This is a genomic window from Gluconacetobacter sacchari, from assembly GCF_014174255.1.
Lineage (GTDB): Bacteria > Pseudomonadota > Alphaproteobacteria > Acetobacterales > Acetobacteraceae > Gluconacetobacter > Gluconacetobacter sacchari.
This window is the reverse complement of record NZ_JABEQJ010000011.1, coordinates 56,768-114,438: the sequence shown is the minus strand read 5'-3', so window position 1 is coordinate 114,438 and position 57,671 is coordinate 56,768. Positions and strand designations below refer to the sequence as shown.

Genomic DNA, 57,671 nt, shown 5'->3' with positions numbered 1-57,671 from the left:
ACCCCCCGTTCGGCGGATCGCTCACGAGAACGCGAGTATCCATTTCCGCTCCCGGCGAACACGGTCGCGGCCCCGCCGGGCTTTCCCGCTTGAATAATAGTTTTTTAACGATGATATTTTACCGCGCCGTGGAACGACAAAACTTGACATTCCTTATATCGCGGGGCGTCCGGCGTCTTTTCTCCAGACCGGGCGTTGTTCTCGGGCGGTGAGGCCGGGCGCCACGCAAGGCCGTCGGCGACAAGCGGAACCGGGCAGCAACAAGCTGGGGAAAGGAACAGAGGCGACCATGGTCGACAAGCCTGACATAACGGCGGAAAGTCCCACCGGATCACCGATGGCGGCGGGCACGGAACGGCCTTTCAGGACCCACGCGACCCGGCGCGCCCCACGACCGGCGGCAGCGGGCGGCCTGCCACAAAACGACCTTATAACGGTCGTATCGTTCCAAGACGTCTCCGGCACGCCGGAGATACCGGCTTGTTCATCGACAAGGCGCGACGCTCCCCATTCCGGTCGTGGCGCAGGAAAGGAACATGACGTGCAGCCCGTCTTTCTTGCCGTTCCCGTCGCGGCACGACGCGGAAGCGCCTATCGCGCGTCCCGAGCAGGGGGTGCGCGCTGACGTGACGAGCCAGGCAGAAAACATCCTGAAAATTCGTCTGATCGGGCACATGGTCGCCACGACCGCGACGGGCGAGAATATCCTTCCCGCCGGCGCGCGCAGGACCCGCGGGCTGCTGGCCATCCTCGCGTTGTCCAACCGCAAGCCGGTCATGCGCCAGCGCCTGACAGAGCTTCTATGGAGCCGCCGCCCGACCGATCTCGCGCGCGCCTCGCTGCGGCAGGAAATCCATCGCCTGCTCGACGCGCTCCAACCTTTCGGAAACGAAATCATCGACATCGGGCGGCATACATTGACGCTCAAGCCGGACCTGACATCGGTCGATGTCGAAGAGATCTATAGCCGCGGCCTGGATGCGCTGGACGAGGCGATCGAGCCGGAGGAAATGCTGTTCATCGACCTGAACGGAATCGACCCGGCCTTCGACCTCTGGCTCCAGACCCAGCGGGCCCGGCTTTCCCGCCACATTCAGGGTCTCATGACACCCGCCCGAACAAACCTTGAGGATCCGACGGGCATCTTCCTGCCACCGGCTCCGGTCACCCCGGGCAGGCTCTCCCCCGACAATGATGGCGACACGGGTCTCCACGGGACCCGGGTGCCGAACGGCGCCGCCAATCCGTTCCGCGCCTTCTCTCCCGGCAGTTCCCCCTGGAAAGAGCCCGACTCGGCGCTGGAAGCCTTCCGCCGCCCGCCGCCCTCCCCAGCGACCGAAGTGCCTCCCTCCGCGCCGCATGCGGATGGCGAGCAGCCGCCCCACGCTCCGGTGCAGAAAGTGCGCGCCCTCACCCTCGCCATGATGCCGATCGAGACGAAAGATCCGTCATTCACGGCCCTGGCCGACGAATTCGGAAGCCAGCTCAACGTGCTGTTCGTGGGCTCCGACGTCTTTACGCTGGTCGTCCCGCGCCATTCGCACGGCGGCACGGAGAATCTCGCGGACTGGATCGAGTCCCTTGTCGAGCGAAAGCAGATAGACTTTCTGTGTACGGGCGTCCTGCACCCCGGCGACGACGGCATGCGGCTTCCCCCGATCCTGCAACTGCGCCTGATCGACATGCAGCATGGCGGCGAAATGATCTGGACCGTGCGCACCGCCCTGCCCCCAAACATCAGGCAGCATCCCGGCGTCGCGATGCCCCTGCTCGCCCGCGCTGTGCTGTCGGCCCAATGGACGGCCGTCCTGCGCAATGCCAGGTCCCTGCTCAAACGCAGCGTCCAGACATTGACGCCCGACCAACTGGCGGCCCGGGCGCTGAGCACGCTGTTGCAGGCGAACCACCAGGCATTGCATGACGCCGAAACCCTGCTGAAACTCGCGGAATGGCTCGGCCCGACCCAGCCGCTCGTGGCCCTCGCCCGCGCGGTGACGGAAATCACGCGCGCCGGCGCCTTCCTTCAGGACGACTACACGACGGGCGTGGCACGTGCCCTGGCGGCGGCGCAGCACGCCGCCGTTCTTTCGCAAAACAATCTTAGCCGCAATTTTCTGCTCGCGTTTGTCTACAGCCATATCCCCGGCCACGCCGACACGGCCGAAGCCCTGCTGTCCGCCTTCAAGATCGCCGACGAGCAGCACGACCAAGCCTGGTTCGCGCCGTATCGGGCACTCCAGGCCCTGCTGGCCCTGATGAACGGGCAACTGGAAACGGCGCGCGAGCTGATGCGGCATTATCGCGTATCGGGCAACGCCCAGCCGCTCAGCATCGCGACCGACCCCGGCGCGGCTCTCTATCTCTTCCTGCTCGACCTGCCCCAGGAGGCAAGCAAATGTGGCCGAATGGTCGCCGCCCTCTATCCGCAGCTCCCGTCCGCGCTGGTATATCACCTCGTGGCGCTGACCGGCGAGGAGACAGGCACCGCGCGGACCAATATCCTGGCCCGGCTGACGGCGCTCGATCCGACGCTGACGATCCGGCGCGTCATGGCCGCCCACGCCCACCTGCCCCTCTGGGCCCGCGAAAAGCTCGAAAAAGCCCTGGGCCGGACAGGCCTCCCGGAATAGGGCCCCGCCGAAAACGCACCGGAGGCGCATGTCCTCCGCCCTCTTTCCCGGGTGCGTTTCCCACGCCGGCCGGCTCACTTCCCGCGAGAAATCCTGATCCACCGGGCAATCAGCAAGGCGACCGGAACACTCAGGGCGACATAGGCCCCGATGGCGGCGAGGATTGTCTGGATCATACCCGTGCGCGACCGCCCCATAAAGAAAAATGCCGACAAAAGGCCCGTCTCACAACAGCGAAGCCCGCTCCGGCGAGATCTGTCCGCGCACGAGGTCGCGAAAGGCCAGCATGTTTCCCACGAGCCGGCCGCGTCTGTCTACATAGGGTTCGGGGCGCAGCGCCTTCGCGGTATTGGCCATCAGGTTGCGGATGATATGGTTCCAGGCCCGCGACCGGGGATAGCCCTCGCCCTTCGCCGCGATATAAAGCGGGTTGGCAACCTGGGAATAGCCCAGCCTGACCCCCGAGCCACGGCCCCGCTTCACCCCCAGATGGACGCCGCGCGCATCCGCCAGCAGCACCACGTCGCCATGGGCGGCCAGCCTGCGCGACAGGTCCACGTCTTCCTGCCATCCGTAGAGCGGCAGGCGCTCGTCGAATGTCAGCCCATGGGCCCGCATGGGGCCAAGCCTCAGCGCCATGTTGCAGCCATAGCCGGTAAAGACCGGCCTGGCGTCCGGCGGCGCGGTCTCATGCCCGCGCGCCGCAAGGATCGCCCGCCCCTCCGCGACGCTCAGGCCCGGCCCGTTGATCCCGTCCGCCAGGACGGTCCCGGTCGCCACGACCACACGCTCGTTCGCCTGCATGCACCGCTCGACAGCGCTCAGATAGTCGGCATCGGCCAGGAAATCATCGTCGAAGAACATCACGACATCGGCGTCGGGAACCGCGGCGATGATCGCATTGCGCTGCCGGGTCAGTCCACGCGGCCCGGTCATCAGCCGCACCCCGGCATACGCGTCGGCCGCGCCCGCCATATCCTCTTCCGACGGTGCGCAGACCACCACCTCATCGGGCTGGCGGCGCTGATGCGCGAGGTCGCGCAGCGTCTCCGCCAGGACAGGCGCCCGTCCGGCCGTGGCAATCCCGACGATAATCTTCATGGCGTATTCCCCTGCACTGTCTTGGCTCTTTCCTGCGGTGCCGCTCTTGGCTGATAGACGCGAATATAATCGACTTCCATGGTCGACGAAGGCGGCGCCTTGTCGATGGGCCATCCGCCCCCCAGCCCCAGGTCGACAAGCACGTCCAGGCCGCCGATCGGCCGGCGCGGCGTCGGTGTGCGCCAGATTTCCCGCCGGTCGAAATAGAAGATCACCCATTGCGGCGAAACCTCCGCGCCGAAGGTATGAAACGCCTGCGACAGGGTGCCGCTGGGAACGGACTGGATATGCATCTCCGAATGGTTGCCGTGGCTGTCCGCCAGGTCCCAGTTCGTAACGGTCGTGTTATAGGCGGCGGGAAATTTTCCATAATGCTCGATGATATCGACCTCCAGACTATGCGTCCGCGATCCGTGCGGCACCAGCTCGTCCAGCCAGAATCCGGGCCACACCCCCTCCCCCGCCGGCAGGCGCGCCCGCATCTCGAAATAACCATAAGGTGCGGTGAAACCATGGCCATAGCCCGGCGATGATGACAGCAGGCCGGACCGCCACGCGCCATCTGGTCCCCGACGCATCTCTATTCTCAGGATTCCATCTTTGACGGTAAACGGAAACCCCGGTTGCGGATCGACGAAGGCGGCCTGGCCGAAATCGCCGTTCCATGGCGTATGCGCGCTCCAGACCGTATCGGGTCCATGGGCGGAGACGCTGAGATGGTCGAATTCGTCGTCAAAGATCATGGTCCGACCGGCCAGGTCGATCATCTCTCCCGTCGCGGCGGCAGCCGTCCCCTCCGACAGGCCGCACCAGGCGATGCCGAGCGCAAGGAAGCCGCGTACGGCCAGGCTGGGTCTGATCATGGCGTCTCCTTGGACAAGCGTGTTTTGCTACCGGGTAACGTCGCAATCCACCGATCGAAGCCACCCCGCCCGATCTTTTTACCCTTTTTTATCATTTGATTTTTTTTCCGGTCCGGCAAGCGGCAGCATGCCCGAAAAGTCCTTGATCCGCGTCAAAAATATAGGCATTGAATTAATATATCCTATGCATTTCGCTAATCCTTCCGGTTCGTTTGGGCACGGAGGTCGAATGCGCGGTACCGCCCGACTGCGGTGGGAGAAAGCCTCGTGGGAATCACGCTTTTCTTCGTGGTCCTGGCTCCTCTTTGCCTGCTGTGGCTCGCCCGTCCGGAACGGCTGCTCCAGCTCATTCTCGTCACGGGCATCTTCGAGGCCGGCTCCGCCGTCACGCTCGGCGGCCTGGGCATCGCGCCCAACACACTGCCCGCCATGACGCTGGTCGGCTATATCGCGATGCAACTGCTGCTCGGCGCGCGCTATCCCGGCCGCACCCGGGTCCTGGCGCTCTCCCTCCCCTTCCTCCTCGTCGCGGGGTGGGCCATCGCGACATCGTGGCTCAGCCCGCGCCTTTTCGAAGGGCGCGTCTTTGTCTGGCCGCAGAAATCCACGCCGCCCTTCGCGCTCACCGCCCTGTCGCCCGGCACCGCCAACCTCAACCAGGATCTCTACCTGTCGCTGAACATCGTCATTTTCATCCTGGTCGCGCTCTATGCCACTCGCCGCGGCCCTCCCGGACATCCATTCCGGCCGGTCAACCTCCTGCGCGCCTACTTCGCGAGCATCCTGCTGGCGTTCGCCTTCGCCGTGTGGCAATTCGCCAACCGCGTCGCGCACGTTCCCTTTCCCACCGACACGCTCTATTCAAATCCCGGATGGTCGATCCTGACCGAGCAGAGCATCGGCGCCATTCCCCGCATCAACGGAACGTTTTCCGAGCCCTCCTCCCTGGGCGGCTACATGGCGGCCGGCGCCTTCTGTTCAGGATGGCTGATCCTCAATGATTTTCCGGGCCTCCTGGCCAGGGTCACGCTGGTCACGGCCATCCTCGGCGTCCTGCTGTCCACGTCGGCGACCGGCATCGTCTCCCTCGCCGCCGGCGCCGCGATCGTGATCGCCATGGGCCTCACGATCCACACCCGGCGCTTCCTGCCGATCATCAAGCGGCGCGCAGTCCAGTTCGTGCTTCTCGGCGCCGTGCTGGTGGTTCTCATAACGATCCTGGCCCCGGACGTCATCACCAACCTCGGCACGATCTTCGACACCGTGACGAACAAGCAGGACAGCGAGTCCTACGATGCCCGCAGTTCCACCGACCTCGACAGCCTGCAAGCAGCCTTCGATACGCTCGGCTTCGGCGTCGGCTGGGGCAACAACCGCTCGTCCAGCCTCATCCCCGGCCTGCTCGCGGCCGTCGGCATTCCCGGCGTACTCGGTCTCGTCTGGTTCGGCTGGGGCCTGGCCTCGCATGTCCGCGCGCTGCGGCGGATGGACCGCCGGCAGGAGGACATCCAGGTCGTCAACGGCGCCAGCGCCGCGATCGTCGGCTATCTGGTCCCCGCATGCCTCTCGGGGCCGACGATCACCGCCATCACGTTCTTCGTCCTGCTGGCCCTCCTGGTTTCGGGCATTGCCCGGGCCGAGAGCCGGCAGCCCGGCAAACCGCGCCTCCGCCTCTTCCCGCCCGCCGAGCCTCGCCAGCCCGCGGGTGAAGACAGCGCGCAGGAACAACCCCTCCAGCATTCATGGGTCATCACATCGTGACAGTCCGATCACCCGTCGCGAACGGGCCAGGCAAACCGGCGCGCGGGCTGGGCGGCCTGTATCGTCTCCTCGGCGTTGTCGCCTGCGCGGCGCCCTTCCTGCCGGCCACCGCATCCGCGCAGGTCCTCAGCCAGTATTTTCCCGAACTGGGGCGCGGCGTGGGCGAAACCTGGGTCGATACGGAACAGATCCGCATCAGCAAGGAATACCAGGCGCAGGGGCTGCATCTCGGCGGCTTCAAGCTGAACGGGGCGATCAACGAAGGCGCCGGCTATATCGACAACGCCAACCATCTCCCCGGCGGCATGCCGAGCGCGGTCATCTCGACGGCCGCGCAGCTCGGCCTGGCCTCGGACTGGTCGACGGACAGTCTCTACGCCAACGCCTCGGTCTCCGACATGCGCTATCCAAGCCAGCCCACCCAGAACCAGACGACCTGGACGGCGACGATCGGCGGATATCACGATATCGCCAATGACAGGCTGGGTTTCGACTATTCCCATCTCAACCTGGTGCAGACCCCCAACGTGCTGGGCAGCTTCGCCACCATCCAGCCCATCAAATACCAGGTCGACCGCGCGGCTCTCAGCTACACGCTGGCGCGCGACGGACGCTTTTCCCTGATGCCCGAAGCCAACATCACGAATTTCTCGTTCGATCAGGGGGCGCTCCTGCCCGAGGCAAACGGCATCGCGGTTCCGCAGACCTACCGGGACCGCGCGGTGATCGTCGAAAACCTCACCGCCCGCTATCGCTGGACGCGGGCCACCAGCGCACTCGTCATGCTGCGTGGCACCGAAATCCGCTACACGCACGGGCTGGCCGGCTATCCGGGGCGCGATTCCAATGGCCTGGCCGTCCTGGCCGGCATCGATTACAGCGCCGTCCATCTGATCGACCTGCGCGTGATGGCCGGATACCAGCGCCGTTTCTACCGCAACGCGACCTACCCCGACTACGCGACCCCGATCATCGAGGCCCAGGCAAGCTGGGCGCCGACGCGCCTGACGCGCCTGGAACTGAACGTGCAGCACGGGATCGAGGACAGCGCGTTCGAAAACGTGGCCGGGTTCAGCTACACCACCCTGCAACTCGGCGTCACGCACCAGTACCAGCGCGACATCATTCTCTCCGGACATTTCACGTTCCAGAAAGGAGATTACCAGAACACACCGACGCATCTCGTCGGCAGCATCCTGACCCAGGCCGGCGGAAGCCAGACCATCATCGGCGGCGGCCTCTCGGCGCAATGGCTCATCAACCGCCATTTCAGCCTGAACCTGAATTACGACATATCGAATCAGAACGTCGTGGGCACGGTGGGGAAATTCACCGTCAACACCGTCATGGTACGGGTGAACATGAACCTCTGACCTGAAACGATGCCTCTCAACCCCAGCAGGAAATGCCACACATGTCGCCGATCCGCCGCGCACTCGACATCCGCACCGCAAGATTCTGCCTTCCGCTCATGCTCGCGGGGGCCTGGCTCGCCGGCTGCGCGCCGGGCAGCGACCTGAGCCCGGTCCCGCATTACGACCCCAGCCGCTACACGATCGGCGTGGGCGACCGGATCAATGTCGCGACCTTTGGCGAAAACCAGTTCCAGACCGACACGCACGTGCCGGTCGACGGCAACATCGCCTTTCCGCTGATCGGCGTGGTCAAGGCCCAGGGGCTGACGACCGACCAGCTCAGCCAGACCGTCGCCGCCGCCCTCAAGCAGCAGCACATCCTCAGCGACGCGCGGGTCACGGTGCAGGTCCTGGAATACCGGCCCGTCTCCGTCATCGGCGAGGTCGAACATGGCGGCCAGTTTCCCTACCAGCCCGGCATGACCATGCTGCAAGCCGTCGCCGCCGCCGGAGGATTCTCCTACCGCGCGTTCCAGAACTACGCCTACGTGGTCCGTCAGGAACCCGGCGGCGCGGTCGTCGGCCGCATCGACCCGCAGGATTACGTCAAGCCCAACGACGTCATCAAGGTCTACGAGCGGCATTTCTGACGCGCCCGCCCGGCTACGCGGGCGGCGCCTTCGCCGACAGGGCATCGGCGATGAAGTCGCGAACATACTGCGCGCCGGCGCTCAACCGGGTGTCGCGCGCCCACACCACGCCCACTTCAAGCTGCATCTCGGGCAGGAACCGGAATTCCTGCCCCGGTCGCCCGCTGCGCCCGAGGGCCTGGAGCATGGAAACCGGGACAAGGGTCATGCCCTTGGACCGGCTGATGATCCGCTCGCTGGCGATCGGCGAATTGATTTCAATGCGCCGTTCCGGACAATCGAGTCCACGCGCCGCCAAAACGGAATCGAACCTGTCGCGCATCGCCATGCCGCGAACGGGAATGACCCACGGCTGGGAAGAAAACAGGCCCCAGTCATTCAGGACATCCGGAACGGAATAGATATCCTCCATCGTCGCGACGACGCACTGGTCCTGTCCAAGCTTCCTGAATTTCAGGCGCGGCCGCGACCGCAGGTCGGCCAGGTCGACAAACAGCAGGTCGAAGACATTCTCCTCCAGCCCCGCCAGCAGATGGGGCCGCGTCCCGTATTCCATCGTCAGCGTGATGCCGGGATGCGTTTCCTGGACGTCCACCAGCGCATTCGCGATCCTGTCCTGCAAGGACGGCGCCTGGAATCCGATGCGCACATTGCCATGAAGACTGTTGTCCAGCCGCGTGGCATCGTCCATGAGCGTCTTCAGCTCTGCGTCGATCCGTCGCCCCGCCGTGATCAGCCGCATGCAGAGCGGGTTCGGAACCAGAATACCCGCCTGCCGCTGGAACAGCCGGGCTCCCAGCAGGCCTTCCAGTTCCAGGCACGCCTTGGAGATGGCGGCCGGCGTCACCCCCATCCGATCGGCCGCGAGGCGGATGCTGCGCGTCGCGACGAGCGCCTCCACCAGCCGAAAATAGCGCAGCTTCATATGCGTGCGCAGATCCGCCATCTTGGTCATAAAGGTCTGGATCCCCGCCGCGCGCCCGGCCGTCCGTTGCCACGCCATAATAAACATAAGCCCGGGCGGCGCGCCGAACAACCGGATGGTTGTCGCGATCGGACCGTTTTTCCATACCCCGGCCGGCCCGCGAAAAACTAGCATGCATTCGTAATGATAGACAGGCCCGTGAATGGGGCCGGCGGGCGGCCAGCCGATCCGTCACAGGCAAGCAAGGACCAGATCATGCGCTTGGCATTGACCGGCGACAGCATTTTACTCCGCCCGCTCAACAGCTATACCGATCCCGCGGCGCGCCCCCTTTTCGACCTGATCCGCGCATCCGACGTCGCCTTCACCAATCTGGAGGTCGTCCCGAACGACTATGAGGGCGATCCGGCCCTGGAAAGCGGCGGCTCGCATTTCGGCGCGCCCGCGCACGTGCTGGACGACCTGGCGCAAGCCGGCTTCTCGCTCTTTTCCGCCGCCAACAACCACAGCCTCGACTACAGCATCTCGGGCCTGCGCAAGGCGCTGGGCGCCCTGAAGGCGCGACGGATGTGCTTCGCGGGCATCGGTGAGAACCTGGAGGAGGCACGGCGGCCGACCTATCTCACGCACCCGTCGGGCACGGTCGCGCTGCTCGCATGCAGCAGCACCTTCGGCCGGGGGCAGGAAGCCAGCGAGCAGACGCGCGACATGCCCGGGCGCCCCGGCCTCAACCCGCTGCGATTCCAGACCTGCCACACGGTCTCGCCGGCCGATCTCGCCACGCTCCGCGACCTGTCGGACCGCCTCGGCTTCAGCCTGATCCATCGCGAGGCCATCAAGCTCGGCTTCGCCTTTCCACGGGCCGATCGCACCGTCTTTCCGTTTCTCGGGCACGATTTCCGCGCCGGCGAGCGGACCGCCACCACGACCGAGGCGAGCGAGCGCGACGTCGAGGGAATCGTGCGCTGGATCGAGGAGGCCCGCCTCGTCTCCGACCTGGTCGTGGTCAGCGTGCATAATCACGAATTCGGCCACGACCGGGACGGCGTCCCCGATTACCACACGCCACCCCAGTTTCTCCGCGACTTCGCCCGCCGCGCGATCGAGGCGGGCGCCGACGTCATCGTCGGGCATGGCCCGCACGTCATCCGCGGTTTCGAACTCTACAACGGAAAGCCCATATTCTACAGCCTCGGAAACTTCATCGGACAGAACGAGCTGGTCGGGCGCCTGCCGAGCGATTCCTACACGTTCTTCCGCGCGCCCCCCGACATGACCCCCGCGCGCCTCTACCGGCTCAGAACCGACAACGACCGCAAGAGCTTCCCCGCCGAACCCATGTTCTGGGAAAGTATCCTGCCGATCTGCACCTTTCGGGGCCGCACGCTCGAAAGCATCCGGTTCCACGCGATCGACCTCCAACTCGGACTGCCGATGCATCGTCGCGGAACGCCCATTCTCGCCACGCCGGAACGCGGAGAACGGGTCCTGGAGCGGTTCGCCGCGCTGTCGCGGCCATTTGGAACGACCTTCCGCAAGGACGGCGCCTCGCTGATCCATGACGTCCTCCCGGATGCCGCGCGATGATGGCGGACGGCCACCGGCGGTCCCGACCGTTCCGCCGGATCGACGCACGAATCCTGACCGTGCTTTTCCTCGCCTATCTTTTCGATGTCCTGGACCGGACGAACATCGGCATGGCGTCCCTCACCATGACGCACGACCTGGGCATGTCGGCGCAGGGCTACGGCATCGCGATCGCGGCCTTTTTCCTCGGCTACATCCTGTTCGAGATCCCATCGGCGCTCTATCTGGCCCGGGTCGGCGCGCGCGACACGCTGCTTCGCATCATGCTTCTCTGGGGCCTGACCTGCGTGGCAACGGCCTTCGTGCCGGACGCGCGGTTCTTCTATCCCTGCCGCTTCCTCCTCGGCGCGTTCCAGGCCGGCTTCGTGCCGGCCTGCATCTGCTATATCGCGCTCTGGTATCCGCCGGATCGCCTTCCCGGCGCGCTGGCGATCCAGCAGGCGGCCGGTCCGATCGCCGGCATCGTGGGGGCGCCGCTTTCCGGCCTCATCATGGACCGTCTCGATCGCGTGGCCGGCCTGGCCGGCTGGCGCTGGATGCTGCTGCTGGAAGCCCTGCCGGTCCTGCTCCTGGCCTATGGCGTCCTTCGCCTGTGTCCCACCTCCCCCGCCACGGCCGCTTGGCTGACACCCGACGAGCGGGCCCTGCCTGCAAATCCCGCCCCGGCCGCCATCACCGCCTCCCCGCGCCTGCGCGACCTGATGCGCGACAGTCGCCTCCAGGGCTTCGCCGTCAGCTATTTCTGCCTGATCTGCGGCATCTACACCCTCGCCTTCTGGGCGCCGAAACTACTGGCCGCGACCGGGCTGTCGACGCAGCAGGTCGGGCTGTGCGCCGCCGTTCCGGGCCTCGCCGCGATCTGCGGGTCACTGGCCTGGGCACGGTATACCGAGCGCCGCCCGGCCGGGCAGGGCTGGCATGTCGCCGTCCCGGCAGCGCTCGGCGCCGCCCTGCTCGGGGCGTGCGGCGCGGAAGCGCCACGCCTGCCCTGGCTGCTGACGCTCCTGGCACTGTCCTCCGCGGCCTTGTACGCGGCCTATATCGTGTTCTGGGGCGCGATGACACGCGCGCTGACCGAGCACGCCAGGCCGGTCGGCAGCGCCTATGTCACGATGTTCGGCCTCATGGGCGGCCTGGTCAGCCCGCTGCTGGTGGGGCATTTCCTCCATGCCACCGGGTCCCATGCCGTCGGGTTCTCCCTGGTCGGCACGATCGGCCTGCTCGGCGCCATGGGCCTCGCCGCCTTCTTCCCGCGCACGGGCTTCGTCATCCGCTCCACGGCAAAACCAATTGGTTGCGAAGAAGAAACCATTATTCGTTTTTAGTCCGGCGCACTGACGGCGCATGATTTCATCTGAAAAAGACAGGAAGATATCGAACCCGCCGTCATCGCGGAGGCAAGTGGCCGGACGCGCCCTCGAACAATCCAGTATCATAATGATCGGCACAGACATGACCGCAATCGGCGAAACCCTTATCGCAGATCTCGAGGAATGGAAAAGCGATTTCATCGCGATCCGCCACGCGCTCCATCAGAACCCCGAACTGGGATTCGCGGAAACCGAGACATCGGCGCTGGTCGCGCGCCTGCTCCGCGAATGGGGCTACGACGTCCATACCGGGCTCGGCGCCACCGGCGTCGTCGGGGTACTGCGCGCGGGCGACGGCGCGCGCTCGATCGGCCTGCGGGCCGACATGGACGCCCTGCCGATCACCGAGCAGACCCATCTGCCCTATGCGAGCAGAAATCCGGGCAGGATGCACGCCTGCGGCCATGACGGCCATACGACGACGCTCCTGGCGGCGGCGCGCTATCTGGCGACACACCGCCGCTTCGACGGCACGCTCAACCTGATCTTCCAGCCGGCGGAGGAAACGCTGCGCGGCGCCCCCGCCATGATGGATGCGGGGCTGTTCGAGCGCTTTCCCTGCGACGCCATTTACGCGCTGCACAACGCGCCCGGCGTGCCGGTCGGAAAATTCATCGTCGCCAGCGGCAGCGTGCTGCCATCGTCGGACCGGGTGGTGATCCAGGTTCTCGGCATGGGCGGCCACGGCGCGATGCCCCACCGCGCGAAGGACCCGGTGCCGGCCGCGGCCGAGATCGTGCTGGCCCTGCAAGGCATCGTGGCGCGCAATATCGCGGCGGGCGACCCCGCCGTCATCACGGTCGGCGTCATCAAGGCCGGGGAAGCCGAAAATGTCATCCCCGCTTCGGCCGAGATCCGCCTGAGCGTCCGCGCGCTGCGCCCCGAGACGCGCGAACTGCTGAAGGTACGCATCGCCCAGGTCGTCCATGGCGTCGTCGCGGCCCAGGGCCTCACCGTCGATTACGATTATCAGGACGGCGTGCCGGTCTTGTGCAACAGCGAGGCCGAGACCGATTTCGCCCGAAACGTCATTATCGAGACCTTCGGCGCGGAGGCCCTGTTCGACCCGCCGCGCAGCGGCCTGATCGGCAGCGAGGATTTCGCCTGGATGCTCCGCGCGCGTCCGGGATCCTACGTGGGCATCGGCAACGGACAGACCGGCGCGCACGCCCGGATGGTCCACAATCCCGAATATGACTTCAACGACGACGTCATCCCGTACGGCGCCGCCTACTGGATTCGCCTCGTGGAACGCGCACTCACCTAGAACGACGGAAGCACGAACGCCCCCCTCCCTCACTCCGATACCAGGGTTTCAGAACATGATATGCAGATATTCCCGTCCACTCCTGGGCCGCCTGCGCGTTGCCTCGTTCCTCGCGGGCGCGACGGCGCTGAGCACCGTCGCCCACGCCGCCGACGCGGCGAAGCCGGCCGACCCGTCGCCCGCCGCAAAGGCGTCGCAGCCCCCGAAAGCCCAGTCCCCGAAAGCCCAGTCCCCCGCACCGACGAACGAGGTCATCAACGTCCTCGCCCGTCCCCCGCGCTTCGCGGGCGCGGCGGCCCAGCACGAACTGGGCTCGACGACGACCATCAGTTCCGAAGTCCTGGTGGCCCGGCACGTCACGACCGTCACCGACCTCCAGAATCTGGTCCCGAACCTGACCATCCAGACCCAGGGCGGCAGCAACGCGCCAGATTTCTACCTGCGCGGCATCGGCCTGTCCGATTACACCCAGAACAACACGCCATCGGTCATGACATATTTCGATGACGTGGCCTATCCCCTCGCCGCCCTGACCTCGGGCATGATGTTCGACCTCCAGGAAGTGAACGTCGATGCCGGGCCGGTCGGTTTCGCCCACGGCATGGCCGACACGGGCGGCGAGGTCCGCATCCGCACCAACGGCCCCAGCCGGGCGCTCCATTACGGTCTTTCCGAGGATATCGCCTCGTACAATCGCAGCAAGACCAACGTCTACCTCTCCGGCTCCCTCGCCGATACCGTGCAGTTCCGCATCGCCGGGCAGGCGCTGGAAGGCGGCGCGTTCCGCTTCAACCGCGCGACCGGGCAGAGCATCGGCAACGCCAACGCCGGCGGTTTCCGCGCGAAACTGGATTGGGAGCCCGATACCAAGACCGTCGTCCGCCTGGGCTTCGACTGGTCGCAGGACAATTCCGACGCAATGGCCGGCTTCGTCCGGCAGGACCTGACCGGCCAGTTCCCCCCCGATCGCAACATCTACGCCACCGGCTGGAAGCTCAATCCCCACTTCGCCGACCTCATCGGAATCCCGCGCAACGCCATCCCCTCGAACGACATCAATTCCTGGGCAACCAGCCTGCGCGTCGGCCGCGACCTCGGCTGGGCGACGCTGACATCGATCAGCTCCTACGCCGCCCAGGTGCGGCACCAGTATATCGATCGCGACGCGACCCCCGTCGCATCGGCCGACAGTTACCTGGCGGGCAATACCGGCGTGTTGTCGCAGGAAATCCGGCTCGACGGCTCCACGCTGCACAACCGGCTGGACTGGGTCGCCGGCCTCTATTACAGCCGCATCCGCAGTTGGGGAGAAAACTGGCTCGACGAAACCGGCATCCCGACCGTGGGCTACATCCAGGAAACGACGCATAGCGAGCCGCAGCAGAATTTCAGCCAGTTCGCGCAGGCCCGCTACACGCTCCTGCCGGGTCTCAAGCTCACCGCCGGCATCGAGCATCAGAGCGACGACCGGCAGTTCAACGACGTCGATATCATCATGCGCGGCATCAGCAGCCACCGATATCCGGATCATGGCGCCCTGACAAACCAGTTTTCGGGAAAGGTGGGCCTCCAGTACCAGGTCACCCCCCGCGTCATGATCTATGGCGATATCCGCCGGGGCGTGAAGCCCGGCGGCTTCACGGCCAACACAACGCTGGTGCCCAGCCAGCTCGATCCGTTCAAGCCGGAATGGCTGCTGGCCTACGAAGCGGGGTTCAAGACGGAACTGTTCGACCACCGCCTCCGGATCAACGGCGCCGCCTACTGGGACGAATATCACGACCAGCAGACGCTGGGCGTGCTTCTGATACCGCCCTACGGAATGGTCGGGGACTATATCAACGTCCCCCGGTCCACCATTTGGGGCACGGAACTGCAAATCCAGGCCAACCCCCTGCCCGGACTGACGCTGACCCAGAATCTCGGCTACGAGCGCGGGCAATATGACGATTACAGCACGCTCAACACCGGCGCGACGGGCGCGCATTACCTCATGACCCACCAATGGCAGGCCATCTATTCGAATTACGCCGGCGCCGACATGGGCATCCCGAAACTGACGCTCAGCGGGTCCGCCGCCTACAAGACGGGCCCCATCTTCAATTCCGTGACCCTGACGCCGGAAATCGATTATTCCTTCCGCAGCGCGCAGGCGCTCCAGCCTCGCGGCAGCGGGCCCTATCTGCTGCCGGCCTATTTCCTGCTCAACGCCAGCCTCACCGTCAAGCCGGTCCATGGCAGGTGGTCGGTCACGGCCTATGCCACCAATCTCGCCAATCGCGACTATATCGTCGCCGGAACGCTCGTGACGACCACGCTGATGGGCATTTCCGGGCAGCCGCGCTTCGTCGGCGGCAGGGTCGCCTACGATTTCTGAGCGGCGGCGCCCCGCGCGGACCGTCCGGCACCGGCGCCGGAACTCATTTTGGCGCCCGGTGAACAATCCACGCTGTGGGGCGTTAGTCCGGTAACGACCCATGGAGTTCTCACGATGCTCACCATTCTCGTGATTATTCTCATCCTGTTCGCCATCGGCGGCGGCGGCTACGGCTACCGCTCCGGCTGGTACGGCGGTCCAGGCGGTACCGGCTTCAACGGGCTGGGCCTGCTGCCCATCATCCTGATCATCATCGCGCTGTTCCTGCTCTTCCGCGGCCCGGGCGGGTTCTGACCGGCAGGCCGGGCCGGCCGGAAAACTTTCCCGTGCCTGCAACCCGGGCGCCCTGACGCCCGTTCAGCCAGCATTGGAAGTCCCGACGAAAGACCGGCCGAAAAACCGGCGCGCGCGGCGCCGCCACATCCCGCCCCCGCGACAACCCGATGGTGTTGTCCCCGATGATCGTATCCATAAGCCGCTTCCTCGCGCTGCATCCCCTGACGGGCTACGCCCTCGCCATCGCGGCCCTGCTGGCGGCGATGCTGGCCCTCTCCTCCGTCACCGGCGGCCGCCGGGTCGGCCCGGCGCGCGGCGCGTCGATGAACCTGCCGTTCGAATCCGGCATCCTCCCCGTGGGGTCGGCCCATCTGCGCCTGCCGGTGCAATATTACCTGGTCGCCGTCTTCTTCGTGATCTTCGATGCCGAGGCGGTCTTCCTGTTCTCCTGGGCCACGATCGTGCGCCAGGCGGGCTGGCGCGGCTACGGCGCGGTCCTCGTCTTCCTCGCCTTTCTCGGCATCGCGCTGGCCTATCTGTGGCGCGCCGGCGGCCTGGAATGGGGTCCGGCGCGACGCCCGGCCCGGGAAAGGACATAGACATGCGCTGGTCCCTGACATCCGCCACCCCCCCACGTCCCGACCGGCCCGACACGCCGACGGCGACCGAGGCCGTACGCCGCAACCTGGTCATGGGCCGCTTGCAGGATTTCGTGTCCTGGGGCCAGAAGAACTCGATCTGGCCGTTCAATTTCGGCCTGTCCTGCTGCTATGTCGAAATGGCGACGGCCTTCACCAGCAAATACGACATCGCCCGCTTCGGCTCCGAAGTCCTGCGCGCCACCCCGCGCGAGGCCGACCTGATCGTCATTTCCGGCACCGTGTTCGTGAAAATGGCCCCGATCATCAAGTATCTGTACGACCAGATGCTGGAGCCGCGCTGGGTGATCTCCATGGGGTCCTGCGCCAATTCGGGCGGCATGTACGATATCTACAGCGTGGTGCAGGGCGTGGATTCCTTCCTGCCGGTCGATGTCTACGTCCCCGGCTGCCCCCCGCGCCCCGACGCGCTGCTGGAGGGGCTGATGCTGCTGCAAAGCGCCATCGGCACCCAGCGGCGCCCCCTGAGCTGGATGGTCGGGCCGCAGGGCGTCGAACGCGTCGCCCCGCCCAGCATGCGCGACGCCAGGCGCGACGCGCGGCGCGCGGCGCGCGACCTCCGCTCTCCCGATACGCTCTGACCGGGGAGGCGACGATGATCGTGGCCACCCCATCCCGGCCGGCCGATCTGCGCGCGTCCCCGACCATGTTCGAACAGGTCGCGCACGGCCCCGCGCCGGCGATCCTGGCCATCGAGGCCACGCGCGACGCGGTCCCGACCGTCTGGATCGCCCGCCAGGACGTGCATGCCGTCCTCTCCCGGCTGAAACAGCCCGAAGCCGCCCTGCGCATGCTCTTCGACCTGACGGTGATCGACGAGCGCGAGCGCGAGCGCACCCATCGCGGCGACCAGCCCCCATCCGCCTTCACGCTGGTCTATCACCTGCTCTCGTTCGCCGACGCGGCCGACGAACTGCGCGTGAAGGTCCCGCTGCCCGAGGACAGGCCCCACGCCCCGACCATCACCGACCTGTGGCCGAACGCGAACTGGTACGAATGCGAGGCCTGGGACATGTTCGGCGTCGTGTTCGACGGCCACCCGTTCCAGCGCCGCATCCTCACGCCGCCCACCTGGACCGGCCACCCGCTGCGCAAGGACCATTACGCCCGCGCCACCGAAATGCCCCCCTACAGCCTGACCGAGGACCAGGAAAAGCGCGAGCAGGAAGCCCTGCGCTTCGATCCCGGCCAGTGGGGCATGCGCCGCCATTCGGCGAACACCGATTTCATGTTCCTCAATCTCGGCCCCAACCACCCCAGCGTCCACGGCGTGTTCCGCATCGTGCTGCAACTGGAGGGCGAGCGGATCGTCGACGCCGTGCCCGACATCGGCTTCCACCATCGCGGCGCCGAGAAGATGGGCGAGCGCCAGTCCTGGCACAGCTACATCCCCTATACCGACCGCATCGATTACCTGGGCGGGGTGATGAACAATTTCCCCTATGTCATGGCGGTGGAAACCCTTGCGGGCATCCGGGTGCCCCCCCGCGCGCAGATGATCCGCGTGATGTTGGCGGAATTTTTCCGCATCGCCAGCCACCTGGTGTTCTACGGCACCATGAGCCAGGACGTGGGCCAGCTTTCGCCCGTCTTCTACATGTTCACAGACCGCGAGCGGGTGTTCGAGATCATCGAGGCCATCTGCGGCTTTCGCATGCACCCGGCCTTCTTCCGCATCGGCGGCGTCGCGATGGACCTTCCGACCGGCTGGGACGGCCTGGTCCGCACCCTCCTCGACCATCTGCCGAAGCGCCTGGACGAATACGAGAAGATGGTGATGCGCAACGGTATTTTCCGCGCACGCACCAAGGGCGTTGGCGCCTACACGCTGCGCGAGGCCATCGAATGGGGCGTGACCGGCCCCGGCCTGCGCGCCTGCGGGCTGGACTGGGACTACCGGCGCCGCGCCCCCTATGCCTGCTACGACCAGCTCGCCTTCGACATTCCGACGGCGCAGAACGGCGATTGCTACGACCGCATCGTCGTGCATATCGCCGAAATCCGCCAGAGCCTGCGCATCATCCGCCAGTGCGTCGACAACATGCCGCCCGGCCCGATCAAGGCCGACCACCCCCTCACCACGCCGCCCCCCCGGGCGCGGACGATGCACGACATCGAAACCCTGATCCATCATTTCCTGGGCGTAAGCTGGGGCCCGGTCATCCCCCCCGGCGAGGCGCGCGGCTGCGTCGAGGCCACAAAGGGGCTCAACCAGTATCACCTGGTCAGCGACGGCGGCACCATGTCCTACCGCACGCGCATCCGCACCCCCTCCTTCCCCCATCTGCAGATGATCCCGCTGATCAGCCGCGGCGCCATGATCGCCGACCTGATCGCCATCATCGGCAGCATCGATTTCGTGATGGCCGATGTCGACCGCTGACCCCACCCTCCCCCCCGAACTGCGCGACCGGATCACCGGCCTCGCCCGGGCCGAGCATCGCCCCCGCGCGGCCGCGATCTCGGCGCTGACGCTGGTGCAGGACCAATTCGGCTGGGTCAGCGACCCCCATCTGGCCGAAACCGCGTCCCTGCTGGGTATGTCGCCGGCCGATCTCGACGGCATCGCCACCTATTTCAACCTGATCTTCCGCCGCCCGGTGGGCCGGCACGTCATCATGCTGTGCGACAGCGTCTCGTGCTGGATCATGGGCCGCGACGCCGTCTGCGCGCGGCTGCAAGCGCGGCTGGGCATCCGCCCGGGCGAGACCACGCCCGACGGCGCGGTCACGCTGCTGCCGATCGTCTGCCTGGGCCATTGCGACCACGCGCCGGCCATGCTGGTCGACCGGACCCTGCATGGCGACCTGGATGCCGAAACGGCGGAACGACTCGCCGACACCCTGCGGACGCCCGCGCCATGACCGCCTCCGAGCGCCCCCTGACCGCGATGATCGGCCTGCCCGACGGCCCGCCCGACTGCGCCGCCTACGGCCGCGCCGGCGGCTGGCAGGCGGTGCGCCGCGCCCTGCGCGACATGACGCCCGACGCGGTGATCGACCTGGTCACCGCCTCGAAACTGCGCGGTCGCGGCGGCGCCGGCTTCGGCACCGGCCAGAAATGGAGCTTCGTGCCCAAGGACCCCGCCGCCACCCGCCGCAAATACCTGATCGCCAACGCCGACGAGATGGAACCCGGCACCTTCAAGGACCGCCTGCTGCTGGAAGGCAATCCGCTGCAACTGATCGAAGGCATGATCGTCGCCGGCTACGCCATTCAGGCCGGCCACGGGGTGATCTTCCTGCGCGGCGAATATCACCTGGCGCTGGACCGCCTGAACCAGGCGATCGCGGAAGCCCATGAAGTCGGCTGGCTGGGCGACAACATCCTGGGCTCCGGCTTCGGGTTCGAAATCCACGTCCATGCCAGCGGCGGCCGCTATATCTGCGGCGAGGAAACCGCCCTGCTCACCGCGCTGGAAGGCCGCCGCGCGCAACCCCGCAGCAAGCCTCCCTTCCCGCAGGTCGGCGGCCTGTGGGGCGCCCCCAGCGTCGTCAACAATGTCGAGACGCTGTGCAACCTGCCGCATATCGTCACCAACGGCGCGGACTGGTTCCGCGCGCTCGGCATCGGCCCGGACAGCGGCACCAAGATCTACGGCGTCAGCGGCCGCGTGCGCCGCCCGGGCGCGTGGGAACTGCCGATGGGCACCCCCCTGCGCGAGATCGTCGAGCACCATGCCGGCGGCCTGCGCGACGGCTACCGGTTGCGCGCCCTGCTGCCCGGCGGCGCCTCCACCGCCTTCCTCGACGCCGGACAGATCGACGTGGCGATGGAGTACGGCGCGGTGGAAAAAGCCGGCAGCCGGCTCGGCACCGGGCTCGCCATCCTGCTGGACGACCGCACCTGCCCGGTCGGCATGCTGCATAATCTGGAACATTTCTTCGCGCAGGAATCCTGCGGCTGGTGTACCCCCTGCCGCGACGGCCTGCCCTGGGTCGAACGCCTGCTCCAGGCGATCGAGTCCGGCACCGGCCAACCCGACGACCTCGACCGCCTGCACGACCATGCCCGCCTGCTCGGCCCCATGGGCCGCACCTTCTGCGCCCACGCTCCCGGCGCCATGGCCCCGCTGGCCAGCGGGCTGAACCTGTTCCGCGAGGATTTCGAGGCCCATATCCGCCAGCGGCGCTGCCCGCTGCACGCAACCGCATAGAGGGGACCGGACGATGGCGACGATCCTGATCGACGGCCGCGCCTGCCCCGCCCGCACGGACGAGAACCTGCTGCAAGCCTGTCTCGAAGCCGGCGCCGACCTGCCCTATTTCTGCTGGCATCCCGAGCTCGGCTCGGTCGGCGCCTGCCGCCAGTGCGCCGTCAAGCAGTTCAGCGGCCCCGACGACAAGACCGGCCGCATCGTCATGGCCTGCATGACCCCGGTCACCGACGGCGCGATCCTCTCCATCGACGATCCGCTGGCCCGCGAATTCCGCGCCGGCGTCGTCGAATGGCTGATGATCAACCACCCGCATGACTGCCCGGTCTGCCCCGAGGGCGGCGAATGCCACCTCCAGGACATGACGGTCATGACCGGCCACGCCCGGCGCCGCTACCGCTTCGCCAAGCGCACCCATCGCAACCAGGATCTGGGTCCCTTCATCAATCACGAAATGAATCGCTGCATCGGCTGCTATCGCTGCGTGCGCTTCTACCGCGACTATGCCGGCGGCGAGGATCTCGCCGCCTTCGGCGCCCATGACGATCTCTATTTCGGCCGGTACGAGGACGGCGCGCTGGAAAATGCCTTCAGCGGCAACCTGGCGGAAATCTGCCCCACCGGCGTCTTCACCGACAAACCGTTCTCGGCGGTCTACAGCCGCAAATGGGACATGCGCGGCGCGCCCTCGGTCTGCGCGCACTGCGCGGTGGGCTGCAACACGATCGTCAACGCCCGCCAGGGTTCGGTGCGCCGGGTGCTCAACCGCTATCACGACGCGGTCAACCGCTATGTCCTGTGCGATCGCGGGCGCTTCGGCCACGGCTTCACCACCATGTCCACACGCCCGCGCGCGCCCACGATGCGACAGGACGGCCTCCCCGTTCCCGTCTCCATCGCCACCGCGCTGGACCGCTTCGCCGCCATGGCCGCCGACGGCCCGGTCGTGGGCATCGGCTCGACCCGCGCGTCGCTGGAAGCCAATTTCGCCCTGCGCGCCCTCGCCGGCCCCGCCCGGTTTTCAACCGGACTGGCCCAGCCCGAACACGACCTGACCCTGCTCGTCCCCGCCCTGCTGCGCGCGACCCCGGCCCGCAACCCCAGCCTGCACGACATGGAAGCCGCCGATGCGGTGCTGGTATTGGGCGAGGATGTCTGCGTCACCGCCCCCCGCCTCGGCCTGGCGCTGCGCCAGACGCTCCGCCGCGCGGCCTACCCCGCCGCCGACGCGGCCAAGGTGCCACGCTGGATGGACGCCGCCGTGCGCATGCTGGGCACCGACGCCCCGTCGCCGCTGCTGGTGCTGACCCCCGCCCCCACCGACCTCGACCCGATCGCGGCCACGACGCACCGCGCCGCCCCCGACGACCTCGCGCGCCTGGGCTTCGCCATCGCCCACCGCATCGACGGCACCGCCCCCGACGCGCCGGACCTGTCGGAGCCCGAAACCCGCCTGGCGGGCAGTATCGCCGCCACCCTGCGCGCCGCCCGCCGCCCGCTGGTCGTCACCGGCCTGCACCATGCCAGCGCCGCCCTGCTCCACGCCGCCGCCAACATCGCCGCCGCCCTGCATGCCGCCGGTACCGACCCGGCCCTGTCCCTGGTGGTGCCCGACGGCAACAGCATGGGCATGGCACTGATGGGCGGCCTCCCGCTCGACGCCGTCCGCGCCATGGCCCGCGAGGGAGAGATCGGCACACTGGTGGTGATGGAAAACGACCTCACCCGCCGGCTGGACGCCGCGGCGCTGGACGACCTCCTCTCCGCCGTGCCCCATCTGGTGGTCATCGACCACATCGCCACCCCGCTGGCCCACCGCGCCGACCTGCTGCTGCCCGCCACCGCCTTCGCCGAAAGCGGCGGCACCCTGGTCAATACCGAAGGCCGCGCCCAGCGCTTCCTGCCCGCCCTGGCGGCCGAACTCCCGCTTCAGGAAAGCTGGCGCTGGCTCCAGCAATGCGCGCAGGCCGCAGGCACCGCGAACGCGCCGGACTGGACGGACCTCGATCAGGTCATCGCCGCCATGGCGCGCGAGGTCCCCGCCCTGGCGGGCGCCGCCGACGCTGCCCCCAACGCCGACTACCGTCTGGACGGCCGCAGACTTCGCAGCGAGCCGTCGCGGATCAGCGGCCGCACCGCCGTGCGGGCCAATATCAGCGTCCACGACCGGCCCTTGCCGCAATCGCCCGACACGCCGTTCTCGCCCTCGATGGAGGGCGCCTACGCCACCGCCATGCCCGGCGCCCTGATCCCCTTCTATCAGGTTCCGGGCTGGAACTCCGTCCAGTCCCTCAATCGCTTCCAGCAGGAGATCGGCGGCCCGATGCGCGGCGGCGACGCCGGCACCCGCCTCCTCGACCACGACCGGCCTCACGACTGGCATCGCGACATCCCCGCTCCCTTCACCCCCGCCCCCGACGCGTTCCTGCTCCTCCCCGCTCCCCGCCTGTTCGGCACCGAGGAACTCAGCACCCTCTCGCCCCCGATCGCCGCGCGCGCGACACCGGCCACGCTGCGCCTCGGCACCCTGCCCCCGGGCCTGCAAGACGGCGACACGGTCCGCTTCACGCTGGCCGGCGAGCGCATCGCCCTGCCCATCCGGCACGACCCCACGCTCCCGCCCGGCATCGCGCTCTGCCCGCCCCACATGGCGGCGCGCGCCTTCGCCACCCCCGTCCGCATCCGACTGCACGGGAACGACACCCCATGACCGCCCCGCTGCCCGTCATCATCGGCGTGACGCTGGTCGTGCTGCTGGGTCTGGCGACGTTCCTCACCTGGTTCGAACGGCGGCTGCTGGGCTTGTGGCAGGACCGCTACGGCCCCAACCGCGTCGGCCCGGGCGGGCTCCTCCAGGCCGTGGCCGACGGCGTCAAGATCCTCTTCAAGCAGGACTGGATTCCCCCCTTCGCCGACCGGGCCGTGTTCGTGCTGGCCCCGGCGATCGGCATGATGACGGTGCTGCTGTCCTTCGGCGTCATCCCGGTCACCGCGCTGTGGAGCATCGCCGGCACGCTCGATGTCGGGTTGCTGTTCGTGCTGGCGATGATGGGCATGGGCGTCTACGGCGTGGTGCTGGCCGGCTGGGCCTCCAACAGCAAATACGCGCTGCTGGGCGGCATGCGCGCGGCAGCGCAGATGATCAGCTACGAGGTCTTCATGGGCCTGTCGGTGCTGGGCGTCGTGATGCAGGCGGGCTCGTTCAACATGCGCGACATCGTGCTGGCGCAGTCGGGCCTGTGGTTCGTGGTGCCGCAGGCGCTGGGCTGCGCGGTGTTCCTGCTGGCCGGCATCGCCGAGACCCACCGCCTGCCCTTCGACCTGCCGGAAGGCGAGAACGAGCTCGGCGCCGGCTTCCATACCGAATATTCGGGCATGAAGTTCGGTATGTTCTTCCTGGCCGAATATGCCGGCATCGTCCTGGTCTCGGCCCTGCTGGCCACGCTCTATCTGGGCGGCTGGCAGGGTCCGCTGCTGCCGCCCGCGCTGTGGTTCGCTCTCAAGACCGGCATGCTGGTCTGCCTGTTCATCCTGCTGCGCGCCGCCCTGCCCCGCCCGCGCTACGACCAGCTGATGGCCCTGGGCTGGAAAATCCTGCTGCCGCTGTCCCTGCTCAACATCGCCGCCACCGGCGCGATCCTGCTGCTGCGCACGCCGGGATAAAGGAAGGCCCATGCCATGTTCGGAACCCTGCGCACACTCTGGCTGACCTTCCTGCACATGGGCCACCGCCGCGAAACGGTGGGCTATCCGGAACACAAGCCCCCCCTGCCGCCACGCTATCGCGGCCGCATCATCCTCTCGCGCGACCCCGACGGCATGGAACGCTGCGTGGCGTGCAATCTGTGCGCCGTGGCCTGCCCGGTGGACTGCATCAGCCTGCAAAAGGCCGAGCAGGACGGCAGATGGTACCCCGAATATTTCCGCATCAATTTCTCCCGCTGCATCTTCTGCGGCCTGTGCGAGGAAGCGTGCCCCACCTACGCCATCCAGCTCACCCCCGATTTCGAGATGAGCGAATATCTGCGGTCGAACCTGGTCTACGAAAAGGAAGACCTGCTGATCAGCGGCCCGGGAAAATACCCCGACTACAGCTTCTTCAACGTCGCCGGCGTAAAAATCCCCGGCAAGGACAAGGGCGAAGCCGAACGCGAGGCCCCGCCCGTCGACCTCCATACCCTGCTGCCGTGATCGGGAAGAGTCGCCATGCCGGACCTGCCCTTTCTCCTGTTCTCGCTGGTCGCCGCCGCCGCCGCGATCATGGTGGTCACGCGCCCCATCGCGGTACATGCGCTGCTCTACCTGGTCGTGGTCCTGCTCGCGCTCGCGGGCCTGTTCTTCGCGCTGGGCGCGCCGTTCGCCGCGATGCTGGAAATCATCATCTATGCCGGCGCCGTCATGGTGCTGTTCGTGTTCGTGGTGATGATGCTCAATCTCGGCCGCCCCGACCGCGACCGCGAACGGCACTGGATGGCGCCGGCGGTCTGGATCGGCCCGTCCCTGCTGTCGGGCCTGCTGCTCGCCGCCCTCTGGCCGGCACTGCGCGCAGCGCCCCCGGCGGGTCCCGGCAGCCCGACCGTCATCGGACCGGAAGCCGTCGGGATCATGCTCTACGGCCCCTACGTGCTCAGTGTGGAACTCGCCTCCTTCCTGCTTCTCGCCGGCCTCATCAGCGCCTTTCACATCGGCCGCGACATCCGCGGCACCGGCACTGGCACTGGGACTGGCACTGGCACCGGGGATGCATGACATGAGCACCACCTCTCCCGCCCAGGCACTGCTGCTGGCGGCAGTGCTGTTCGCGACCGGCATGCTGGGCGTGCTGGCCCGGCGCAACCTGCTGCTGATGCTGATGTCCATCGAAATCATGCTCAACGCGGCGGCACTGGCCTTCATCGCGGCCGGCGCGCGCTGGCACGCGCCGCAGGGGCAGGTGATGTTCCTGATGATCCTCTCTCTCGCCGCCGCCGAGGCCGCGATCGGGCTCGCCATCATCCTGCGCCTGCATGCGGCCGGCCGCCCGACGCTGGACGCCGATACCGGCAACCGCCTGAAGGGATAGAGCCATGGACGCGCTGTTCCTGAAGCTGATCGTCGCCTTCCCCCTCCTGGCAGCCGCGATCCTGCTGCTCTCGGCCGGCCGCATGCCCGCGCGCGCGACCTGCGTGATCGGCACCGGGTCGGTCGGGCTCTCCGCCCTGATGGCGGCCCGTGTCGCCACACACGCGACTTCCCCCGCCAGCCTGCACGTGCCGCTCTGGTCCTGGATGCGCGTCGAAGGCTTCAGCACCCGCATCGCCTTCACGCTCGACCCGCTCTCGCTGGTCATGATGCTGGTGGTCACCTTCGTCGGGTTCCTGATCCTGCTCTACGCCTGCGGCTATATGCGCGACGACCCCGACATCGCGCGCTTCTTCGGCTACATGACCCTGTTCGTCGCCGCCATGCTGGTCCTCGTCTTCTCCTCGGACCTGCTCAGCCTGTATATCGGCTGGGAAGGTGTGGGCATCTGCTCCTATCTCCTGATCGGCTTCTGGCACATCGACAGTGCCAACGTCGCCGCCGCGCGCAAGGCCTTCATCGTCACCCGCATCGGCGACGCCGCGATGCTGTGCGGCCTGCTCCTGCTGGCAACGCGGGCCGGCACGCTGGAAATCGCCCCCCTCCTGGCCGCCCCGCCGGCCTCGGCGACGGCGGCGTTCCTGCTGCTGGGCGGCGCCGTCGCCAAATCGGCCCAGGCGCCGCTCCAGACCTGGCTCCCCGACGCCATGGCCGGCCCGACGCCCGTCTCGGCCCTGATCCACGCCGCGACCATGGTCACCGCCGGCGTCTACCTGATCGCCCGCCTGCACCCCCTGTTCGCCGCGGTCCCGGCGGCGATGGCCACGGTCGCCCTCATCGGGCTCGTCACCCTGCTGCTGGCCGCCGGCAGCGCGCTGGTCCAGACCGACATCAAGCGCATCCTCGCCTATTCGACCATGAGCCAGATCGGCTACATGTTCCTCGCCCTCGGCGCCGGGGCGTGGCAGGCGGCAATCTTCCACCTGGTCACCCACGCCGTCTTCAAGGCCCTGCTGTTCATGGCCGCCGGCGCGGTCATCCTGCGCGTCCACCACCGGCAGGATATCTACCAGATGGGCGGGCTGGCCCGCGCCATGCCGGGCGTATTCGCCGCCTTCCTGGCCGGCGCCGCGGCCCTGGCCGGCCTGCCGCTGCTGACCGCCGGCTTCTACAGCAAGGAAATGATCCTCCAGGGCGCATGGCATGCCAATCCCCTGCTCTGGGCGGGCGCCCTGCTCGGCGCCCTCGCCACGGCGGTCTATATCTTCCGCTGCATCTTCATCGTGTTTTTCGGCCCCCGGCACACCGACCCGACGGGCCGCACCGGCGCCACGATGGCCCTTCCGCTCCTCTGCCTCGGCATTCTCGCGCTGGTGGGCGGCTGGATCGACATGCCCGACGCCATCGCCCCGGTCCACCTGCTGTCGCGCCTGCTCTCCCCCCTGTTCGGCGCACCGACGGCCGAAGGCCCGTCCTGGCTGCTGTGGACAGGGTCGCTGGTCCCCCTCGCGGGCGTCGGCCTGGCCTGGCTGCTCTGGCGCCCCCGGATCCGGGCATTTACCCCGCCGGAAGACGCGGTCGCCCGCCTCGCCCGCACCGGCTGGGGCTTCGATACGCTCTATGACACGCTGGTCGTGCGCCCGTTCGTGGCGCTCGGCCGCCTGAACCAGACCGACATCTGCGACCGCCTGTCCGACGCCACGGCCGCGACCGCCCGAGCGGGCGGCCGGATGCTCGGCCGCATGCAAAGCGGCCAGGTCCGCCGCTATGCCGGCTGGATCGCGGCAGGCACGATCGCCGCCCTGTGCCTGGGAGCATGGCCATGATCGCACTCCCCGCCCTGGTCCTGCTGCCGGCAATCGGCGGCCTGGCCGCATGGCTGTCCGGCCAGGGCGACCGTCCCACGCACCTGCCTTGGTGGGTCGCCATCGCCACCATCATCCTGCAAACCGTGCTGCTGCTCGTCGTCACGCTCACGGCGGGGTTCGGCACCGGCCCGTGGCTCGGGCATTTTTCCATACCCTGGATTCCGGCGCTGGGCATCGCCGCGCGCATGGACATGGACGGGCTCAGCCTCGTGCTGCTGTGGCTGACCACCCTCCTGTCCTTTCCCTGCGTGATCCTGTCCGCCCGTGATATCGGCGAGCGTCCGGGCCTGTTCCTCCTGCTGGTCCTCACGACGATCGCCGGCGTCGACGGCGTCTTCCTGGCCACCGACCTGTTCCTGTTCTTCTTCTTCTGGGAGCTGATGCTGGTGCCGATGTACGTGCTGATCCTGCGCTGGGGGCACGAGGACCGGCGCCGCGCCGCCATCAAGTTCTTCCTGTTCACGCAGGGCAGCGGCCTGCTGATGCTGGTCGCGATCCTCGGCCTGGTCATCCTCCACTGGCGCTCCACCGGCACCCTGACCTTCGATTATTTCGCCCTGGCCGACACGGTCCTGACGCCCGCGACCGCCATGGCGCTGATGCTCGGCTTCTTCATCGCCTTCGCCGTCAAGCTGCCGGTGGTGCCGCTGCATGTATGGCTGCCCGATACCCACACCCAGGCTCCCACCGCCGGCAGCGTGCTGCTGGCCGGCATCCTGCTCAAGACCGGCGGCTACGGGCTGATCCGCTTCGTCGTGCTGCTGTTCCCCGATGCCGCAGCCCGCTTCACTCCCGTCGCGCTGGCGCTGGGCGTGGCCGGCATCCTCTACGGCGCCTGGCTGTCGCTGGCGCAGGACGACATGAAGCGCCTGATCGCCTACAGCAGCGTCAGCCATCTGGGCTTCGTCCTGCTCGGCGTGTTTTCCGGCTCTCCCATGGGCATGCGCGGCGCGGTGGTGCAGATGGTCGCGCATGGCCTCAGCACCGGCGCCCTGTTCGTCATCGCCGGATCGCTGCAAGACCGCCTGCACACGCGCGACATGCGGCGCATGGGCGGGTTGTGGCAGGCCCTGCCGCACCTGTCCTCCGTGGCCCTTTTCTTCGCCATCGCGTCGCTCGGACTGCCGGGCATGGGCAATTTCGTCGGCGAGTTCCTGGTCCTGCTCGCCACCTGGCGCATCAGCCCGCCCACGGCGATCCTCGGCGCCGCCGGCCTGGTCCTCTCGGCCGTCTACTCCCTGACCATGATCGGCCGCGCCTTCCTCGGCCCGCCCGCCACCGGCCCGGATCCCGACCACGCGGGGCCCGATTTCGGCGTCCGCCAGATGACGGTGCTGGGCCTCACCATGGCCCTGCTGCTGGTCCTGGGCACCTACCCCCAGCCGATCCTCGACCTGTCGCTGCCGGCCGGTCCCCACGCCACACAGCCGGAGGCGGGCCGCCCATGACCCCGCTCCCAGCCGGCCTTCCCCCCTGCCTGCCGATCCTCGGCGGCGGCATCGCGCTCCTGATGCTCTGCATCGCCTGGCGCCGGTCCGAGGCACGCGCCATCCTGGTCGCGCTGGCCACCCTGCTGCTCGCCTTCGCCAGCCTGTGGCGGCCAGCCCTCCCCTGGCCCGGCGGCCCGGCCGCGACGCTGCTGGTGCCCGACGGATGGTTCACCTACATCGCCGGCCTGATCCTGCTGTCCTCGGCCGCGACCGTCATCATGGCGTGGCGCGGCACCGGCACCCAAGCCGACGAATTTTACCTGCTGCTGCTGCTCGGCACGCTCGGCGCGCTGGTCATGGCCGGCAGCGCCGACATGGTCGCCCTCTTCCTGGGGCTGGAAACGCTCAGCCTGTCGCTGCTGGGCCTCATCGCCTGGCACCGCACCCAGCCCACGGCCGACGAGGCGGCCATCAAATACCTGGTCCTGTCCGGCCTCTCCTCGGCGATCCTGCTGTTCGGGCTGGCCCTCTCCTACGCCACCACCGGCAGCCTGCGCTTCGCCGCCCCCGTGCCGACCGGCCCGGACGGGCCGGCGATTCCGCTCGCGGCGACGGCGCTGATCCTGACCGGCCTGTTCTTCAAGCTCTCGGCCGTCCCGTTCCACACCTGGCTCCCCGACGTCATGGAGGGCGCGCCCACGCCGGTCGCCGCCTTCATCGCCGTCGTCTCCAAGATCGCCCTCTTCGCCGCCCTTGCGCGCTATTTCGCCGGGGCCGACCTGGCCCACCCCGGCACCGCGACCGCCGAACTCGCCATCGTCGCGGTGCTGAGCATGCTCGGCGGCAACCTGCTGGCACTGGGCCAGACCAATCTGAAGCGCCTGCTGGCCGGCTCCTCCATCGCCCATGTCGGCTACCTGCTGCTGGCGCTGCTCTCCCCGGGGCCATTCGGCCTCGCCAGCGCCGCCTTCTACCTGGCGGCCTACTCCATCGCGACAACCGGCGCCTTCGCCGCGATCCGGGGCGCCGATCTCTCCGATATCGCCGGGTGGCGCGGCATGTTCCGGCGGCGTCCGGCGCTGGCGCTCGCCATGGCCATCATGCTGGTCTCGCTGGCGGGCATCCCACCGGCCGTCGGATTTTTCGCCAAGACCTACATCGTCATCGCCGGCGTCTCGGCACAGCGGATCGTGCTCCTCGGCGCCCTGATCGCCGGCAGCATCATCGGGCTCTATTATTACCTCAACATCGTCCGCGCGATGATGGAATCCGCGCCGGAGGACCACCACCCGGCACGCACCCTCCCGGCCCACGCCGCCCTGATCGCCGCCCTGGCCATCGTCACCCTCGCGGCCGGCATCTTTCCCGAAACGCTGGTCCGGCAGACCCGCGCCCTGCTGCCGCCCGCACCCGCTCACGACATTCTGTACGGCGAACGAACATAGGCCCTGCCCCGGCCCTGTCTTTCGCCGGCTCCACCCCCATCTTACCGATATGAACCGGTCCGCGACGCACGACACATCACCAACCCCGGAAAAGGGAGAAGACGTCATGACCGCCACCGTTCTCCAGGCCCTGGAACACAAGGGCCGCCATCTCTTCACCGTGCGCGAAGACACGCCGATCCGCGAAATCGCCAACCTCATGACGCAGAACCGGATCGGCGCCGTCCCGGTGCTGGACGCACACGCCCATCTCGCCGGGCTGGTATCGGAACGCGCCCTCGTCTCGGCACTGGCCGGGCACGGCATGGACGTGGTCCACCTGTCGGCCCGCGACATCATGGCCCGCAACGTCCCCACGACGACGCTCGACGAAGACATCCTCAAGGTCGGCCGCAGGATGACCGATTTCCGCACCCGCCACCTTCCCATCATCGACAACGGCGCGCTCGTCGGCATCGTGAGCATCGGCGACATCGTGAAATTCCGCGTGGACGAGGCCGAACGCCTGGCCTCGGCGATGCAGGACTATGTCTGGCGCAGCGACCACGCCTCGGTCGGCCACTAACGCCCCCCGCGCGAAAACCGTTCCAGCCGATAAGGCGCGGGATCGACGATCGGCGCTTCTCCCATCAACAGGTCGGCGGCAAGCTCCCCCGCGGCCAGAGAGGTGCCGAACCCGTGTCCGGAAAAACCCGATGCCAGCGTCAGGCCCGGCACCTTCGCCACGGCCCCGATGGCGGGAAGCGAATCCGGCGTGATATCCATCGCCCCGGCCCAGCTCTGCACGATGCGCGCCGCGCGGAATTCCGGCCATGCCACGCCGAGATTGGTCATGGCCTCGCGGATGAGTACCCCATTCGCCGCCGGATCCCAGACGCGCACCCGCTCGAACGGCGAAATGTCGGTCTCCCGCCAATGGCGCGCCAGAGCGAGGTCCGCGACGAACTCCCGGCCAATGCCGATCCGCAGGTGGCCGCCCTGCTGCCGCAATGTCGGCAGGTAGCGCATGCCGATCCGCAGATGCTCCATCGTCAGGGGCGCGTCCAGCGCACCGCGCTGCGTGATGGTATAGCCGCCATCCATCCGCTTGCGGAACGAGAAATCGGGCGCCCCCACGGCAATCTCGCCCATCCCCTCCATCGGCGCGGTACGCAGGGCCGAGCATATCAACGGGAGCGTGGGCAGACCGACCCCCAGATTGCCCAGGAAGCGCCGCGACCATAAGCCGCCGGCAAGCAGAACCTGCTCGCAACGGATCACCCCGCGCTCCGTCACGACGCCCGTCGTCCGCCCCCCCTCCAGCACCAGCGTCCGGACGGCACACTGCTCGACGATGACGGCCCCTTTTTGCATCGCGGCACGGGCGATCGCACTGGCGGCGCGCGTCGGCTCGGCACGCCCGTCGGACGGGGTATGGATGCCCCCCGCCCACTGTCCCTGCCCGCGCGGAACCAGCTCATCGATCTGGGCGGCCGTCACAAGGCGCGACTCAAGCGACAGGTCCCGAACCGCGTCCAGCCAGCTCCGATGCATGTCCATCTCGGCCCGCGTGCGGGCCAGGTACAGGATCCCCGCCTGCCGATAGCCGACATCCTCGCCCACGCGCGCGGCAAGCCCGGCCCATAATGCGTCGGCGGCGCGCGCCAGCGGCACATCGGCGACAGACCGCCCCATCTTGCGGATCCAGCCAAGATTGCGCGACGATTGCTCGCCCGCGAGGCGCCCCTTCTCCAGCACGACGACCGGCACCCCCCTCTCCGCAAGCACGAGCGCGGCCGTCAGGCCGACGATACCGCCCCCAATCACGCAGACGACCGTCGCGGGCGGAAAATCGTCCGACGTACGGACAGGAGAGATGACAGGGGCCATGAACACGGTCCTACGCGGCGGGAAAAGGCACAGGCGACTGGAAGCGGCACGCGGTCAGACCGTCACGGTCTCGACCGTCATCGCCGAGGCGCCGCGCAAGGCGGTCACCTCGATCTCGACCTTGTAGATCGTGCCGCCCAGCGGCGGGCAGGTCACGGTGGCGGCGGGACGGATGCCGCGAAACGTCTCGCCCACCACCCCCATGACCACCGGTACGTCCTTCGGCTCCTGGACGAAGATGCGGGCGACCAAAACATCCGCCAGACCGGCGCCGACGGCCCGAAGGGCGCGCTGGATATTGGCGAAGACCTGCACCGTCTGCTCGCGAACCTCCTCCGGTATCTCCCCGGTCTCCGGATGGCGCCCGGCGGTATTGGACACGAAGATCCAGTCGCCGACGGCGACGGCACGCGAATAACATCCCATCGCCTCATACGGCGAACGGGTCGCGACTCTCGTTATCGTAGACATGGTTTTTTCCCTTATTGCGCTATCAGGCCAGAACCGGCCGGTCCCAGAGATTGAGCGTCACCCCGATCCCGTCGCGGACCGCGTTGCGATAGACGACCGTACCCCACGCCACGTCCTCGACCGGCATGCCGCCGACGGACAGGATGATGATCTCGTCGTCATCGCGCCGCCCGTCCGCGTCTCCGGCAACGATGCGGCCGATATCCTCGAGCGCGTCCTTCGCCATCCGCCCGTCGGCGATCATGTCCATGAACTTGCAGCCGATCATCGGCACGGTATTGTGGAGCGGATGCGGAATCTCCTCGTACCAGGCTTCATAAAGTCCGATATTATCCACAACTTTCCGCACATCCGGCCTTTCCAGCCCGGCATCGATGTCGCAGAGCGACGGCATGGCCAGAAAGGCGCCCGGCTTCAGCCATTCACGCCGGACGATAGGGTAGTTCCCCGCATCGCCCGCGACGCCGGAGGTGCAATAACTCACGATATCGCTGTCGCGCACCACATCCTCGTCGCGCTCGACGACGGCAATCTCGCGAAGCTGCGGATAGGCCTCCCGCGCCCAGGCGCAGAACGCCTCCAGGCTCGCCGGCCCCCGCCCCTTGATCCTGAGCGTATCGATCCCCGGCCGCGCCACGATGCAGGCGCTCAGCACGGTGCGCGCCATCACCCCCGGGCCGAGAATGCCGATGCTCCGCGCGTCGGCCCGCGCCAGATGGCGCGCCCCCACACCCGGAATCGCCCCGGTGCGATAGGCGGAGAGAAGATTGCCCGACATCAGGGCCAGCGGCGCGCCCGTATCCGTGTCGTTGAGCATGAACATCAGGATGGAACGCGGAAGGTCCTTTTCCCGATTGGCGATATTCGATCCGTACCATTTCATGCCGGTCGTGCCGAACCGCCCACCCAGATAGGCCGGCATCGCCATGAACCGCCGGTCCGGCGTCGGCCTGGGCATGGCGGGAAAGGGAGAATCCGCGGGAAAACTCACCATGGCGCCGTGAGAATCGCTGTTGGGCCCGGCCATCCGATAATCGCCGGCATGGAGCAGGGCGAACATCTCCTCCATGGTATCGACGCAGCCCGCCATGTCGGCCACCCCCGCGCGCAGCATGTCCTGTTCGGAGAGATAGAGAAAATCGATGCGAGGCAACCCCTGTTCCCCCGTAGCCCCCGACAGGAAAACGGCCCCCTGGTCCTTCGTCGTCATGAAACGCAATCTTTCTTTCATTGACAGGCCACCCGACTCAGAAACGGGCGGACACCGTGCCGAAGACCTGCCTGGGCGCACCGACGAACACGGTCGCCAGGTCGCCCGCCATCGGAAAGCCGGCAACGCCCATGCCGCCGATATAGGTCGTGTCGAACAGGTTATAGATATTGAGGCTCGCCTTCAGGTTACGCAGCACGCCGACCGCGCCGAAATCGTAGGACGCGCCGAGATTGGCCAGCCAATAAGACGGCACATGCACGTCGTTCACATAGGACAAGGGGCGGCGGGACATATAGTTTACATTGAAATTCAGCGTGACGTTTCCAAATGCATAGCCGACGCCGGCCTTGTACATATATTTCGGATAGGCAACCTGGTGCTTCCCGCTCAAATCGTAATATTCCCCGCCATACATCGTACCGCCCTGATAGCGCGCGTCGGCGTAACTCAGCATGTTGTCGATCGACAGCCCACGGATCGGGCGGATCGTCAGCGCCGCATCCGCCCCATCGGTGGTCTCCGACCCGACATCGGAATAGGAATTGACAAGCTGGTAGACCGGCCCGGTCGTGACGGTCAGCGCGCGATTATCGTAACGAATATGATAGTAATCGACATTGGCCGATACGAAATCGGAGGAATAACGATAGCCGGCGACATATGTCCAGGTCCGTTCCGGGCGCAGGTCCCGCCTGCCCTGCGCGAATGCCTGCTGGTCGGAATCCCCCCACAGGCCCGACGGATTGCTGCCCCAGATACTGTACGGATAGGTTTTCATATTCTCCGCGATATCGACATAGACTTCATGATTCAGCGCGGGGTGCCAGCTCAGCGAGACATGCGGCAGAAAGCCATTCGACGCGGTCAGCGATCCCGAGGGCAGCGCGTCCGTACCGCTATAGTTCACATTGTTATAGGACGCGCCGCCATGCGTCGTCTGCGTCAGGGAACGGAACCCGGCAAGAAGCCGCAGATCGTCCCTGATCTGCCATTCGTCCTGAAGATAGAACTGAAACAGGTTGGTGCTGAACGCACTCGCCCATGCGGTCGCATAGGCACCGACAAACGGCCCGGTCGCCGAGCGCACCGGCCCTTCGCCCGGATAAGGCTGGCCGAACAGCCGCTCCGGCATGAACGAACTCTCGTTCTCGAACCAGAATCCGCTCTGGACGGTGTGACGCCCCAGGGAATAATGAAAGCTCTGGATCCCGCCGATGCGCCGTGTATTCATCATGATGACGGCCTGCGACAGGCTGGCCCCGTTGGGCGAGGGAATGGTGGCCGACGCCTCGGAATCGCCGCTCCCCACATGCGCGTACAGCAGCGTCGTCGACGTCAGCCGCGACGTCAGTTCTTCGCTGAGCCTGAGATAGGACAGATAATTCCTCTGGATCGTCGCCGCGTCGTAATAGGTCGCGAACGCTTCGTCCGCCGGGTTGCCCAGCGCCTGGACCGCCGGCGTATAGATCCCGTTCGCGGCGTTATAGGCTTCCAGATAATTCGGGGTCAGATAGGTCCAGTCCTTGCCCAGCCTGTTCACCATGTTCAGGCTCATGTTCAGGTAATTGTCCTGGTTGTCGTTCGACCAGCCGAAAAATCCGCTCAGCATGCCATGCCGCCCCACCGGCTGGAGCAGCTTCATGTTGGCCTGCTGCTCCGTCTGATGCCCGTACCCCTTCCACAGCCTGTTGTCGGTCCGGGCATAGGCAACATAGAACCGGGTTCCCGACGCATTGAGCACACCGCTGTCGAACCGGCCGAACGTCCGGAAATTGGCGTTGCTGCCGAATGTCTGGGAAATCCGTCCCCCCATCCTGTCCTCCGGGTCGGAGGTCGTGAACCGGATCGCCCCGCCCAGGTTTTCCGCGCCCGGCACATCGAGCGCCCCCGCGCCCTGCGACGCACCGACGGTCGCGATATTGTCCTGGATCACCGCCTGGTTGATATCGAGCCCATTGCCGGAGAAGAAATACTGGTCGCCCAGCGGCACGCCATCCACCGCGAAGGCAAGCTGGTTCTGGCTGAACCCGCGCATATAGGTGGTGTTGGCCAGGCTATCCACGCCATAAGGATCGTCGGAGCCGAACGAGACCCCCGGCGTGGTCATGGAAAGCGCCTGGAGCGGGCTGGCGCCCGGCACGAGCCGATCGAGCGTGGCGCGGGTCAGCACCTGCTCCGCCGGCCCGCGCGCAAGCCTGCGGGTGCTGACGGTCAGGCTCTCCGCGGTTCCGCGCACGGTCGCCCCATGCTCATGACGCACCGCCCCGACCGGATGCGCCGGCTTCGCGGCATGCCGCGCCACGGTCTCCGCCCGCGCGCAGGACATGGCCAGCAGGCCGGCACCAAGAAGCAGCAGCGACGGCCCCGCCACGAGCCGCCGCGCAGGGCCGGAAGCGGAACGTCGTGTCGTACAAGGCTGCGGCAAAGACACCATCACAGGCCTCCTTTCTCGTCATTGTTCAGAGGTGGCGTTCATTACGGATATGCGCGGCGGCCGCGCGGTCAGGCGGTGATGCGACGCGGCGCGGCCAGAAAGGTCAGAATGCCGGTCAGTCCGATCGCCGCCAGCGGCCAGCACGAAAGAAGCAGCGAGTTTCGATAGACGATCTGCGGATTCATCACGATAAAACCGAACTCGATCAGAAGCCCCGCGAGAACGAGCGCCGCCCATGGCATCATGGCCCGGGAAATCATGGCTTTTCCGCGCAGCCCGACACCGGCGACAAAGGACAGACAGACGAAGATCTGGGTCACCACGATCCCGAAAATGGCGATCTCGGAACAGACGGGAAACACCATGCGGTACGGGTCGAACCCCAGAAAAAGGCACAGCATCAGGCCCGCGACCAGCATGGCGGTCTGGATATGGCAGGCACGCCCACGTTCGGCCTGCATGGGCACGCGACGCGGAAACAGAAACGACGAAAGATATTCGTCGACATTCCGGCTGAGTGAGAGAATGCAGGCAAACAGGCTGACGATCAGCAGGATGCGGATGCCCCAGTTCCACCATTGCCCCAACAGCAGGCCGATCGCGTCGAAATAGAGCAGTTCCTGCCGCCGCGACGCCTGCACGGCGATGTCGGAGGGAAAATAATAGGCTTCGATGCAATATGAGGACAGGACATACACGCCCGTCATGAACAGGACGGACAGATAGGTCGCAATCCTCTCGCTGCGCGCCGCCTGCGGCGACTCATCCTTGAACATCGAAATGGCTTCGAGCCCGACGAACGACCCCACGATAAAGGCCAGCGTGGCCCCGGTCCGGTCATGCATCAACCCGGTGCCGGAAAAGCTCCGGCGCAGGCTCCCCGAGATATCCGCGTGGAAAAGAAGAAAACAATTGACGACGACGAGAACCGACAGCTCGACGCCAATGACGATGCCCAGGATCAGCGTCGACGTCCTGGCGGGCCGCCGGGCAAGCGGGTTGGCGATCGCGAGCGCCAGCATGCTCCATATCCAGGGCGAGACCCCAGCACCCGCCGCGCCGAGCACATCGCGAAAGAAGACGCCGAACAGCGCCGCCACGCCAAGCTGGATGAAGAGGTACGACACAAGGGAAACCGCGGCCATGGCGAAGGAAACCCGCCACCCCATGCCCCGCGCGATATAGGTGTGATAAGCCCCCGATGCCGGCATGTTCCGCGCGGCGGACAGCAGCAGCATATAGAAGGCAAGATACAGCAACCCGCTGAGCAGGAACATTTCCGGCACGATCGATGTCATGCCGGACGAGAAGGCGGCCGGCACGGCGCCGAACACGGTCGTCAGGGGTGCCGCCGCCGAAATCACGAACAGGCTGATTGTCAGCGCACCGGGCCGACCGTTCAGAGGCTTGCCACCCACTCGCCGTTCCTCCACCAAAGCACACGTTAGCGTGTCGCAACGTTACGGTGCCGGAGCCGCCGGGCCGTATTGCATAATGCGCCAAAAAGGTGACATTATGCGCCATCCTTCATCACGGGGCCGAAACCAGTGCGGGAACAGCAGCCGACCCTGCCGAGCTATCCCTTCCTGCGCGCCTCCACGCTCCGTCCGATCGTCCAGCACCTGGTGCGGCGCGGCTTCGATACGAAGGACTCTTTTAAAAAATACGGCATCAACATGGAGGATCTGAGGAATCCCTACAGCTTCGTCTCGCTGAATGCCTATGTCCGCCTGTTCGAATTCGCGGCATCCCGCCTCAACAGCCCGACACTGGGCGCGGATATCGGCAACGGGTTCAGGCCGTCCGATCTCGGGCCAAGGGGCGTCCTGTTCTCGCTATCCGGCAGTCTCCGCCGGGCGATCCAGAGAATTACCGAAGACGGCGACACGTTTCAGAGTCACAGCGCATTATATTTCGATTCAGATCCGGAAATGTCGACGCTGCATTATGCGATCAGGGACCGAAGACTCTGGCCGCGACGCCAGGATGCCGAATATTCCCTGGCCAGCCTCTGTCAGATGATCCGGGTATATTTTCACCCGGACTGGCGGCCGGTCGAAATTCGCTTCGAGCATGACGATAGCGGCCAGGCGCGCAGGCTGGAACATCTGTTCCGCAGCCCGGTCGTCTTCAACGCCCCGGGAAACGCGATCGTGTTTGAAAACACCAGGCTCGACGAGATCGTCAGGGAAGAAGATGGCGGCCTGATCAATATTCTCGAACGGCACATAGCCGATATTTCCGGGAATATCGTCCACGACGAGATCATGGCGAGCGTTCGCGCCCTGATCGAGAATCACATAGGGCGGGAGAAGATAACGGTCTCATTCATCGCCGGAGCCCTCGGCATCTCGTCGCGGACCCTCCAGCGGCGCCTGCGGGAGAAAAACGTCACGCTCAGGCAGTGCCTCGACGAATTCCGGCGGGAAGCAGCAGCCAGGCGCGTCGAAAGCGGCGGCGAGCATCTTTCCAATATCGGGTTTTCCCTCGGCTATTCCGAGGCCACGGCCTTCTGGCGCGCCCGCCGCCGGTGGGAGAGAAACCGGCAGGATGGATGAACGCGGATCGATCGGCCCCGCCATCCTCCTGCCGACCTGTCAGAACGAGACGCCGCCCTGGATATACCACTGGCGGCCGCGATCGAAGGATTTCTGGTAGTTGCCGAAACTGCCGGAATAGCTTCCCCACGCCATGAACTTCTCGTTCGTGGCGTTATCCAGGCCCACCATGAAGTTATAGCGCTCGCTCTTGCTGAGCCATCGGGCGCTCAGATTGAGCGTGATGAATTTCTTCTGGATCAGCGTGTCATACATGATCGCATTCAGGTTGGCATTGTATCGCGAGCGATAGGCCGCGTCCGCGCGCGGCGTCAGCGAGCCGTACTCGCCAAGGTCGAAGCGCTTGGACAGGCCCAGATTCCCCGTCCACTTCGACACCAGCACGAACATGGTATTGAGATTGAGTCCCTGCACGCTCGATGTCAGCTTGGTGTAATGGGCATCGGTCATGCCCACCGACCCCAGCACGGTCCACCCGTCGCCCAGCGCATATTGCGATTCCAGCTCAAAGCCCGAGATCTGCGCCTTGCCGGCATTGGTGTAATATGGGCCGATATTGGTGGCATCGGCGACCAGCAACTGCACATCGTCGTAGAAGGTGAAGAACCCGGCCGCGCTGACACGCAGCCTGTGATTCAGCCCGTAGAATTTCAGGCCACCCTCGAAGGAATTGACGCTTTCCGGACGGAATGACGGTGCCGCCGGAGCGATATTGGCAAGCCGCTGGGTAAAGCCCCCGCCCTTGAAGCCCTGCGAGAAAGTCGAATAGGCCATCAGCTCCGGCGTGACCTGGTAGGACAGGTTCACCATCGGCGTCCAGCGCGCGTTGTTGTTGTGATAGCGCTCATGGGGCACCAGGCGCGTCCCATAAGGCTCGTAGAAGATCGGCGCCCCGATGGTATCCTTGTAATACTGGTTCGGAAGAAAGCTCTTATTGTCCTCCGTATAGCGCACGCCGGCGGTAATGTTGAATTTCTTCGTCACGGAATAGGTCGCCTGGGCATAGGCCGCATAGCTCCTGTCCGTAAACGACCCGCCACTCAGCAGGCTCATGATATAGAACTGGGTGGGGTTGATATCGTACCCCGACTGGTCGAAATAATATACGCCCGCCGAATAGTGCAGACGATTGGCGAACGCGCGACCGTTCGCCTGCACTTCCTCCGAAAACTGCTTCTCCTGGTAATGGTCATAGACGTAATTGATGCCGATGGGCGATCCGTCCCGATCCTGCGCGAACTTGCCCAGGCTCTTTCTGTATGACGTGATCGATTTCAGCTCCAGATAGTGGGAGAACTCGTAATCGATGGTGGCGGAACTCGACCAGCCGACAAGGTTCGAGAAGTCGGGGTTGGACCCGTAATTGGTATTCCTGCTGAAATAGCGCGAATTATAGCAGTTCGGCCCGCCACAGTTCGTCAGGCTGCCGCCGGCCAGCGTATTGGCCAGAGAAATCATGCCGTGGGTCGAGTCCGGATTGATGCCGGTGGTCACGAAGGGCGCGCCGTTGCTCCGGTCGCGGTTCCAGTCGCCGCGCAGGGTGATGTTGAGCTTTTCAATCGGGTTCCAGCGCAGCGCACCCTTGAAGACGCGGCTATCCTGGCTGCCCAGCTCCCGCTGGTCTTTCTGATACGGCGCATGCACATATCCGTCCTGCATGAAACTGCCGATGGAGAAATTGGCGAACAGATGCTGCGAAAGCGGAACATTGAAGAAGGCGCGGGCATTGATCCGGTTCGCCGTTCCATATTTCACGTCGGCTCGCGCCGCGAGGACACTATCGGGGGTCAGAGACGTCACCGAAACGGCGCCGCCGATCGTATTGCGTCCGAACAGGGTCCCCTGCGGGCCGCGCAGCACCGAAACGCTGCCGATATCGACCATGTTCAGCACCGACCCCACGGGGCTGCCCACATACACGCCGTCGACATACATGGCCACGCCGGGATCGACCCCGAACGAGAAATCCGTCTGGCCGATCCCCCGGATAAAGACGGCCGCGGCATTCGCCACACCGGAATTCGAGGCGACATTGCCAAAGGTGATGTTGGGTGACAGATCCTGTATCTTCGCGATCGACGTGATGCCGCGCTCGGTAAACTGTGCCCCCGTGACGGTGGTCATGGAAATCGGCGTCCGCTCGATCCGCTCGTTGCGCCGTCGCGCCGTCACCATCACATCCTCCAGGCGCGGCGCCTGGGGCTGCTGGCTCGCCGTGGCGCGCGCGGAACCAGCCGAAGCCGTCTTTTTCGCGGCGCCCCCGGCGGCACTCTTCGTACGCGGGCTCTGCGCGGCGGCGGCGTTCAGGACCAGCGCCATGGTCAGGGCGGAACAACCGCTCAAAAGCAACCCGCTTCCAATCCCGCGCTTTGTACGGGCCGCGCGCCAACCCGCCCGGGCCTTGCATATGCCTGGTCGCATATCCCTATTTCTCCCTTTTTCCATCCGCATATCGGAACGTTGTCAAAACGCAACAGGAAGCAGGCGACCCACCCGGTCGCGCTCCCGTAGAAAGGGCGCGCATCCCGGATCACCCGATATCAAAAGCCTCCGACGGAATTATTATGTGATTCTTCCAACGAAATGTCTACTATTATTGTTTCGTTTTCATATTAAATCCAACCAGGTCCGGCCCGCCGGGCGGCTATTTCGCCCGCTCGATCAGAAAGTGTCTGATATCCTCGACATCGTTCGGGCTCAGAACCTTATCGAAGGCCACCATGCCGTAATTGCCCAGCGCACCCCGTCCGACGACGTTGTAGAATCCATCCCTGGTTTCCAGCGCGCCGGACCAACGCAGGTCGGGCAACACGCCCGCTGCGATCGCATTGTCGCCATGACAGGCCATGCAATAATCCTGATAGCGCGCATAGCCGCGCGTCGCCCGCTCCGCATCGAAGGGCAGCACCGTACGAATCGGCTGCTGTCCCTGCCGGCTTTCCACCGGCAGCCTGTCCGTGCCATCCAGCGCAAAGACCAACAGCCGCGCGTGGTTGATGCTATGGTTGCGGATGCGGGCCAGCGCCCCGCCCATCAGCGGAAAGACCCCGCCCCATCCCGCCATCACCGCGACATATTGCCGGCCTCTCACCTCATAGCTGACCGGGGGCGCCACGATGCCGGTATGGGCGTCGAACGTATAGAGCGTCTTTCCGTCGCGCGCGTCATAGGCTTCGAAACGGCCGGTCGCCGTGCCCTGAAAGACGATATCCCCCGCCGTTGCCAGGACCCCGCCATTCCACGGCGCATCGTGGGGCACGCGGAACGCCGCCTTGCCCGCCACAGGGTCCCAGGCCAGCAGCCAGCCCTGCACCGTCTTCGAAACCTCGGCGAGCACCCGCGGATCGTCCGGCAGCCCGGCCATGTCGATCCCCAGATTCACCCCCATGCCGTGCAGCCGGAAATTCGCATTCGCCTTGAACGGCTCGGGCAATTGCTGCGCCGGGATATAGACGTACCCGGTTCTCGGACTGTACGACATGGGCGCCCAGTTATGCCCCCCCAGCGAACCGGGAATGCCCATCCATGTCTTCCCGGTCAGCGACCACATGGCGTCGGGCACGATATCCGGGCGCCCCGTCACCGGGTCGATGCTCCTGGCCCAGTTCTGGAACGTATAGGGAATAGCGGAGATAAAGGCGCCGGTACGGGCATCCAGCATGTAGAAGAAGCCGTTCTTCGGCGCCTGGACAAGCACGTGCCGCATCTGCCCCTTCAACGGCAGGTCCAGGATCATCATCGGCTGGCTCGCCGTGAAATCCCACTGGTCTTTCGGCGTTTCCTGGAAATGCCACACATACTCGCCCGTTTCCGGACGGATCGCGACGATGCTGGCCAGAAAGAGATTGTCCCCGGTCCCGTCGGAGCGGAATTTGTAATTCCACGGCGCGCCGTTGCCGACACCGAGATAGACCAGGTCCGTCACGGGATCATAGACGATGGAGTCCCAGACGGTCCCCCCGCCGCCGGAATGGACCCACCCGCCATCCGGGCTCCATGTCGGATACGCCGCCTTCGCCAGAATCGCGTCCGAGACCGCATGGTCCGGCTTGTTGCCCGGGGCGGGAACGGTGAAGAAGCGCCATTTCAACGCTCCGGTCTCGGCATCGAATCCCGAAACGAACCCCCGCGCGCCAAACTCCGCGCCGCCATTGCCGATCATCACCACGCCCTTGGCGATCCGCGGCGCGCCATCGACGGTGTAGGAACGGATATCGCCAAGCGCCGCATCGGCGGGAATGGTATCGACGCTCCAGACCACATGCCCGGTCCGGGCATCCAGGGCGATCAGCCGTCCGTCGAACGTGCCGAAATAAAGCCGGCCTTTCCAATAGGCCGCGCCACGATTGACGGTGTCGCAGCAGCCCTTGCTGGCAACCGTCCCCGGCACGCCCGGATCGTAGCGCCACAGCACCGCGCCGGTCGCCGCGTCCAGCGCCTCGACCCGGCTCCAATTGGTCGTGACATACATCACGCCGTCGATGACAAGCGGCGTCGCCTCCTCCCCGCGCACCGAGGGCAGGTCCTGATGCCACGCCAGGCCCAGGCGGCCGACGGTGCCGGTATTGATCGCATCCAGCGGACTGTATCGCTGCTCCGATGCCGTGCGGCCATATTGCGGCCAGTCGCCACCGGGCGTCGAGTTCACCGCCCGCGACGCGGCGGCCGGCATTGGTGTCGGCACGGGGGCCGAATCGGCGGCGGCCGGGCGCACCGGCGCCACCGCGACCAGACACGCCGCGCAGAAGGTCCGGAAAAAGGGCACGCTGCGCATCGTACCGTATCCCCTCAATGACGGATGCAGATGGTCTTGGTCTCGGTGAACGCATCGAGCCAGCCGGTGCCGAAATCCCGGCCGATTCCGGAATCCTTAACGCCGCCGAAAGGCATGTTCGGATCGATCATCACATGGCTGTTCACCCAGACCGTTCCGGCCCGCATCAGCGGGGGCAGGTCCATCGCGGCAGCCAGGCCGCGCGTCCAGACGCTGGCGGCCAGCCCGAACGGCGTGTCGTTCGCGCGCGCCAGCGCCTCGGCCGCGTCCGCGACCCGTGTCAGCGTCATGACCGGCCCGAAGACCTCCTCCCGGGCCAGCGGAATCGTCTCGTCGGGGTTCAGAACCAGCGCGGGGCGCACGTAGAAACCGGCGCCATCCGGCACCTCCCGCCCCACGGCGATCTCAGCCCCCAATTCGGCCGCCCCGTCGATGAAGGCCCGCACCTTCTTCTGCTGCGTGGCGGAAACCAGCGGATTGATCTGCGCCGTCTCGTCCATGCCCGGCCCGATACGCATCCCGGCGACGACGTCCCGCAACCCCTCGGCCACCCGCTCGAACAGCGGCGCCTCGATATACACGCGCGAACATGCCGCGCAGACCTGTCCCTGGTTCAGAAACCCCGCGAGCGTCAGCCCCGCGACCACCCGCTCCGGGTCCGCATCGGCCAGGACGATGGCGGGGTTCTTGCCGCCCAGTTCCAGCGAAACGCGCGCCAGCCGGTCCGCGCAGGCCCGCGCGATCCGCTTGCCGACGGGCGTCGAGCCGGTAAAGCTGACTTTCGCGACATCCGGATGCCGCACCAGCGCATCGCCCGCGACGGCGCCCAGGCCGGTCACGACGTTGAACACGCCATCGGGCACACCAGCCTCGCTGGCCAGTTCCGCCAGTTTCAACAGGGTCAGGGGCGTGACTTCCGACGGCTTGGCAACGACCGAGCAACCCGCCGCCAGGGCCGGCAGCACCTTCCACACGCCGATCGCCAGCGGAAAGTTCCACGGTACGATGCCCGCGACGACGCCGATCGCCTCCTTGCGCGTATAGGTCGTATAGCGCGCGTCCGGCGGCAGCGGAATGGACACATCCAGGCTCTGGCCGGTGATTTTCGTCGCCAGCCCGGCCACATACCGTATCCAGCTCTGCGCGCCGCCGGCTTCGACGATCCGCGACAGCAGAATGGATTTCCCCTGTTCCAGCGTTTCAAGCTGGGCAAGGATTTCCGCATCCCGCTCGACCAGATCGGCAAGCCGGAGCAGGATCCGCTCGCGCTCGGCCGGCCGCATCAACCGCCACGCACCCGCATCGAACGCCGCCTTCGCGGACGCGACCGCCCGGTCGACATCCGCCGCCGTCGCATCGGCGATGGAGGAAACCGGCGCGCCCGTCGCCGGATCGAAAACGGAAATCCGCTCCCCTCCCAGCGACGGAACCCAGCGGCCATTCACGAACAACCCATGCTCGCGGGAAAGGAAATCAAGGACCTGCGGAAGACATTGAACCGTCGTCATAAGGACTCTTCCATTCTGCGCGGCCCGGCCGAGGCCGCGCCCGGCTGTATACGATGCTGTCAGGAGCCGACGAATGGATGCTATGCCGTAATTATTGACATTTCAAGTGATTTGAGCCGCGTTTGCCCCGGGTCGCGCCCATGTCATTCCCCGCGCGACAGGGCGCGCCAGCGCGCCAGATAGAACGGCGCCGTCCCCGCGATCATCGCCGCGCCGGCCGTACTGGCGACGATCGCCACGATCGGCAGCGCGTAGCGTATGCCGTCCGACGCCGTGAAAACCCGGTCATCCAGCAAGCCGATCAGCATCGACCCGGCCGACAGTCCGATCAGCGCATTGCACAGCAGCATGATCGCCGAAATCTGCGCCCGCATCGAACGCGGCGCGACTGTCTGGATGACGAAGGCCGAAGGCGCCATCGGAAAGGACGCGCAGAAGAACGTCAGCGCGAAGAACACCAGCCCGGCGGTCCCGACGCCGCACAGCCCGCTCAGCAGAAACAGCAGCGCCGCGCCCGCCATCCCCCCGGCCCCGACGATCACCGGCGCACGGACAATCCCGCGCGTGGTCAGGGCGTCGATCAGCCGCCCGCTGGTCCAGATCCCCCCGCAGCCGCAGACGATGGCCACACCGCCCATGAAGCCGCCCACGACGCCATGCGGCATCCCCATGACCCGCATCAGATAGGCCGGCGACCACGCCATCAGCGAGAACAGCATGACCGCGCTGCACGAATAGCCAAGGAAATGCAGCGGAAACAGCCATTTCTGCCCCCGAATGAACGTCCAGGTCTGCAACAGCCCCGCCCGCGCCTCGCGCGCGCCGCGCGCCGCCGGCTCGTGGACGAAACAGGCGATGACCGCCGCCAGCACCAGCCCCGGCGCCCCGACGATGACGAAGCAGAGCTTCCACGGCACCAGGCCGCCCGGCAGGCTTCCCGGCCGGAGCAGCGCCATCAGCGCCCCGCCGGACAGATAGGCCAGCCCCGCCCCGACGAACGACCCGGCGGAAAACAGGGCGATGATCCGCCCCAGCCGCGCCGCCGGCACGATATCGGCCAGAAAGGAATAGACGGCCGGCACCAGCGCCGCCTCGCCGATCCCCACCCCCATCCGGCAGAAGAACAGCCCCCAGAACCCGCCGGAAAGCCCGCAGCCGATGGTGGACAGGCTCCACAGCGCCAGGCCGCCGACAATGATCGGCGGCCGGGCAAACCGGTCGGCCAGCATCGAGATCGGCAGGCCGAGCACCGAATACAGCACCGCGAACGCAAAGCCGTTCAGAACGGCGAACTGAAAATCGTCCAGATGCAGGTCGGCCTTTACCGGGCCGATCAGCAGCGACAGGATCTGCCGGTCGACAAAGGACAGCACATAGGCACAGCAGAACAGGATTGTGGTCGGTATCGGACGCGGCGCGCGCGCGGCGAATGCAAACATTCTCTTGTCTTCCCAAGGCGTTCCGTCGGGCGCACCGCTCTCGAACATTGCGGGTCCATACCGGCGTCTATAATATAAATCAGTTGAAAATGCCACTGTTACGTTCTAGAATTTATCACGATATGAAATCATCGGGCCGGGTTCCCCCGCCCGCGTCACCATCCTTCCCAGCGACGGCACACCGATGACCCATCCCCGCGCCATCGCGGCCGCCACGATCGGCAATATCGTCGAATGGTACGATTTCGCGCTCTACAGCGCCGCGACCCCGCTGGTGTTCCAGCGCCTGTTCTTCGCCCGGCACGATGACGGATTGCTGGCGCAGCTCGCACCCATGCTGGTCTTCGGCGCCGGCTTCCTGGTCCGCCCCGCCGGCGGCATCCTGTTCGGCCTGCTGGGCGACCGCCTGGGCCACGCGCGCGCCCTGCGCCACACGCTGACGATCATCGGCCTGGCCACGGCGGCGATCGGCCTGCTGCCCGGACAGGCGACCATCGGCATCCTGGCGCCCATCCTGCTGCTGGTCCTGCGGCTCGCCCAGGGCTTCGCCGCCGGCGGCGAATGGGCGGGCGCCGTCCTCCTGCTCGGCGCCGACACGCCCGGCGCCCCCCATCGCGGCGTCGCCTTCGCGCTGACGCAGTCAGGCGTCGCGGCGGGCATGGTGCTGGGGGGCGCCGCCCTCTGGGCAGCCCGCCTGCTGCCCGACGCCGCCTTCCTGTCCTGGGGCTGGCGCCTGCCGTTCCTGGCGGCGCTGCCCTTCCTGTGCCTCGGCCTCTGGCTTCGCGCGGCCCCGCAGCCCGGCCGGCCGGCCACCCGGCATCCCCGGCCGCCGCTTTCGCCACGGCAGGCGGGTCCGGCCCTGCTGCGCGGGATCGTCCTGCGTCTGGCCGAAAATGGCGGCGTCTACATGATGCTGGTCTTCGGCCTGGCCTATGGCCGCGCCCACCATGTGCCCGATCGCTGGCTGCTGCTGGCCAGCACGCTGGGCATGGTGGCGGACGGCATCGCCATGCCCGCCTTCGGCTGGCTGGCCCAGCGGCTGGGCGCCCGCATCGTCTACGCGCTGGGCGCCGTGGGGCTGGCGCTGTTTTCCGGCCCGTTCCTGGCGCTGGTCGCCTCGGGCAGCCAGGCGGGGGTCGTCATGGCCTTCATCGTCGGCATGGCGCTGTGCCACGCACCGATGATCGCGGTCGAGCCGGCGCTGCTCTCCGCCCTGTTTCCGGCCGCCCACCGCTATCTCGGGGTCGCCCTCGCGCACGAGGCCGGCGCCATGCTGGCCGGCGGCGTCTCGCCGGTCGTCGCCACGCTGCTGGTCCACAGCGCCGGAGGAAAGGGCGCGGTCGCCGCCTATATGGGGGCGCTGGCCGGCCTCTCCCTGCTCGCGCTGCTGCCCCGCCCCGCCCGCCGGGCCGTCTTTCCTCAGGCGGAGGAATAAGATACCTACCAAGGCCGATCAATCGCGCCGTCAGGGGGAGTCTGTTTTGAAGCGAGGCAAAATCTGGAAACAGGCGGACCCGACCGACCCGGCCTTCTCACCCCAGACATCGCCGTTCTTCCATCTCTCGCGCCTCGTCGGCCTGTATCACCTGCGCATGGACGCGCATCTCAAGCCGATCGGCATGGACGTGCCGCGCTGGCGCGTGATCAACATCCTCTACGAGCACGAGATCGCGGCGATCAGCACCATCGCCGACCTGGCCGTGACCCGCGTCTCGACCATGACGAAGCTGATCTACCGCATGGAACGCGAGGGACTGACCCAGACCTCGGTCTCCTCCCAGGACGGCCGCGTGACCGAAGTCCGGCTGACCGAAAAGGGCCGCGCCGCGCTCGATCTGGTCCGCGCCAAGGCCGGGCTGATCTTCCAGCGCGCGTTCCACGATATCCCGGACAGCGAGATGGAACACATGATGCAGCTTATCAAAAAGATCTACGACAACATCTACTGACGGCCCTTCCAGACATGAAAAATAACTGGAAATGTAAACTATAACGCCATAGCATCGATCTACCGGCCGCACGCACGGCCGGCGACGAAGTGCGAGGCGCGGATGGTCATTTCAGTCGAGGACGCCAGGCTCGCGGCCCGCCGCGGCGTCCCCCGCTGGCTTTTCGATTACGTCGATGGCGGGTCCGGGGCGGAAGCCACCCTGCGCCGCAACATCGCGGCACTGGCCCGTCTCGGCTTCCTGCCCTCCGTCCTGCGCGGCGCGGCTTCACCCGACACCGGCACCACGCTTTTCGGCATCCCGCATCGCTTTCCCGTGATCCTGGCTCCGGTCGGCATGGCGGGCATGTTGTCGCCGGGGGGCGAGATCTCCGCCGCCATCGCCGCCACACGTGCCGGCCTCTCGATGTGCGTCTCCCACTTCGCCCTGGCGAGCATCGAGGACGTCGCGGCCGCCGTCGATCCCGCCCGGCTGATGTTCCAGCTCTATCTCTTCCGCGACCGCGCGGTAACGCGCGACATGGTCGTCCGCGCCTGGGCGGCCGGCGTGCGCACGCTGGTGGTCACCGTCGATACCCCGGTCACGCCGCTCCGTCCGCGCGACGCGCGCAACGGCTTCCGCGGCAGCACGCACCTGTCGGGTCGCCTCGCCACCCAATGCCTCCTGCGGCCGCGCTGGCTCTATGGCGCGCTGCGCCGGCCCAACCGGATCATCCGCAATCTCGCCCCGTACGGCATGGGCGACACCCTGTTCGCACAGGCCGCCGCGATCGGCCGCGCCATCGACCCCGCGATCGGCTGGGACGACATCGCCGCCCTGCGCGAAAGCTGGAAGGGGCGGCTGGTCGTCAAGGGCCTGCTCCGGCCGGACGATACCGAACGCGCCGCCGCGGCGGGGCTGGACGGCGTCATCCTGTCCAATCACGGCGGCCGGCAGCTCGACGGCGCCGTCTCCTCCATCGAAACCCTGGCCGCCTGCCGCGCAGCCGTCGGCGGGCGGATCGAACTCTGCGTCGATGGCGGCTTCCGCCACGGCGCCGACGTGGTCAAGGCACTGGCCCTGGGCGCGCACGGCGTGCTGATCGGCCGCCCCTGGGCCTACGGCCTCGCCGCCGGCGGAATCGAAGGCGTCACCGACATCCTCACCCTGTTCCACGACGGCATCCGCAGCAGCATGACCCTGCTCGGAGCGCCCGACATCGCGGACCTGCGCGAGGCACGCTGCGACCGCCTGGCTTCCATTACGGATAAATAACATTTATTATTGACATATCCCTGGAATATTCATATAAAATCCCCGCGCGTTCAAATCCCGCATTCCAGGACCAAATCGTCGTTCTTCTGTCATGGCCACCGTCGCCGGACCGGCCTCGACACAAGCAGGTGCCGATAAGATCGCGTCCCATTTCGTTCCGAAATCGATACTAAAGGGGATGGAGAATTAGGATGTATTTCGTTTCTATATCAAAACATGTCATCAGCCGTCCCGCGGGAATCTCCGGTCTGTTCGGCCGCCGCTTTTGGTATTGTGGCTGCGCTGTCCTGGCAATCTCCGCCGCCCCCGCCCTGGCGCGGACCGAAGCGGGCCCCGCCGGCACGGCACCCGGGGCAAAAGCCAAGGCCGGCCCCGCCACCGGCGCCGGGGCAAAAAAAACCCGGCCGGAAAGCGGGCTCGAACAGATCACCGTCAACGCCCGCCGGCGCAGCGAGCCGATCGAACGCACGCCCATCTCCATGACCACCGTCTCGGGCAGCGAATTCACCGAACGCGGCATCACCTCGATCGCCCGCATCCAGGACATGGCGCCGAACATGATGTTCGGCAATGTCGCCTCCAATGCCGGCGTCGCCAATGCCGCGGCCATCTTCATCCGTGGCATCGGCCAGACCGATTTCTCCTTCGGCGTGGACCCCGGCGTCGGCCTGTATATCGACGGCGTCTATGCCGGCAACACCGTGGGGTCGGTGCTGGACATGATCGACGTCGCCAACGTCTCGGTGCTGCGCGGCCCCCAGGGTACCCTGTTCGGACGCAATACGATCGGCGGCGCGGTCACGGTGTCCTCCCTCACACCCAACGACCGCCTGTCCGCCAAGGCCGACGTCAAATACGGCACCGGCAACCGCATCAATGCCCGCGCGTTCGTCAATGTCCCGCTGGCCAGGAACCTGTTCCTCAATTTCTCCGTCGGCAGCTTCATGCAGGACGGCTACGTCAACCAGCCCTATGCCGAACGGCAGCGCAAGATGGGCAACCAGGATACGCGCATCTTCAAGGGCGCGATCCTCTGGCACCCGGTCGACAGGCTGACGGTCACCCTGCGCGGCGATTACACCCGCGACCGCAGCAACGGCGCGCCCTATGTCGTCATCGGCATAGACCCGACATTGTCCGGCAGCGTGGTCGCGCTGAACAATATCGCGGCCGGCGCCACGAAGGCCAATTGGGCAAGCTGCACCCTGCCCGGCTGCTACGGTTCGAAATATTTCAGCAAGACGACAAATTACAGCACGGCCCCCAACTATTCCAATATCGAAAGCTGGTCGGCCTCGGCCACGATCGATTACGCATTCTCGCATTATCTCGAAGTCAAATCGATCACCGCCATCCACCAGACCACCGGCCAGTTCGCCCAGGACCGCGACTCCTCGCCGATCGCCATCAACGACCTGTGGGACGGCTATTCGGAAAAGCAGGTTTCCGAAGAATTCCAGGTCATGGGCCGGGCTCTGTCGAGCCGCCTGCATTACGCGGCCGGCCTCTATTATTTCAATCAGTCCGGCGCGGACATCAACCCGGGCAACAAATGGGTCGAATATCTGGAAAGCGGCGGCTATTTCAAGGATATCAACTACGCCGCCTACGCCCAGGCCACCTATTCCTTCACAAGGAAGCTCAGCGTCACCGCGGGCGTGCGCTATACCGAGGACGACAAGACCTTCCTGCCGGACCAGTATATCGTCTGGGGCCGCGCACCCTACGTCACCGCCCCGCCGGGCACGCGGATCGTCCCGTACGAAAATTTCCACAACAACAACGCCCGCTGGACCCCGATGGTCAACGTGGCCTACCAGGTCACGCCGGAACTGATGGCCTATTCGACCTTTTCGCAGGGCTTCAAGGGCGGCGGCTTCACCCAGCGCCTGACCAAGATCGTCAGCGCACCACCGTCCTTCCGGCCCGAAAGCGTCAATTCCTTCGAAGGCGGCCTGAAATTCTACGGGCTGGACCATCGCCTGCGCGTCAGCGCCAGCGGCTTCTACGTCTTTTATGACGATGTACAGCTCCTGGTCTCCGACGCCGCGACGATCGGTCCCTATTACACCAATGCCGGCTCCGCCCGTATTCCGGGCTTCGAGCTGGAGGCCCAGTACGCGCTGGGCGACGGCTGGATGCTCACCGGCTCCCTGGGCATGACCGACGCGCACTATACCAAGCTCACGGCCAAGGTTTCGGGCCTGACCCTGAATTCGAAATTCGCCATGGTCTCCAAATGGACCGCCAATGCCGGCGTCGCCAGGACGATCCAGATCGGCCGCGCCGGCACCCTCACCCCGCGCGTCGATGCCTCCTACCGTTCGCGCTACAACGCCGACGTCAACAGCATCAATTACGCCCCGCTGTTCCAGCCCGAATATATCCTGGTCAACGCCTCGCTGCGCTGGGTCAGCCCCGACGCGCGCTACAATTTCATGGCGGGCGTCGACAACATCAGCAACGAGAAATACATGCACTGGGGCAGCTTCTCGGCCAGCGTCAACAACTTCATGGCCTCGTACGACCGCGGCCGCCAATGGTACATCCAGGGCGGCGTCTCCTTCTAGCAGGCCGCGCCCGCGATCGGGGAGGACCGGAAAGACATGGGCTTTCCGGCCCCTCGTTTCGCCAAAAAAATAGTGGAAACTTCCCGTAAATATGCTAGCGTCTCCTCACCGTTCCCAAAGGGGGCGGAGCGGAGCGGATGAAAGGGTGACGGATGTTGACCTCTGTCGAGCAGGCAGGCTCGCGATTTGCGGACGGGCCGGAATTCGATGCCCTTCTGCGGCAGATCAGCGACCGGGCGCTTTCCTTCCGCAAGGCCCGGCGCCTTGCCCCGGACATCGTCGCGGGCTTCAGGACGATCGGCATCTATCGCGCCTTCGTCGCCCGCCGCTTCGGTGGACTGGAAATCCCGCCCGACCGCTTTCTCGAAGCCATCGAAACGATCGCCCGGGCCGACGGGTCCGCCGGCTGGGTCGCCAGCTTCGGCGTCTCGGCCCTCTATCTCGCCGCCCTGCCGGTCCAGACGCTGGAGACGATCTATCGCGACGGTCCCGACGTGGTCTTCGCCGGCGCGATCTTCCCCCCCCGCCCCGCCGGGGTCGAAGGCGACGATCTGATCGTCTCGGGCAGTTGGCCCTATGCCAGCGGCTGCACCGGGGCGGACCTGCTGGGCGTGGGGGTTTCCCTGCCCGACGGGCCGGCCGGCGGCGGCCTGCCGCGCACCGCCGTCTTCCCGGCATCGCAGGCCCGGATCGACGAAACCTGGAACACCATGGGCATGGCCGGCACCGGCAGCCACGATATCGTGGTCGAAGCCATCCGCGTGCCGATGGACTGGACGTTCATCCGCGGCGGCCCCTCCAGTCTCGACGGCGCGATCTACCGGTATCCCTCCCTGGCCCTGGCGGCGCAGGTGCTCACGGTGGTCGGGCTGGGCTGCGCCCGCCGGGCGTTGACCGAGGTCACCGAAATGGCGCGGGGGCGCACATCCATCACCGGCGCCCCGGTCATGGCCGACCGGCCCTATGTCCAGTTCGCCGTCGCCGAGGCCGAGGCAACGCTCTCCGCCGCCCGCAGCTTCTTCTACGATGCCACGCGCGCCGCCATGGCGGCGGTGGAGGCCGGACCGGCGGACGAGGCCTGCGCCGGGCGCGTCCGCCTCGCCTGCATCCATGCCGCCCAGGCATCGTACGAGGTCGCGCGCCGCTGTTTCGAACTGGGCGGCATCGCGGCGGTGGATGCCGACCATATCCTGGCGCGCTGCATGCAGGACAGCGCCGTGGTGGCGCAGCACGCCTTCATGGCGCGCGGCAATTACGAGGTCGCGGGCCGGCTGATCCTCGGCCGGGGCGGCCGCCCAGGCTATCCGTAAACCCGAAGATATTCCCAAGTTTTTTCCAATGCGCAAGGGAGCCAAACCATGAGCGATCAGCCCGATCCTCGCAGCTTTCTCTCGGCGGACAGGGCCGACGGGTCCATCTATAACGACCCCGCCCTGTTCGACATGGAGATGGACCGCATCTTCATGCATAACTGGATCTGGGTGGCGCACCGCAGCGAGATCCCCGAACCCGGCGATTTCATCACCACGTTCGTCGGCCCCCACCCGGTCATCGTGTCCCGCGACCGCAAGGGCACGGTCCATGTCATGCTCAACCGCTGCCGCCACCGCGCCGCGACGGTGTGCGAGCAGCACAAGGGCCACACCGCCAGCTTCGTCTGCCCCTATCACGGCTGGGCCTACGGGCTCGACGGCGCCTTGCGCGGCGTGCCGCACCAGAACGGCTACGGCGACGATCTCGACAAGGCCTCGCTGCCGCTGGTCAATCTGCGGGTCGCGGACTATCAGGGCCTGATCTTCGCCACCTTCGATCACGCCATTCCCGACCTGGACAGCTGGCTGGGCGCGGCGAAACCGTGGATCGACCTGTTCATGAAGCAGGGCGCCGGTTGGCCGGTCAAGACGATGGGCGAGCATAAATTCACCTTCCCGGGCAACTGGAAGATCCAGCTCGAAAACACGACCGACGCCTATCATTTCCCGATCGTCCACAAATCCTTCCTGGATTCGGTGGACCAGGAAACGCAGGACATCCTGAATTTCGTCGGCGGCAAGGGCTTCGTCGAGGATCTCGGCCACGGCCATTCGGTCATGGTCATGATCCCCGAACTGGTCGATCTGGACGACAATCTCGACGCGCCGATCCCCGAACGCTTCCTCGAACTGGCCGCGCAACTGGCCGAGACCTATCCGCCGGAAAAGGTCCGCCAGATCATCCGCGCCGTCGGCGGGTCGGGCTTCAACCTCAACCTGTTCCCCAACCTGGCCTGCTCGATGGCGTTCTTCCGCGTCCTGCGCCCCCTGGGCGTCTCGCAGACCGAAATCCGCCATATCGCGATCGGCATGGATGGCGGGCCGGACATCGCCAACCAGGCCCGCCTGCGCCTGCACGAGCATTTCCAGGGCCCGATGGGCTTCGGCACCCCCGACGACGCCGAGGCCTGGGACCGCGTGCATCGCGGCGCGCTCGCCGGGCGCGACATTCCCATCCTGCTGAATCGCGGCCTGGCGCACGAGGAAAAGCGCGCCGACGGCCATCTCTACAGCGACGTCAGCGCCGAGACCGGCATGCGCGCCGCCTATCGCCAGTGGCTGGCCGCCATGACCGCCGAACCCGCCGGAGAGACCGTGGCATGACCATCACCCTCGACGAAGCCGTGGCCCTGGTCACGCTGGAAGCCGACCTGCTCGACCACGGGCAGTTCCACGACTGGCTCGGCCTCTACACGCCCGGCGGCAGATACGTGATCCCCATCGATCCCGACGCCGAGGATTTCGAGAACGTCCTGAACTACGCCTATGACGACGCGGCGATGCGCGCCAAGCGCGTCGAGCGCCTGCTGGGCGGCCGCTCGATCTCGGCCGCTCCGCCCGCGCAGACGGTGCGCCTGCTCTCGCGCTACCGCATGCTGGCCAGCGACGGCGACGCCTGCACCCTGCGCTGCGCCCAGTACCTCAAGGAACTGCGCCAGCACCGCGAACGCGATTACGCGGCCAACGTCACCTATCGCCTGGTCCGCACCCCCGACGGGCTGAAGATCGACCTCAAGGTGATCCGCCTGCTGATCGCCACCGAAGCCCTGACAGCCGTGAGCTACATCCTGTGAGCGCCGCCGCAGAGGCCCCCGTGGCCCCGGTGGCACTCGTCACCGGCGGCGCGCGCGGCCTGGGCGCCGCGATCGCCGGGGCCCTGGCGGCGGCGGGCTACAGGGTCGTGCTGGGCGACCGCGACCTGCCGCGCGCCCAGGCCACCGCGGCACGCCTGGGCGGCCACGCGGTCGCGCTCGACGTCACGTCCGAATCCGCGATCGAAGCCGCGCTCGATACGGTCGAGGCCGCGCATGGCCTGCCCTGGCTGCTGGTCAACAACGCGGCGATCATGAAGGCGCAGAAGGTGCTCGATATCGACATCGAGACCTTCGACACGGTGATGGCGGTCAACCTGCGCGGCAATTTCCTGTGTACGCAGCGTTTCGCCCGCCGCCTCCGCGCCCGCGACCAGGGCGGCCGCATCGTCAATATCGGCTCGCTGGCGGGGCAGAACGGCGGCACGGCGACCGGCGCGCATTACGCGGCCTCCAAGGGCGCGGTCCACACGCTGACCAAGGTCTTCGCGCGCGACCTGGCTCCCCACGGCATCACGGTCAACGCCATCTCTCCCGGGCCGCTGGACCTGCCCTCGGTGGCCGAGACCATCGGCGCCGAAGCCGCCGCACGGGTCGCGGCGGGCCTCCCCACCGGCCATCTGGGCGACCCGGCCACGGTCGCGCGCATGGTGGTCGAACTGGCCCGCCCCGACGCCGGCTCCATCACCGGCGCCACCATCGACATCAATTGCGGCCTCTATCTGAGATAGGCCCGGGGAGAGCAGACGGATGACCACCAGCCGCGCACGGATCGAAACAATCATCGACGCCGTCGACCAACGGGGCGACGTGCTGATCTTCGACCTCCTGCCCCGGGCCGGCACCCTGCCGCCATGGGAGGCCGGTGCCCATATCGACCTGTTCCTCGATGACGATCTGGTGCGGCAATATTCGCTCTGCGGCGATCCGGCGGACCAGGCCCGCTATCGGCTCGGCGTCCTGCTGGAACCGCAGGGGCGCGGCGGATCGCGCGCGGTGCATGACCGCGTGCAACCGGGCGCCACGCTGGCCATCGGCGCCCCACGCAACCTCTTCCCGCTCGACACGGCCCACCGCGGCGCGGCGGTGCTGGTTGGCGGCGGCATCGGCGTCACCCCCCTGATCGCGATGGCCCACACCCTGTCCCGCGCGGGCCAACCCTTCACCCTGCATTATGTGGCGCGCGACCCCGTCTTCACCCCCCTGCTGGCGCGCGAAGGTTTCGCCGCGCAGGTCCAGATCCACGATCGCAGCCAACCGGACACTCCGCGCTTCGACCCGCGCGCCGCCATCGCCGAAGCCATCGCCCGCAACGGCGGCACGGCGGGCCTGTGCGTCTATAGCTGCGGCCCGCTCGGCCTGATGGACGCGGTCGCGGAAGCCGCGCTGGCGCTGGGCCTGGCGCCCGACCAGATCCATCGCGAGGACTTCTCCGCCCTGCCGGTCGAAAACGGCGACAGTTTCGAGGTCCTGGCCGCCAAGTCCGGCATCCGCGTCGCCGTCGCCGCCGACGAGCCGATCACCGCCGCACTCGCCCGCGCGGGCGTCAAGGTGCGGGTCAATTGCGAACAGGGCATCTGCGGCACCTGCGTCGCCACGGTGCTGGAAGGCGAGCCCGACCACCGCGACGAATACCTGACCGAGGACGAACGCACCGACCAGATCGCGCTCTGCTGCTCGCGCGCCCGCGGCCCGCTGCTGGTGGTCGATCTGTGACCACGCCGCGC

General features: G+C 66.7%; 46 protein-coding genes (1 of these 46 cut by a window edge). 34 read left to right on the top strand and 12 right to left on the bottom strand.

Annotation, left to right across the window (positions count from 1 at the left end; all coding sequences use genetic code 11):
* The first annotated feature begins 536 nt into the window (after positions 1-536).
* Positions 537-2,630 carry an AfsR/SARP family transcriptional regulator gene (locus HLH48_RS10290; protein WP_182997422.1) on the top strand — a complete coding sequence of 698 codons (2,094 nt, stop codon included), beginning with the start codon at positions 537-539 and terminating at the stop codon, positions 2,628-2,630.
* Positions 2,631-2,855: 225 nt separating this feature from the next.
* Here HLH48_RS10290 and HLH48_RS10285 read toward each other — a convergent pair whose 3' ends face one another.
* Both HLH48_RS10285 and HLH48_RS10280 read right to left on the bottom strand, forming a co-directional pair.
* On the bottom strand, positions 2,856-3,731 hold the full coding sequence (locus HLH48_RS10285) for a glycosyltransferase family 2 protein (RefSeq protein WP_182997421.1): 876 nt from the start codon (positions 3,729-3,731) through the stop codon (positions 2,856-2,858).
* The gene (locus HLH48_RS10280; RefSeq protein ID WP_182997420.1) at positions 3,728-4,594 is read right to left on the bottom strand and encodes a glycoside hydrolase family 16 protein; all 867 of its coding nucleotides are present in this window, start codon (positions 4,592-4,594) and stop codon (positions 3,728-3,730) included. The genes HLH48_RS10285 and HLH48_RS10280 overlap by 4 nt, the downstream gene beginning before the upstream one ends.
* A 267-nt stretch (positions 4,595-4,861) precedes the next feature.
* Here HLH48_RS10280 and HLH48_RS10275 point away from each other — a divergent pair, with 267 nt between their 5' ends.
* Genes HLH48_RS10275 through HLH48_RS10265 form a run of 3 tightly spaced genes read left to right on the top strand, consistent with a single transcriptional unit; the run spans position 4,862 to position 8,360 of the window.
* Positions 4,862-6,355: a hypothetical protein gene (locus HLH48_RS10275; RefSeq protein WP_182997419.1), complete on the top strand. Its 1,494-nt coding sequence runs from the start codon at positions 4,862-4,864 to the stop codon at positions 6,353-6,355.
* Positions 6,352-7,728: an outer membrane beta-barrel protein gene (locus HLH48_RS10270; protein WP_182997418.1), complete on the top strand. Its 1,377-nt coding sequence runs from the start codon at positions 6,352-6,354 to the stop codon at positions 7,726-7,728. The genes HLH48_RS10275 and HLH48_RS10270 overlap by 4 nt, the downstream gene beginning before the upstream one ends.
* Before the next feature lie 41 nt (positions 7,729-7,769).
* On the top strand, positions 7,770-8,360 hold the full coding sequence (locus HLH48_RS10265; protein WP_182997417.1) for a polysaccharide biosynthesis/export family protein: 591 nt from the start codon (positions 7,770-7,772) through the stop codon (positions 8,358-8,360).
* Between the two features lie 13 nt (positions 8,361-8,373).
* Here HLH48_RS10265 and HLH48_RS10260 read toward each other — a convergent pair whose 3' ends face one another.
* Positions 8,374-9,315, bottom strand: a complete 942-nt coding sequence (locus HLH48_RS10260) for a LysR family transcriptional regulator (protein ID WP_182997416.1) — start codon at positions 9,313-9,315, stop codon at positions 8,374-8,376.
* A 225-nt stretch (positions 9,316-9,540) separates the two neighbouring features.
* Here HLH48_RS10260 and HLH48_RS10255 point away from each other — a divergent pair, with 225 nt between their 5' ends.
* From HLH48_RS10255 to HLH48_RS10165, 19 genes are all read left to right on the top strand, one after another.
* Positions 9,541-10,872: a CapA family protein gene (locus tag HLH48_RS10255; RefSeq protein ID WP_182997415.1), complete on the top strand. Its 1,332-nt coding sequence runs from the start codon at positions 9,541-9,543 to the stop codon at positions 10,870-10,872.
* Positions 10,869-12,197 (top strand): MFS transporter, encoded by a 1,329-nt coding sequence (locus HLH48_RS10250; protein WP_182997414.1) that lies wholly within the window; start codon positions 10,869-10,871, stop codon positions 12,195-12,197. The genes HLH48_RS10255 and HLH48_RS10250 overlap by 4 nt, the downstream gene beginning before the upstream one ends.
* 127 nt (positions 12,198-12,324) lie before the next feature.
* Positions 12,325-13,509, top strand: coding sequence for a M20 aminoacylase family protein (locus HLH48_RS10245; RefSeq protein WP_182997413.1), 1,185 nt, complete (start codon positions 12,325-12,327; stop codon positions 13,507-13,509).
* 55 nt (positions 13,510-13,564) lie between these two features.
* The gene (locus HLH48_RS10240; protein ID WP_182997412.1) at positions 13,565-15,886 is read left to right on the top strand and encodes a TonB-dependent receptor; all 2,322 of its coding nucleotides are present in this window, start codon (positions 13,565-13,567) and stop codon (positions 15,884-15,886) included.
* A gap of 114 nt (positions 15,887-16,000) precedes the next feature.
* The gene (locus HLH48_RS10235; RefSeq protein ID WP_182997411.1) at positions 16,001-16,180 is read left to right on the top strand and encodes a hypothetical protein; all 180 of its coding nucleotides are present in this window, start codon (positions 16,001-16,003) and stop codon (positions 16,178-16,180) included.
* Between the two features lie 164 nt (positions 16,181-16,344).
* Positions 16,345-16,761, top strand: coding sequence for an NADH-quinone oxidoreductase subunit A (locus HLH48_RS10230; RefSeq protein WP_182997410.1), 417 nt, complete (start codon positions 16,345-16,347; stop codon positions 16,759-16,761).
* Between the two features lie 2 nt (positions 16,762-16,763).
* On the top strand, positions 16,764-17,402 hold the full coding sequence (locus tag HLH48_RS10225; RefSeq protein WP_182997409.1) for an NADH-quinone oxidoreductase subunit B: 639 nt from the start codon (positions 16,764-16,766) through the stop codon (positions 17,400-17,402).
* Between the two features lie 14 nt (positions 17,403-17,416).
* Complete coding sequence (gene nuoC / locus HLH48_RS10220; protein WP_182997408.1) at positions 17,417-19,204, top strand: NADH-quinone oxidoreductase subunit C/D; 1,788 nt, start codon at positions 17,417-17,419, stop codon at positions 19,202-19,204.
* Positions 19,191-19,685 (top strand): NADH-quinone oxidoreductase subunit NuoE, encoded by a 495-nt coding sequence (nuoE, locus tag HLH48_RS10215; protein ID WP_182997407.1) that lies wholly within the window; start codon positions 19,191-19,193, stop codon positions 19,683-19,685. Before nuoC ends, nuoE begins: the two co-directional genes overlap by 14 nt.
* Entirely contained in the window at positions 19,682-20,977 is a 1,296-nt protein-coding gene (nuoF, locus tag HLH48_RS10210; protein WP_182997406.1) for an NADH-quinone oxidoreductase subunit NuoF, read from the top strand. The genes nuoE and nuoF overlap by 4 nt, the downstream gene beginning before the upstream one ends.
* A gap of 13 nt (positions 20,978-20,990) precedes the next feature.
* Positions 20,991-23,687, top strand: coding sequence for an NADH-quinone oxidoreductase subunit NuoG (gene nuoG, locus HLH48_RS10205; protein WP_182997405.1), 2,697 nt, complete (start codon positions 20,991-20,993; stop codon positions 23,685-23,687).
* A complete protein-coding gene (gene nuoH, locus HLH48_RS10200) occupies positions 23,684-24,640 on the top strand; it encodes an NADH-quinone oxidoreductase subunit NuoH (protein WP_182997404.1) in 957 nt (318 codons plus the stop codon). Before nuoG ends, nuoH begins: the two co-directional genes overlap by 4 nt.
* Positions 24,641-24,655: 15 nt before the next feature.
* Complete coding sequence (nuoI, locus tag HLH48_RS10195) at positions 24,656-25,168, top strand: NADH-quinone oxidoreductase subunit NuoI (protein ID WP_182997403.1); 513 nt, start codon at positions 24,656-24,658, stop codon at positions 25,166-25,168.
* A 15-nt stretch (positions 25,169-25,183) separates the two neighbouring features.
* Positions 25,184-25,726, top strand: coding sequence for an NADH-quinone oxidoreductase subunit J (gene nuoJ, locus HLH48_RS10190; RefSeq protein ID WP_182997402.1), 543 nt, complete (start codon positions 25,184-25,186; stop codon positions 25,724-25,726).
* A 1-nt stretch (position 25,727) separates the two neighbouring features.
* The gene (gene nuoK / locus HLH48_RS10185; protein WP_182997401.1) at positions 25,728-26,039 is read left to right on the top strand and encodes an NADH-quinone oxidoreductase subunit NuoK; all 312 of its coding nucleotides are present in this window, start codon (positions 25,728-25,730) and stop codon (positions 26,037-26,039) included.
* 4 nt (positions 26,040-26,043) lie between these two features.
* Positions 26,044-27,864 carry an NADH-quinone oxidoreductase subunit L gene (nuoL, locus tag HLH48_RS10180; RefSeq protein WP_182997400.1) on the top strand — a complete coding sequence of 607 codons (1,821 nt, stop codon included), beginning with the start codon at positions 26,044-26,046 and terminating at the stop codon, positions 27,862-27,864.
* Complete coding sequence (locus HLH48_RS10175) at positions 27,861-29,354, top strand: complex I subunit 4 family protein (protein WP_182997399.1); 1,494 nt, start codon at positions 27,861-27,863, stop codon at positions 29,352-29,354. The genes nuoL and HLH48_RS10175 overlap by 4 nt, the downstream gene beginning before the upstream one ends.
* Positions 29,351-30,781, top strand: a complete 1,431-nt coding sequence (locus tag HLH48_RS10170; RefSeq protein ID WP_182997398.1) for an NADH-quinone oxidoreductase subunit N — start codon at positions 29,351-29,353, stop codon at positions 30,779-30,781. The genes HLH48_RS10175 and HLH48_RS10170 overlap by 4 nt, the downstream gene beginning before the upstream one ends.
* 106 nt (positions 30,782-30,887) lie before the next feature.
* Positions 30,888-31,346, top strand: coding sequence for a CBS domain-containing protein (locus HLH48_RS10165; RefSeq protein WP_182997397.1), 459 nt, complete (start codon positions 30,888-30,890; stop codon positions 31,344-31,346).
* Here the strand turns inward: HLH48_RS10165 and HLH48_RS10160 are convergent.
* The 5 genes from HLH48_RS10160 to HLH48_RS10140 all read right to left on the bottom strand — a co-directional run bounded on the left by HLH48_RS10160 (position 31,343) and on the right by HLH48_RS10140 (position 38,186).
* A complete protein-coding gene (locus tag HLH48_RS10160; protein WP_182997396.1) occupies positions 31,343-32,650 on the bottom strand; it encodes an NAD(P)/FAD-dependent oxidoreductase in 1,308 nt (435 codons plus the stop codon). The two genes, HLH48_RS10165 and HLH48_RS10160, sit on opposite strands and share 4 nt — an antisense overlap.
* A 54-nt stretch (positions 32,651-32,704) precedes the next feature.
* Complete coding sequence (locus HLH48_RS10155; protein WP_182997395.1) at positions 32,705-33,121, bottom strand: Rid family hydrolase; 417 nt, start codon at positions 33,119-33,121, stop codon at positions 32,705-32,707.
* A 22-nt stretch (positions 33,122-33,143) separates the two neighbouring features.
* The gene (locus HLH48_RS10150; protein WP_182997394.1) at positions 33,144-34,331 is read right to left on the bottom strand and encodes a tyramine oxidase subunit B; all 1,188 of its coding nucleotides are present in this window, start codon (positions 34,329-34,331) and stop codon (positions 33,144-33,146) included.
* A 37-nt stretch (positions 34,332-34,368) separates the two neighbouring features.
* Complete coding sequence (locus tag HLH48_RS10145; RefSeq protein ID WP_246387212.1) at positions 34,369-36,768, bottom strand: TonB-dependent receptor; 2,400 nt, start codon at positions 36,766-36,768, stop codon at positions 34,369-34,371.
* A 68-nt stretch (positions 36,769-36,836) separates the two neighbouring features.
* Complete coding sequence (locus HLH48_RS10140; protein WP_182997393.1) at positions 36,837-38,186, bottom strand: APC family permease; 1,350 nt, start codon at positions 38,184-38,186, stop codon at positions 36,837-36,839.
* 129 nt (positions 38,187-38,315) lie between these two features.
* Here HLH48_RS10140 and HLH48_RS10135 point away from each other — a divergent pair, with 129 nt between their 5' ends.
* Positions 38,316-39,326, top strand: a complete 1,011-nt coding sequence (locus HLH48_RS10135) for an AraC family transcriptional regulator (RefSeq protein ID WP_182997392.1) — start codon at positions 38,316-38,318, stop codon at positions 39,324-39,326.
* A gap of 39 nt (positions 39,327-39,365) precedes the next feature.
* Here the strand turns inward: HLH48_RS10135 and HLH48_RS10130 are convergent, their stop codons facing one another.
* From HLH48_RS10130 to HLH48_RS10115, 4 genes are all read right to left on the bottom strand, one after another.
* Complete coding sequence (locus tag HLH48_RS10130) at positions 39,366-41,669, bottom strand: TonB-dependent receptor (protein WP_246387210.1); 2,304 nt, start codon at positions 41,667-41,669, stop codon at positions 39,366-39,368.
* A 301-nt stretch (positions 41,670-41,970) separates the two neighbouring features.
* Positions 41,971-44,100: a PQQ-dependent dehydrogenase, methanol/ethanol family gene (locus HLH48_RS10125; RefSeq protein ID WP_373320316.1), complete on the bottom strand. Its 2,130-nt coding sequence runs from the start codon at positions 44,098-44,100 to the stop codon at positions 41,971-41,973.
* A gap of 14 nt (positions 44,101-44,114) precedes the next feature.
* A complete protein-coding gene (locus HLH48_RS10120; protein ID WP_182997390.1) occupies positions 44,115-45,608 on the bottom strand; it encodes an aldehyde dehydrogenase family protein in 1,494 nt (497 codons plus the stop codon).
* A gap of 143 nt (positions 45,609-45,751) precedes the next feature.
* Positions 45,752-47,047, bottom strand: coding sequence for an MFS transporter (locus HLH48_RS10115; RefSeq protein ID WP_182997389.1), 1,296 nt, complete (start codon positions 47,045-47,047; stop codon positions 45,752-45,754).
* A gap of 184 nt (positions 47,048-47,231) precedes the next feature.
* On the opposite strand from HLH48_RS10115, the gene HLH48_RS10110 reads away from it, so the two are divergent.
* The 10 genes from HLH48_RS10110 to HLH48_RS10065 all read left to right on the top strand — a co-directional run.
* Complete coding sequence (locus tag HLH48_RS10110) at positions 47,232-48,482, top strand: MFS transporter (RefSeq protein WP_182997388.1); 1,251 nt, start codon at positions 47,232-47,234, stop codon at positions 48,480-48,482.
* A gap of 46 nt (positions 48,483-48,528) precedes the next feature.
* A complete protein-coding gene (locus HLH48_RS10105) occupies positions 48,529-48,996 on the top strand; it encodes a MarR family winged helix-turn-helix transcriptional regulator (RefSeq protein WP_220795072.1) in 468 nt (155 codons plus the stop codon).
* 102 nt (positions 48,997-49,098) lie between these two features.
* On the top strand, positions 49,099-50,250 hold the full coding sequence (locus HLH48_RS10100) for an alpha-hydroxy acid oxidase (protein WP_182997387.1): 1,152 nt from the start codon (positions 49,099-49,101) through the stop codon (positions 50,248-50,250).
* Between the two features lie 191 nt (positions 50,251-50,441).
* Positions 50,442-52,820, top strand: coding sequence for a TonB-dependent receptor (locus tag HLH48_RS10095; RefSeq protein WP_220795071.1), 2,379 nt, complete (start codon positions 50,442-50,444; stop codon positions 52,818-52,820).
* Between the two features lie 152 nt (positions 52,821-52,972).
* Entirely contained in the window at positions 52,973-54,130 is a 1,158-nt protein-coding gene (locus tag HLH48_RS10090) for an acyl-CoA dehydrogenase family protein (protein WP_182997386.1), read from the top strand.
* Between the two features lie 48 nt (positions 54,131-54,178).
* Positions 54,179-55,456 (top strand): aromatic ring-hydroxylating oxygenase subunit alpha, encoded by a 1,278-nt coding sequence (locus HLH48_RS10085; protein WP_182997385.1) that lies wholly within the window; start codon positions 54,179-54,181, stop codon positions 55,454-55,456.
* Positions 55,453-55,926: an aromatic-ring-hydroxylating dioxygenase subunit beta gene (locus HLH48_RS10080; RefSeq protein WP_182997384.1), complete on the top strand. Its 474-nt coding sequence runs from the start codon at positions 55,453-55,455 to the stop codon at positions 55,924-55,926. The genes HLH48_RS10085 and HLH48_RS10080 overlap by 4 nt, the downstream gene beginning before the upstream one ends.
* Entirely contained in the window at positions 55,923-56,675 is a 753-nt protein-coding gene (locus HLH48_RS10075) for an SDR family NAD(P)-dependent oxidoreductase (protein ID WP_264813466.1), read from the top strand. Before HLH48_RS10080 ends, HLH48_RS10075 begins: the two co-directional genes overlap by 4 nt.
* Before the next feature lie 19 nt (positions 56,676-56,694).
* Complete coding sequence (locus tag HLH48_RS10070; protein WP_182997383.1) at positions 56,695-57,660, top strand: PDR/VanB family oxidoreductase; 966 nt, start codon at positions 56,695-56,697, stop codon at positions 57,658-57,660.
* Positions 57,657-57,671 carry the 5' portion of a ketopantoate reductase family protein gene (locus tag HLH48_RS10065; RefSeq protein ID WP_182997382.1) on the top strand. Its footprint extends 975 nt past the window's final position, so only the first 15 of its 990 coding nucleotides appear in the window; the start codon lies at positions 57,657-57,659; the stop codon falls past the right edge of the window. Before HLH48_RS10070 ends, HLH48_RS10065 begins: the two co-directional genes overlap by 4 nt.

Excerpts from the sequence above, each read along its gene's own strand:
- HLH48_RS10155 (WP_182997395.1), bottom strand. The coding sequence starts at position 33,121 with ATGTCTACGATAACGAGAGTCGCGACCCGTTCGCCGTATGAGGCGATG.
- HLH48_RS10115 (WP_182997389.1), bottom strand. The coding sequence starts at position 47,047 with ATGTTTGCATTCGCCGCGCGCGCGCCGCGTCCGATACCGACCACAATC.
- HLH48_RS10230 (WP_182997410.1), top strand. The coding sequence starts at position 16,345 with ATGATCGTATCCATAAGCCGCTTCCTCGCGCTGCATCCCCTGACGGGC.
- HLH48_RS10085 (WP_182997385.1), top strand. The coding sequence starts at position 54,179 with ATGAGCGATCAGCCCGATCCTCGCAGCTTTCTCTCGGCGGACAGGGCC.
- HLH48_RS10165 (WP_182997397.1), top strand. The coding sequence starts at position 30,888 with ATGACCGCCACCGTTCTCCAGGCCCTGGAACACAAGGGCCGCCATCTC.
- nuoE (WP_182997407.1), top strand. The coding sequence starts at position 19,191 with ATGTCGACCGCTGACCCCACCCTCCCCCCCGAACTGCGCGACCGGATC.
- HLH48_RS10260 (WP_182997416.1), bottom strand. The coding sequence starts at position 9,315 with ATGACCAAGATGGCGGATCTGCGCACGCATATGAAGCTGCGCTATTTT.
- HLH48_RS10225 (WP_182997409.1), top strand. The coding sequence starts at position 16,764 with ATGCGCTGGTCCCTGACATCCGCCACCCCCCCACGTCCCGACCGGCCC.
- nuoK (WP_182997401.1), top strand. The coding sequence starts at position 25,728 with ATGAGCACCACCTCTCCCGCCCAGGCACTGCTGCTGGCGGCAGTGCTG.
- HLH48_RS10090 (WP_182997386.1), top strand. The coding sequence starts at position 52,973 with ATGTTGACCTCTGTCGAGCAGGCAGGCTCGCGATTTGCGGACGGGCCG.
- HLH48_RS10070 (WP_182997383.1), top strand. The coding sequence starts at position 56,695 with ATGACCACCAGCCGCGCACGGATCGAAACAATCATCGACGCCGTCGAC.
- nuoC (WP_182997408.1), top strand. The coding sequence starts at position 17,417 with ATGATCGTGGCCACCCCATCCCGGCCGGCCGATCTGCGCGCGTCCCCG.
- HLH48_RS10240 (WP_182997412.1), top strand. The coding sequence starts at position 13,565 with ATGATATGCAGATATTCCCGTCCACTCCTGGGCCGCCTGCGCGTTGCC.
- nuoJ (WP_182997402.1), top strand. The coding sequence starts at position 25,184 with ATGCCGGACCTGCCCTTTCTCCTGTTCTCGCTGGTCGCCGCCGCCGCC.
- HLH48_RS10100 (WP_182997387.1), top strand. The coding sequence starts at position 49,099 with ATGGTCATTTCAGTCGAGGACGCCAGGCTCGCGGCCCGCCGCGGCGTC.
- HLH48_RS10170 (WP_182997398.1), top strand. The coding sequence starts at position 29,351 with ATGACCCCGCTCCCAGCCGGCCTTCCCCCCTGCCTGCCGATCCTCGGC.
- HLH48_RS10110 (WP_182997388.1), top strand. The coding sequence starts at position 47,232 with ATGACCCATCCCCGCGCCATCGCGGCCGCCACGATCGGCAATATCGTC.
- HLH48_RS10250 (WP_182997414.1), top strand. The coding sequence starts at position 10,869 with ATGATGGCGGACGGCCACCGGCGGTCCCGACCGTTCCGCCGGATCGAC.
- nuoH (WP_182997404.1), top strand. The coding sequence starts at position 23,684 with ATGACCGCCCCGCTGCCCGTCATCATCGGCGTGACGCTGGTCGTGCTG.
- nuoF (WP_182997406.1), top strand. The coding sequence starts at position 19,682 with ATGACCGCCTCCGAGCGCCCCCTGACCGCGATGATCGGCCTGCCCGAC.
- HLH48_RS10245 (WP_182997413.1), top strand. The coding sequence starts at position 12,325 with ATGACCGCAATCGGCGAAACCCTTATCGCAGATCTCGAGGAATGGAAA.
- HLH48_RS10280 (WP_182997420.1), bottom strand. The coding sequence starts at position 4,594 with ATGATCAGACCCAGCCTGGCCGTACGCGGCTTCCTTGCGCTCGGCATC.
- HLH48_RS10150 (WP_182997394.1), bottom strand. The coding sequence starts at position 34,331 with ATGACGACGAAGGACCAGGGGGCCGTTTTCCTGTCGGGGGCTACGGGG.
- nuoG (WP_182997405.1), top strand. The coding sequence starts at position 20,991 with ATGGCGACGATCCTGATCGACGGCCGCGCCTGCCCCGCCCGCACGGAC.
- HLH48_RS10265 (WP_182997417.1), top strand. The coding sequence starts at position 7,770 with ATGTCGCCGATCCGCCGCGCACTCGACATCCGCACCGCAAGATTCTGC.
- nuoI (WP_182997403.1), top strand. The coding sequence starts at position 24,656 with ATGTTCGGAACCCTGCGCACACTCTGGCTGACCTTCCTGCACATGGGC.
- HLH48_RS10125 (WP_373320316.1), bottom strand. The coding sequence starts at position 44,100 with ATGCGCAGCGTGCCCTTTTTCCGGACCTTCTGCGCGGCGTGTCTGGTC.
- HLH48_RS10160 (WP_182997396.1), bottom strand. The coding sequence starts at position 32,650 with ATGGCCCCTGTCATCTCTCCTGTCCGTACGTCGGACGATTTTCCGCCC.
- HLH48_RS10255 (WP_182997415.1), top strand. The coding sequence starts at position 9,541 with ATGCGCTTGGCATTGACCGGCGACAGCATTTTACTCCGCCCGCTCAAC.
- HLH48_RS10095 (WP_220795071.1), top strand. The coding sequence starts at position 50,442 with ATGTATTTCGTTTCTATATCAAAACATGTCATCAGCCGTCCCGCGGGA.
- HLH48_RS10145 (WP_246387212.1), bottom strand. The coding sequence starts at position 36,768 with ATGGTGTCTTTGCCGCAGCCTTGTACGACACGACGTTCCGCTTCCGGC.
- HLH48_RS10285 (WP_182997421.1), bottom strand. The coding sequence starts at position 3,731 with ATGAAGATTATCGTCGGGATTGCCACGGCCGGACGGGCGCCTGTCCTG.
- HLH48_RS10235 (WP_182997411.1), top strand. The coding sequence starts at position 16,001 with ATGCTCACCATTCTCGTGATTATTCTCATCCTGTTCGCCATCGGCGGC.
- nuoL (WP_182997400.1), top strand. The coding sequence starts at position 26,044 with ATGGACGCGCTGTTCCTGAAGCTGATCGTCGCCTTCCCCCTCCTGGCA.
- HLH48_RS10120 (WP_182997390.1), bottom strand. The coding sequence starts at position 45,608 with ATGACGACGGTTCAATGTCTTCCGCAGGTCCTTGATTTCCTTTCCCGC.
- HLH48_RS10290 (WP_182997422.1), top strand. The coding sequence starts at position 537 with ATGACGTGCAGCCCGTCTTTCTTGCCGTTCCCGTCGCGGCACGACGCG.
- HLH48_RS10080 (WP_182997384.1), top strand. The coding sequence starts at position 55,453 with ATGACCATCACCCTCGACGAAGCCGTGGCCCTGGTCACGCTGGAAGCC.
- HLH48_RS10175 (WP_182997399.1), top strand. The coding sequence starts at position 27,861 with ATGATCGCACTCCCCGCCCTGGTCCTGCTGCCGGCAATCGGCGGCCTG.